We start from the raw sequence: 57,523 nt of genomic DNA on the forward strand, positions 1-57,523 counted from the left end.
GGTGCCCTTCAGCCGTAAGTAAAGGAGGAGGTGGCGGCCGAAGGCCGACGCCGGGGGACATGGAGGCTGAAGGGCACCGCCACCCGGCGCCGGGCGTCGCATCAGCGCCGCATGCGCAGCCACACCGTTTGCACGGCCAGTACCAGCGCGATCGCCACGGCCATCCACGCCGCCGTGTCCGAGCCTTCCAGCGACCAGCCCGACTGCCTGACGTACACCGCCACCAGGCCCCACACGGCCGCTGCCGCATAGCCCCAATTGCCACGCATTGCGTGGTTCAGGCCCAGCAACACCGCGGCGGCAAGCGCCAGCAGCACGGCGCTCCACGGCAGCATGTTGCCGGTGGGCAGCGTTTCCGTGGCCACGAAGGTCTGGGCCAGGTTGAGAAAGGCCGCCAGGGTCAGCCAGCCCGCATGCAGCGACAGCGCCAGCCATGACCAGAAGTGTCCGCGGCTGCGCGAGAGCACCAGCGCGCTCCAGGCCAGGCAGGCCAGCGCGCCGAAGATCACCGCCACGCACAGCCAGAACAGCTCCTGCGAGAACAGCGGCATCCAGATCATGGTCAGGAAAAACCCGGCCGCGGTGGCCGGTGCGATCCGTTCCAGCACGCGGTCCCGGCGTCTCGCGCCGGTCATCTGGCGTACGCCGTGCACGATATCCAGCAGGAAGATCACGCTCCAGATCGAGAACGCCCAGCCCGCCGCCACCAGCAGGGTGGGATAGCGGTCGGAGATGGTGCCCTGGTCGGGGCCAAACGCGCCGGTCTGGGAAATCCAGCCCACCACCGGAGTGGCAATGGCCAGCAGCAGGACGAGGATCCTCATGTGGTGTCATCCGTTCGGGAAAGCAGTGATCGTGACATCGGCCGCGCAGCCGCCAGGTGATGAACAGGGCTCAGCGCCACCAGCCCGCGGCCAGCGCAATCAGCGCCAGCAGCAGCGCCGCGATGTTGCCCGCATTGCGGGCGTGCCGATGCATCATCCGGGCCTCCTCAGACCATGTCGAAGCGTTCGCAGTAGAGGTTTTTTGCCGGCACGCCCATCTCCAGCAGCGCAGGCTCCAGCGCATCGGCCATGGGTTCCGGTCCGCACAGATAGCAGGGCAGGCACGACAGATCGGAAGGCAGCCAGCGCCGCAGCAGGGCTTCATCCACCTTGCCGGATTCGCCATCCCAATCATCGGGCGGTTCGTCCAGCACGTGCACCAGCGTCAGCGGCAGGTCGCGCTCCAGCTCGGCGAGTTCCTCGCGAAACAGGATGTTGTCGAAGTCCTTGCTGGCATGCACCAGCCACAGCGGCTCGCGCACGCCGCGGTCGTGGGCGGTGCGCAGCATCGCCATCACCGGGGTGATGCCGACGCCGCCGGTGATGAATACCGCCCCGCGCGGGCTCTGCCCGGGCTCCCAGATGAAGACCCCATAGGGGCCTTCCACCCACGCCGAACTGCCTGGTTCGACCTTGGCCACCGAGGCGGTGAAATCACCCAGCGCCTTGATGGTGAACTCCACCGCGCCGTCCTTTTCATCCACGCTGGAGACCATCGAGAAGGGGTGCTGTTGCAGCCGCCACGGGGACTCGCCCAGGGTCAGCCAGGCAAACTGCCCTGGCCGGAAAGGCATGCCGGCATGGCTATCGGGCAGCAGGCGCAGGGTGTAGCTGTCATCGCGCCCGCTGCCGACCTTTTCCACCCGCCACCGTCTGCGCTGTGCCCGCCACGGCCGCCGCAGCCGGGTCTCCGCCATCAGGGTCAGCGCCGCGCCGACGGCCATCACCAGCAGCACTTTCTTCCATAGTGGTCCGGTGTAGTGATCGACCATCAGCGCGTGGCCGAGGCCGGTCACCACGATCAAGAGTGCGAGGCCGCCGTGCAGCAGCCGCCAGTGTTCGTAGGCGAGGCGAAAGGTCAGTCGCCACAGTGACGAGGCCACCAGGGTCAGCGTGGCCAGCAGCACGAACCACAGCGCCAGCGCGCGCAGCAGGTCGTCGCGTGGATCCAGATAGGTCAGCAGCCGCGCATCGGCCAGGATCAGGGTCAGCGGATGGGCCAGCACCAGGGCAAGCCCGAACAGCCCGGTCTGGCGGTGGAACCGCAGCAGGTCGTCCTGGCCGAGGCCGCGCGCAAACCAGCGCTGGCGTCCCGAGGTCAGCGCCTGGGCCGACAGCACGCCCAGCCCCAGCAGGCCCAGCATCACCCCCGTTTCCAGCAGCTGGCCGCGCGTGTCAGGCAGCGGCCCCAGCAGCGCGATGGCCATCGGTACAAGCGCCAGCGCCATCCACGCCAGCATCCACAGCGAGAATCGCAGCCAACCCAGATTCATCGGGTCCCACCCGTGGCCGGGCCTGCCGGCGCATGCCCATGCCGTGCATTCCCGTGCTGTCGTCGCAGCCGCTCAAAGCCGTGCAGCAGCAGCCACAGCCCGCCGGCCAGATAAGGCAGGCAGCTGGGCACCCACATCAGCAATCCGGCCAGCTGCTGGTCGGCCAGCGGATCAAGCCCCAGCATCGGCGCGCGCAGGGCATAGGCCGGAAACAGAATGCGCGGGGCAAAGGTCAGCAGCGCGCCGGTGAAGCCCATCACCAGGGTCACCGTCAGCAGCGCAACCAGCCCCGCCGCCACCCCCGTGTCCGGCTCGCGGATGCGCTGCCACACCGCAATCCAGAACCACAGTCCTGCGGCCACGAATGCCAGATGCATGACCAGGTGCAGCAGCGGATCCGACAGCGCCACCGCGATCGCCGCCGGCATGTGCCACAGCACCATCACCCCGGCATGCGCCATGGTCGCCAGTCCCAGGCGCGCGGCCAGCCAGTGGTGCAGCGGCGCCGTCCAGCCGTGCAGCCGCCGCGACCATGTCGTGGGCAGCGCGTGGGCAATACCGGCCAGCGGGCGCCCAGCCAGCAACAGGGGAGGGGCCACCGCCAGCAGCAGCATGTGCTGGCCCATATGGGCCGCCAGCGACCACGCACCGAACGCATCCAGCGGCCACACCGTGGCCAGGAAGAATGTCATCGCCCCGGCCAGAAACGCCGTCACCTCCCAGCGCCCGATGCCCCGGCCGATTCCCGCCTGCCGCCACAGCTGCGCCACGCCAATCACGTACAGCACCAGCAGCACCGCCGGAGGTAGTAGAAGCGACGAAAACGTCCAAGCCTGGGCCAGGCCCGGCGGCGCATCGCCGGCAAAACACGCCAGCGCGGTCACCCGCGGCAGCGCCTGCGCTTCCGGCGCAAAGCCGGAGAACGCCAACATGCAGGCGAGGGTGGATGACACGCGCATGCCGCTGAAAGTAGAGCCTTGGATGCCAACGCCGCGTGCACACCCGCTTCGCCGTGCGTGCCATAAGGTCGCACCATGTACTTCTGGCTCAAGGTCCTGCACATCGCCGCCATGGCCGTCTGGTTCACGGGCCTGTTCTTCCTGCCGCGCCTGTTCGTCGCCCACCAGCGCGAAGAAATCGACGCCGACCGCGCCTACTTCAACCCAGCCGCCAATCTCCTGTTCTTCCGGCTCATGACTCCCGCCGCTCTCATCACCACGGTCCTGGGCATGATCCTGATGGCCTGGAATCCGGACGGCGCTTGGCTGGTGATGAAGCTCGCCGGGGTCACCATCGCCGTCCTCATGCACCTCTATCTGGGCGTGATCCTCTACCAGCTGGGCCAGGGCAAATCCCGCCACGGGCCCTGGTTCTACCGGACCCTTGGCTGGGTCCCTTTCGTCCTCATCCTCGCCATTGCCGGGCTCACCGGTGCGAAACCTGACACTGCTGGTGAACTGCCACCGCCGCCTGTCCGGGCTGGCCGGTAAGCCTTCGGGACCGCTGCTTCGATTGATATCGCTGTGACCTGAGGGGCCCCGCCGCGGCCGGCAGGCCTTTGCGCTCCATGTCCCCCGGCCTCCAAAAAGCCGGAGGCCTCCTCCTTTACTTACGCGCAAAGGCCTCCCGCCCGCGCCGGGGCTCGGCTCTGGGGCGCCGGCTCCGGCCGGGCGGGGGGCTTTTGTAGGAGCGCGCCATGCGCGCGAAGCCGCGTGACTTTTGCAATCGGGTGGACCTGTCGTTGGCGGTGATGGTCGGGATTCGAATACCTCGATCTGGCCGATATCTCTATCCGCGATCATCTTCACGCGGCTTCGCGCGCATGGCGCGCTCCTACATAAACAAGGCGCCAGGGAAATCGCATCACAAGGCAGCACCAGCCACCGACGCCCCTCCCTCCGCAAGCCGAGCCGTCGTGGCCGGGAGCCCTTTCGGCGAAATCAAGGAGGAGGCCTCCGGTTTTTTGGAGGCCGGGGGACATTCGACGAAAGGGCTCGCGGCCACGGCAGGCCCATCAGCCCCGGCGCCATCAATCGAACGCCCGAGCCCCAACCCAGCGGCCATCAGCCGCGCCCCAAATCGAACGCCTCGCTTCCAGGCGCCCCCGCGTTCACCGCAAACCAGACATCCCTCGCGTCGGCCACGTAGGGCCGACCTACGGCACCGCGTGCACCCCCTCAGGCGTTAGGCGGCGCATCCTCACCGGGATCCTCCTCAGCCTTCGTATGCCCATACACCCCAATCCCGTGCTGGAAACTCAGCGACCCACCCAGCCACCCCGCCACCATCACCACCCCCAACATCACCCCCCCCTGCAGCAACCCCCACGGCCACACCGCCGCCTCCGGATCCGGCCACCGCAACCACACCCCCAGCGCCGCCAGCGAGAGTGCCATTACCGCCACCAGGAAATGACTCCACGCCGACACATGCCGCCGCGCCACCCGCACCAGCAGCAGATCCAGCGTGCCCACGATTCCCGCCACCACGCCCAACCCCAGCCCTCCGATGTTCAACCACAGCCCCACCCGCGCCCAGAACGGATCCGTGAGCAACAGGTAAGCCAGGTCCGCCAGCGGCACGCAGGTCAGGAATGCAATCGGGAACGTCACCAGCATCGGGTGGATCGGGTGCTTGGCAATCGCCATCACGCTCTCCACCGCGGGCGCGCGATCCTCGGCCACCGGCTGCTTCAGATTTTTTTCGTCCATCGTCATCGCCTCATGCACACGGCGGCAGCAGCAGCACCGGCAGCGCCGTGAACAGCACCGCGATGAAGGAAATCACCGCCACCAGCGTGGTCAGCACCGCCATGAACCGCCGCCGCCGCCGCCGCGCCACCGTGGCCACCGGCCGGTCGCTGTCGCCCGCCGCCCGCACCTCGAACGCTGCCAACCGCTGACAGCGCCAGCCGCGCACGCCCATCCACACGATCGCCGCCCACGCCAGCAGCGTCGCCAGCAGCAGCCACCAGCTCACCATCTCCAAGCCCGCTACCCGATGCCGCTGCCAGTTCTCGCCGCACGCCAGGCCCTGCATGATGTAGACCGCAAGGAAGTGTGCCGCCCACAGCGCCAGCGGGGTCGCCATGCCGGTCAGGCGCCAGGGGCCGATCCGCTCCAGCATCAGATCATCCTCGGAAACAGGTGGATCACCGCCCAGGTCACCAGCCCCTGGGCCACGGTATAGCGCCACAGCGCCGCCGCTACCCGCGGCTCCAGCGGGCGCGCCGCATTGACGTAGCCGCAGCGGATCCGCGCGCCCACGAACACCGACACCAGCACTGCCACCGCCACGTGCACCAGATGAAAGCCCGCCAGCGTCCACACCACCGATGCGTAGGCGTGCACCTGCGGCGCGCCCACCGGACCGGTCAGTGCCAGCCAGTGCGCAGCGATGAATCCAATCCCCAGCACCGCCGAAGCCAGCCACGCCAGCATGCCCCTGCCTCCACCAGCGACATCATCACCGGCGCCACCGCCATCCTCCCGCGCCGAACCATCCCGACCCGCGCCCAGCGACCGCCACGCCCACTGTCCAGCCCCCACACAGCCGGCCAGCAGCGCAAGCGCCAGCAGCGGCATCCCCAGCCTGCCGATCCCGATGCCCGCAGGCGGCCACGCTTCGGTGCCCAGCCACAGGTAGAAATAGGCGAACACCAGCGAAGCAAACAGCGTCCCGTCGATCAGCAGCGATATCACCAGCGCCCACCAGCCCGGCGCGTTGCGGCACGCGTACTGCGTCGGCAGCACCAGCCCGGGCTCGGCTTCATGCCGAAGCGGCGCTTGGCGGTGTCCCGTCGTCCACGCCCAGATGCCAAACAGCGCCAGCAGCGGCAGCACCATCAGCGCCGCGCCCAGATACCACTTGGCGATAAAGCAGGCCAGCAACGCGGATAGCACCAGGGCCGACAGGATCGGCAGCCAGGTGGACGTCGATACCCGGATCACCTGCTCCGGCGCCGCGCTGAGGATCCCCGTCCCCAGCAGCTCGCGGCGGCCATCGCCGGGCTTGCCGAGCAGTCCGTCGGCGCGGTCCGTCGCCTCATCGGTTTCCGGCTTGTCCCACAGCGGATAGCGGCTATCCACCCGCGGCACCGAGGCGAAGTTGAACTGCGGCACCGGAAAGGGCACCGCCCACTCCAGCGTGCCCGCCTTCCACGGATTGCGTGCCGCCTTCCGGCCCGCGCGCAGGCTGATGTACACGTCGATCGCAATCGCCACCATGCCCACCGCCAGCACGAACGACGCCGCGGTGGAAAACAGGTTCAGCCACTGCACCTTCAGCTCTTCCGGATACGTGAACACCCGTCGCGGCATGCCCAGCAGCCCGGTGAGGTGCATCGGCAGGAAGGTCAGGTTGAAGCCGGCAAACACCATCCAGAAGCCGGTGCGCGACAGGCTTTCGGACGGCGTCCGCCCGCTCATCAGCGGCAGCCAGTAGTACAGCGCCGCGAACAGCGGAAACATCATTCCGCCGATCAATACGTAGTGCAGATGCGCGACCACGAAGTGGGTGTCATGCACCTGCCAGTCCAGCGGCACCATCGCCAGCATCACCCCGGTCAGCCCGCCGGGGATGAAGATGAAGAAGAACCCGAACAGGTACAGCATCGGTATCCGCAGCCAGGGCTTGCCGGACCACAGCGTGGCGATCCACGCGAACACCTGGATCCCCATCGGGATCGCCACCGCCATGCTCGCCGCGCTGAAGAACGCCAGCGCCAGCAGCGGGATCCCGACCGTGTACATGTGGTGCACCCACAGCCCGAAGCTCAGGAACCCCACCGACACGAACGCCAGCACGATCCAGGTGTAGCCCACGACCGGCCTGCGCGCGAAGGTGGAGATCACCATCGACACCATGCCCGCCGCCGGCAGGAAGATGATGTACACCTCCGGGTGGCCGAACAGCCAGAACAGGTGCTGCCACAGCAGCGGGTCGCCGCCGCGCGCCACCTCGAAGAAGGCGAAGTCGAACGCGCGCTGGATCTCCAGCAATATCGACGCCAGGATCAGCGGCGGGAACCCGAACGCGATCATGAACGCCGTCACCAGCATCGCCCAGGCGAACAGCGGCATCCGCCGCAGGTCCATGCCCGGCGCGCGGGTGATAAGGATCGCCACGATCAGCTCGATCGCCGCCAGCACCGCCGCGATCTCGGCGAACGTCACCCCGATCAGCCAGAAGTCCGCGCCCAGCCCGGGGGAATAGGTGCTGTCGCTCAGCGGCACGTACATGAACCAGCCGCCGTCCGGCGCCGCATCGAACAGGAAGCTCGAATACAGGAACAGCCCGCCGAACAGATAGCACCAGTAGCCGAACGCCGACAGCCGCGGGAACGGCAGGTCGCGCGAACCCAGCATCTTGGGCAGCAGGTACATCGCGAAGCCTTCCAGGATCGGCACCGCGAACAGGAACATCATCGTCGTGCCGTGCATGGTCACGAACTGGTTGAACCGCGCCGGGTCCAGCACCTGCACGTCGAACCACGACAGCTGCAGGCGGATGAACATGCCCAGCACCCCGCCCACCAGCAGGAAGGCGAAGCCGGTGATGATGAAGCGCAGCGCGATCGTGCTGTGGTTGACCGCCTTCAACTGGCCGGCAAAGCCCGGCTCATTGCCCCAGATCCTGTGCAGCTCTTCGAGCCGCGCGGCGTTCTCCAGCGGGTCGATCGGGGCGGGGGTGGGGCCGGGCGCGGGCGTGTCAGGCGTGGTGCTCATCGGCCGCTCCCCGCGGTGGTTTCGAGGGCCGCGCCTTCGGTGATTGCATTGGCGCGCAGCCAGTCAGCCCATCCGTCATCGTCCAGCACCTCAACGTCGAAATGCATCAGCGCGTGGGCCAGCCCGCAGAACTCGGCGCACTGGCCGCGGATCGGGGTGGCGCCACCGTCGTGGTCGGCGCGCAGGCGCAGATGGTTCACCCGGCCCGGGATTGCATCCATCTTCCCGCCCAGGCGCGGGATCCAGAAGCTGTGGATCACATCCGCGCTGGTCACCCGGAACTCCACCATCCGCCCCAGCGGTATGGCCAGCTCGTCATGGCTCATCGCAATCGCGTTGCCGTCGCCGTCCAGATAGCGGAACTCCCAGAACCACTGCCGCGCGGTCACTTCGATCACCGCCTCCGGCCGTTCCCCGATGCCGGTCAGGCGCGCGCTGTCCAGCGTGCCCCATACCAGCAGCGCGCCGAGTACCACCGTCGGCAACACCACGCCGCCGCCCACGATCAACCGCTGCGGTTTTGCCAGCGCCTGCGTATCGCGACCGCGGAACAGGGCGATCAGCACGAACGTCACCACCAGGATCCAGATCACCACCGCGCCGGTGAACATCACCCACCAGATGTCGGCGATTCCCTGCGCCGCAGGCCCGGCGGGGTCCAGGATCGAACGCGGCCCCGAGCACCCGGACAGCGCCACGACGGCCGCCACGGCAACAAGCGCGCGCGAGCTCAGGAATGTGCAGTGACGGGTCATCTCGGCAAACCCTATCCACCCGCCTGCCCACCGAATGTGAACAGTCCTTGTAGGAGCGCGCCATGCGCGCGAAGCCGCGTGACATTGATCCGCGCCGCGTGGCTCCGGACACCACGCCCTGTCCGACGCTCCGCCGCGAAGCATGATTCACGCGGCTTCGCGCGCATGGCGCGCTCCTACATGGGGTGGATGGGCCCGCGAATTAGGGCCGTACCGGCGGGCGCCATGCCAGAATGTCGGGCATGGATCAGACCACCCCCCACGCCTCGGGAAATCCCCCGGAAACACCCTCCCAGCCACGCTCGCGCCGGCTGCTCGTGCGCGACCGGCTGTCGGCCATCGTGTACGGCGCGTTGCTGGCGGTGATCATCGGCTGGGTGCTCTATATCGGCCGACCGGTGTTCGTACCGATGGTGTTCGGCGTCATCGTCGCCTACATCATCATCGGCCTCTCGCGCGGGCTGCGCCGCGTGCCGACCGTCGGCCGCTGGCTGCCGCCGTGGCTGTGCTACGTCGCCTCGATCGCCGCGATCCTCGGCACCATCACCGCCGGCGTGGTGCTGGTGATCAACAACATCGGCCGGGTGGTGCAGCTGGTGCCGCAGTACGAGCAGAAGCTGCTGCAGATGATCCAGAGCGGCGCCGAACTGCTGCGCATCGAAACCGCGCCCACCTGGCAGGCGTTGCGCGACCAGGTGCTGGAACAGATCAGCACCCAGGCCATCATCGGTTCCACCGTCGTGTCGGTGACCGCAATCGTCGCCACCCTGGTGGTGGTGCTGCTGTACGTCACCTTCCTGCTGGTGGAAAAGCGGGTGTTCCCGCAGAAACTGCAGAACCTGTCCAGCGATCCGAAGGACGTTTCGCGGATCAAGCAGGTGCTCGACAGCATCAGCACCCGGGTCGGGCAGTACCTGGCGCTCAAGACCCTGGTCAGCGTGGTTCTGGGCGTGATCAGCTGGGCGATCATGGCTTTTTTCGGGGTGGAATTCGCCGGCTTCTGGGCGGTGCTGATCACCGTGCTGAATTACGTGCCCTACATCGGCTCATTCCTGGGCGTGCTGTTCCCGGTGGCGTGGGCGATCGTGCAGTTCGGCGATATCGGCACCGTCATCACCCTGCTGATCCTGCTCTCCAGCGCGCAGTTCGTGATCGGCAACTTCCTCGACCCGTGGCTGCTCGGCAACTCGCTCAACCTCAGCCCCTTCGTGATCCTGGCCAGCCTCACCATCTGGGGCAGCCTGTGGGGCATCCCCGGCGCCTTCCTCGCCGTCCCCATCACCTCGGTGCTCGCGATCGTCCTGTCCGAATTCCGCGGCACCAGACCCATCGCCGTCCTCATGTCCCGCGGCGGCCACCTCCAAGGCCGCTGACCCCCCCGCGTCGGCCGCAACCCGCGACCCATGCACCCCCTGTAGGAGCGCCTCACAGGCGCGAAGCCGCGTGAATTGTGGTCTGCGGAAATCCGTCGGTCACGGCGCGGTGTCCGGGGGCACGCCGTATCGCCATAATTCACGCGGCTTCGCGCGCATGGCGCGCTCCTACAGCCGTAGCGGGCCGATACAGGGGGCGGGCGTACGTTGCCCACCCGACGCATCCGCCGATCACCCCGCACCCCGCACCCCACACCCCGGATCCCGCACCGCGCACCGCGCACCCCCCCTACCGCAGCCAGCCCCGTCGTGGCCGGGAGGCCTTTGCGCGTAAGTAAAGGAGGAGGCCTCCGGCTTTTTGGAGGCCGGGGGACATGAAGCGCAAAGGCCTCCCGGCCGCGACGGGGCCCCTCAGGTCACAGCGATATAACCCAGAGGAGAGAACCCCCCTTACCCAGCCGAATGCGACAAACACCGATTGAAGAACGACTCACTCAACCGATACCGGTGCAGCGCATCCTTCCCCCGCAGCCCGTGCTTCGCCCCCGGATACGTCATCAGCTCAAACGCAGTCCCCGCCTGCTGCAGCTGACTCATCAACTGGGTCGCATTCGAAAACAGCACGTTGTCATCCGCCATCCCGTGGATCAGCAGCAGACTGTCCGAGCGGATATTGTCCGCATGCGTAAACACGCTCGCCTCCCGATACCCCGCCGCGTTGTCCTGCGGCAGATGCATATAGCGCTCCGTGTAATGGGTGTCATAAATCGCCCAGTCCGCCACCGGCGCCCCGGAAATCCCGCACGCGTAATGCCCAGGCGCCTTGGCCAGCAACATCAGCGTCATGTAGCCGCCGTTCGACCAGCCGTGCACGCCGATCCGCGCCGGATCCACCCACGGCTGCTGGCGCAGCCACTCCACACCGTGCACCTGGTCTTGCACTTCCACCGTGCCCTGATTGCGGTACAGCGCACCCACGAACTCCGCGCCGCGACCCGGCGTGCCGCGGTTGTCGATCGAAAACACCACATAGCCGCGCTGGGCCAGGTACTGGTTGAACAGCGCGTCGCCGCGCGAGGCCCAGGCGTTGGTCACCGTGCGCCCGACCGGCCCGCCGTACACGTGCACCACCACCGGATACTTGCGCGAAGCGTCGAAGTCGGCCGGCTTGATCAGGCTGTAATGCAGCGTGCTGCGCCCGTCCGCCGCGGTCATGGTGTCGAACTCCACCGGCAGGTGGGCGTCGATAAAGGCCGCATATGGATGCTGCGGATCGGTCGGGTCGTTCTCCAGCAGCCGCGCGATCAGGCTGCCGTCGTTGCGGCGCAGATCAACCTGCGGCAGCGTGTCCACGCTCGACCAGCTGTCCACGTACACGCTGGCGTTGCGGGCGAAGCTGGCCGCATGCGTGCCCGGCTCCTGCGACAGGCGCACGATCTCGCCGCCGGCCAGCGGCACCGCGTTGATGTGCATCTCCAGCGGCGCGTCCGGATTACCGGCGAAGTAGGCCAGGCCGGCCGCTTCGTCCAGCGCCAGCAGCGAAGACACCGCCCACTCGCCCGAGGTCAGTGCCTGCAGGCCGCTGCCATCCTCTTCGGCCAGGTACAGGTGCTGGAATCCACTGCGCTCCGAGCTCCACAGAATGCGCCCGTCCTTGAGGAACCGCAGGCTGTCATGCAGCGGCACCCAGGTGTCGGCGGTCTCGGTGATCAGCGTGCGCTGCGCGCCGCTGGCCAGCGTCACCTCGATCAGTTCCAGCGTCTGCTGGTCGCGGCTCTGGCGCTGGAAGGTCAGGCGCGCGGCATCGCGCCAGTTCACCCGCGGCAGGTAGATGTCGGTCTCATCACCCAGGTCAATCCACTGCGGCTCGGCGCCCTGGCGCGGGGCGATCACGCCCAGCTGCACCAGCACGTTCGGATCGCCGGCAAACGGATAGCGCTGCTCGATCACCTCGGTGCGGTCGGCATACACCTCGTGGCGGCGGTGGATCGACACCGGCGACTCATCGATCCGCGCAAACGCGATCGCCGAATCATCGGGCGCCCACCAGTAGCCGGTGTGGCGGCCCATCTCTTCATCGGCCACGAACTCCGGCACGCCGTTGCCGATCACGTCCGAACCGTCATCGGTCAGCTGCGCTTCGCGCCCGTTGGCCAGGTCGATCACCCACAGGTTGCGCTCGCGGATGAAGCTGACGAACCCGCCCTTGGGCGACAGCTTCGGATCAGTGGCGAACCCGCCGCCGTCGGTCAGCTGGCGTACCGCCGCCGTGCCTTCGCCAGTCAGGTCGTACAGGTACAGCTCCCCGCCCAGCGGAAACAGCAGTCGCTGCGCATCCGGTGCCCACTGGTAATCCACGATCCCGCTCAGCCCGGCAATGCGCTGGCGCTCGCGGCGTGCCTTCTCCTCGTCGCTCAGCTCTTCCTCGCCCGGCAACACCACCGACGAATCCACCAGCATCCGGGTCTGGCCGCTGTCAATGTGGTACTCCCACAGGTCCAACCGGTTGCGATCGGAATCCCGCCCGCGCAGGAACGTCACCCGCGATCCGTCCGGCGCCACCTGCGGGCGCATCAATGTCGGACCGGCCAGCGGCGCATCGCCGGTGATCGCTTCCAGGGTCAGCCGGCTGTCTTCGGCCAGGGCAGGATTGGGCATGGTGGCGGTGGCAACCATCAGCGTGGCAGCGGCAAGCAGTTGGCGCATGGAATCCTCGGGCGTCGCGTTTTCATCGTGCCCGCAAGTCTACCCGCAGCCCCCGCGCCCACCCTCTGCGTCGACCGCGGCCCCCTCTGACCGCGACTCCCTCTGTAGGAGCGCGCCATGCGCGCGAAGCCGCGTGAATAGCGTTGTGGTCCGAATGGGTTGCGCACGGCATTTTTTGCGGAGCCGCGCGGGCGGTCTGGCGTGTCGGCGGTCCGGCGGGACAGCGCCTGTCAGGACACGCCGTAAACCCGTCCATGGGGGCTTGTCGGCGACGTCCATGTCGCCGACAGTCCTGACAGGCGTTGCCCCACCGGCCCCTCAGCGATGTGGCGATCTACCTGGAACAGAATTCACGCGGCTTCGCGCGCATGGCGCGCTCCTACAGGGGGCATGGCGCGGGGCACGAATCGTTGGGCGCGTCGTGTAGCCCAACGTTGCGAAATCAGCGTTTGCCGAACAGCTGCGCTTTCTGTTCTTCGGTCATCGGCTTGCCCAGATCCGGGTTCACCTGCTTCGCCAGCGCGTAGGCACGCTCGGTCGCGGGACGGGCGGCGATTGCTTCCTGCCAGCGGACCACGTTGGGGTAGGGCGCCATATCCATTGGAGCGCTGTCGTACACGTTGATCCACGGGTACGCGGCCATGTCGGCGATTGAATACTCTGCCCCGGCCAGGAACTCACGCCCCTCCAACCGCTTGTCCAGCACCTTCAGCAGCCGGTCCACCTCATTCGTGTAGCGCTCCATCGCGTAGCCGATCCGCTCCGGCGCATACACATGGAAGTGCCCGTACTGGCCGCTCATCGGCCCCAGTCCGGCCATCTGCCAGAACAGCCATTCCAGCGCCTGGATCCGCTCGCGCGCATCGTTCGGCAGGAACCTGCCGGTCTTCTCCGCCAGATACATCAGGATCGCACCGGACTCGAACACGCTCTGCGGCGCGTCGCCATCGGCCGGCTGGTGGTCGACGATCGCCGGCATCTTGTTGTTCGGCGAAATCTCGAGGAACTCCGGCTTGAACTGGTCGCCATTGCCGATGTTCACCGGCTTGACGCTGTATTCCAGCCCCGCCTCCTCCAGAAACAGCGTCACCTTGTGCCCGTTGGGCGTAGGCCAGTAATAGAAGTCGATCATCGTCGGCACTCCGAAAAATGGGGGGCCTCCGAGTCTAGTCGTAGGGGCGCGCCATGCGCGCGAAGCCGCGTGAAGATTGGCCCCGCGGTGGGGCGTCGGTCAGTGCGCTGAGTCCGACGCCACGTGGCAGCGCCGTAATTCACGCGGCTTCGCGCGCATGGCGCGCTCCTACAGAGGGCTGTCGCATCTGGCGCTCGCTCCGCCGGGGGGCTAGTCTGCAGAAGACCTTGAAAGGGGACCGTCTTGATGCCGCAGGCAGGCCTGGATTTTGGAAAGGCCCGGCGGCGCCGGGCCTGGACGGCGGGCTGCATGCTGTTCGCGGGCCTGCTGACCGCCGCCGCGCTGCTGGCCTGGGGTGATCTGGAAGTACGTCAGCGGGCGGGCCAACGCTACGTGCAGGCACTGGCCGACAGCCACGCGCGCGAGGTCGGCCACGAACTCACCGCGGTGGAAGGCGAATTCCGCGCGCTGGCCGACAGCCTCGAGGCCATCGGCGATACCTCTCCCGAAGCGGTTCCGCTGCTGCTGCGCGACAGCCTCGCCGGCATTGTCCGGCGCAACCCGGCCCTCGCCGGCCTGAGATTGGAATCCGGCGCGCCGGAATTCGTTTCCGTGGGCACCGCCATTCCTGCCGGCACCGCAGAGCCGCGTCGCCTGCACCTGGGCCAATCGGCCCCCGACGCGGACGAGACCTGGCGCCTGCCAGTTGCCCTGCAGATACCGGGACACGCGGATGGCAGCGCCCGGTGGCTGCGTGCCGAACTCGATGTGGACGTGTTCAGCAGCGTGCTGCGCGTGCACGAAGTCGGTCCCTCCGGCGTCGCCTCGGTCCTGGGCCATGACGGCACCCTGCTTGCGCGCTCGGACAGCGGCGTCCTCCACGCCGGCCTGCAGGCGGGGTACTCGCCGGCCATCGCCGCGCTGCGCCAGGTGCCGGGCGGCGTCGTGCGTTCGGAAAGCCGACTCGATGGCGTGGTCCGGGTGGTCGGCTTCCGCACGGTCAGGGACCGGCCGCTGGTCGCCACGGTCGGCATCCCGCCGGGAGTGCTGCATGCCGGCTGGTGGCCGTTCGTGTTCACGCTGGCGCTTGGCGTGGTGCTGTTGATGGCCGCGTGGGGCGCCGGGCTGCATTTCATGCGCCGGGCGTCCCTGCGCGAACATGGCCTGCGCGAACGCGTGCGCGATGCCGAAACGCAATACCGGTTCCTGTACGAACAGCACCCGCTGCCGGCCGTGGTCTACGACCGCGAAACCATGCGCGTGTTGGAAGTCAACGCCGCGGCCGAGTTGCAGTACGGCTACACGCACGAAGCGTTCCTCGCCCTGGGCTTGTCGCAGCTGCTGGCCGATGGCGCAACCGAGGACGATGTGCGCGACGAGGTCCGCAACTTTCCGCAGGCTTACGGACGCCGCATCTGGCCCCATCTGCGGGCCGACGGCATCCCCTTCAGCGGGCTGGTATTCGCTCAGGACATCGCCTCCTTCGACGGGCGCCCCGCGCGCCTGATGCTGGTCCTGGACGTGACCGAGCAGGTCCGCGCCGAAGCCGACCTGCGCCTGCTGCGGCGCGCGGTCGAATCGAGTCGGGAAGGGGTGTTCATCGTTGACGCCGCGCGCAGGCAACTGGTGTACGGCAATGAGGCGTTCATGCACCTGGGCGCGATCGGTCGCAGCAGCCGCGGACTGTCGGCCAGGCAGGTGGCAGTGGATACCATCGCCGACGATGAGGTGCGGACGATCCTGCGCGATGCACTCGATCGCGAACAGGCGGTGTCGGTGGAAGCCGCCGGCCCGGCGACGCTGGAAGGCGATCACTGGCGGGAAATCCGCCTGTCACCGGTGCACGACTCCGATGGCGCGGTCACCCATTTCGTCGGCCTCCTCACCGACATCACCGCCCGCCGCCTGGCCGCGCGCGAGGTCGCCTGGCGCGCCAGCCACGATGCGCTCACCGGCCTGGTCAACCGCGACGCGCTGATCAGCGCAATCGACGATGCCATCGCCGCCGCGACAGGGCAGGGCGACGGCGCAAGGGTGAGCGGGATTGCGCTGTGCGTGATCAACCTGGACGGCTTCAAGCTGATCAACGACAGCCTCGGCACCTCGGTGGGCGACGAGGTGCTGGTGATGCAGGCGCGCCGGCTGGAAGAGGCGGCCATTGACGGAGAAGTGGTGGCGCGTTTGGGCGGTGACGAGTTCGGCGTGCTGCTGAATGGCCCGGCCGGCGCGCAGGTGGCCGGGCGCGCCGGCATGCTGCGCACTGCGGTGTCGCGGCCGGTGCCGGTGCGCGGCATCGAGCTGCTGGTCACCGCCAGCCTCGGCTATGCGTGTTATCCCGGTGACGGCGACTCCGGCGCGGAGCTGCTGCGCGCCGCCAGCCGCGCCGTCTATGAGGCCAAGCGTGAAGGGCGCAATCGCAAGGTGGCCTACCACTCCGGGCTCGACCCGCGCGCCGCGGAGCGTCTGGTCCTGGTGCAGGAACTGCATCGCGCGCTGCAGGAAGAACAGTTCGAGCTGGAATTCCAGCTCAAGTTCGATGTCTGGAGCAAGCCGTCCGGCATGGAGGCGCTGGTGCGCTGGCGCCATCCCGAGCGCGGCCTGCTGGGGCCGGGCGCCTTCATGGATGCCTGCGAGGATTCCGGGCTGGTGGTGCAGCTGGGCAGCTGGGTGCTGGAACAGGCCGCGCGCTGCTGGCGCAGGCTTGAAGAACTTGGTCACGGCCACCTGCGCATGGCGGTCAACGTATCGGCGCTGCAGGTGCGCGAAGCGCTGGTGGATGAAGTGGCGGCGGTGATGGCACGGTACGCGCTGCCGCCGGGCGTGCTGGAGCTGGAGCTGACCGAAAGCGTGCTGCTGGTCAGCCCGGAAACGGCGGCCCGGATCATGCAGCCCCTGAGCGCGCTGGGCGCGTCGATCTCGATCGACGATTTCGGCACCGGCTACTCCAGCATGGCCTACCTGCAACACCTGCCGCTGCAGCGGCTCAAGCTCGACAAATCCTTTGTCCGCGACCTGGATTCGGGCACCGACGGCCAGGCCATCTGCTACGCCATCCTCGGCATGGCCCAGGCCCTGGGCCTGGGCGTGACCGCCGAAGGCGTGGAAACCCCCGCCCAACACGAATGGCTCCGCGCCCGCGGTTGCGACGAATTCCAGGGCTACCTGCTCGCCAAACCCATGCCTTTTGAGACTCTGGTAGCCCGCCTCTCGTAGGAGCGCGCCGCCGGCGGGCTTACAATGGCGCGATGGATGTTTCCCACCTGATTGACGGCCTCAACGCCGACCAGCGGCAGGCCGTGACCGCCGAGCCGGGCCACTACCTGGTGCTGGCCGGCGCCGGCTCCGGCAAGACCCGCGTGCTGACCCACCGCATCGCCTGGCTCAACGAGGTCCACGGCGTGCCCGCGCACGGCATCTTCGCGGTCACCTTCACCAACAAGGCCGCCGCCGAAATGCGCCAGCGCACCAGCGCCATGCTCGAGCGCACTGGCGCCGGCCCGGGCACGCGCGGCATGTGGATCGGCACCTTCCACGGCCTGGCCCACCGCCTGCTGCGCCTGCACTGGCAGGACGCCAAGCTGCCGGAAGGCTTCCAGATCCTCGATTCCGACGACCAGCAGCGCCTGGTCAAGCGCGTAGTGCAGCAGCTGGAGCTGGACGAGGCCCGCTTCCCGCCGCGCCAGATCGCCTGGTGGATCAACGCCCAGAAGGATGAAGGCCGCCGCCCGCAGCACATCCAGCCCGGCGATGACGAATGGGCCAACGCCATGCGTCGCAGCTACGCCCTCTACCAGGAGCGCTGCGACCGGGCCGGCCTGGTCGATTTCGCCGAGCTGCTGCTGCGCGCCCACGAGTTGCTGCGCGACAACCCGGCCATCCTCGCCCACTACCGGCAGCGCTTCGGCCAGATCCTGGTGGATGAATTCCAGGACACCAACGCCATCCAGTACGCCTTCATCCGCGTGCTGGCCGGCGCCAATGCCGATGGAAGCGGTGGCAAGGTGTTCGTGGTCGGCGACGATGACCAGGCCATCTATGGCTGGCGCGGCGCCAAAGTGGAGAACGTGCAGCAGTTCCTGAAGGATTTCGCCGGCGCGCAGACCATCCGCCTGGAGCAGAACTACCGCTCCACCGCCAACATCCTGGACGCCGCCAACGCGGTCATCGCCCACAACCCGGATCGGCTGGGCAAGCGCCTGTGGACCGACAGCGGGCAGGGCGAAACCGTTGACCTGTACGCCGCCTACAACGAAATCGATGAAGCCCGCTTCGTGGTAGAGCGCATCAACCAGTGGGTGCGCGATGGCGGCAGCTACGGTGACTGCGCCATCCTCTACCGCTCCAACGCGCAGTCGCGCGCGCTGGAAGAACAGCTGCTGGGCGAGGAAATCCCGTACCGGGTCTATGGCGGCGTGCGCTTCTTCGAGCGCGCCGAAATCAAGGACACCCTGGCCTATATGCGCCTGGTGGCCAACCGCGCCGACGACGCCGCCTTCGAGCGCGCGGTCAACACGCCCACCCGCGGCATTGGCGACCGCACCCTGGACGTGGTGCGCCAGACCGCCCGTGCCGCCAGCCTCTCGCTATGGGATGCCTCGCAGCGCTGCAGCCAGGATTCCAGCCTCGCCGCCCGCGCCCGGAATGCATTGGCCGGCTTCCACACCCTGATCGACGACCTCGCCAACGAAGTCGACACCCTGCCGCTGCCGGAAAAGTTCGACCACGTATTGGCCCGCTCCGGCCTGCGCGAGCACTGGGCGCGGGAAAGCCGCGGCGTACTGGATTCCGAATCACGCACCGACAACCTCAACGAACTCGTCTCCGTCGCCTCTCGCTTCGTGCGCCGCGACGATGAGGAATCCCAGGGCATGACCGAGCTCGTGGCCTTCCTCGCCTACGCCGCGCTTGAGGCCGGCGAAGGCCAGGCCCAAGCCGGCGAAGACGGCGTGCAGCTCATGACCCTGCACAGCGCCAAGGGCCTGGAATTCCCGCTGGTGTTCCTCGTGGGCATGGAAGAGGGCCTGTTCCCCAACCAGCGCTCCGTTGATGAAGTCGGTCGCCTGGAGGAAGAGCGTCGCCTGGCCTACGTCGGTATCACCCGCGCCCGCCAGAAACTGGTGCTGTGCTACGCCGAATCCCGGCGCCTGCACGGCCAGGACATGTTCGGCATGCCCTCGCGCTTCCTGCGCGAGATCCCCGCCGAACTGCTGCACGAAGTGCGCCCGCGCGCGAACGTCTCGCGCCCGGCCTTCCCGCAGCCCAGGCCCCGCAGCCGCGGCCACGCCGTGGTCGATGAAAATCCCGGCATCAGCATCGGCCAGTCAGTCAGCCACCCCAAGTTCGGCGGCGGCGTGGTCACCGACATAGAGGGCGCCGGCGCCCACGCCCGCGTGCAGGTGAATTTTGATGACGTCGGCAGCAAATGGCTGGTGCTCGCCTACGCCAACCTCCAGCCCGGCTGATCCCATCCGGCGTGGGCTAGGTCACGCTATTTCGCGCAAATGGCCCTCCCCGTAGGAGCGCGCCATGCGCGCGAAGCCGCGTGAATATGATCATTGCCACGAGGCGTCGGCCCCGGCGCACCGGCCGACGCCACACCGCACGCCAATCGTCACGCGGTTTCGCGCGCATGGCGCGCTCCTACCAGGACAGACAGCGGCGTGGGGCGGTCAATCCCGAAGCTTGAATCCGGGGTTTTCGTTGAGGCTGCCATCCGCCTCGATCACCACCCATTTCTCGCCGTTGCGGTCAAACGCCACCGGCACCGGGTCCATGAACATCGGCCGGCGCACGAACTTCAGCGTCCAGCCGAACTGCTCCAGCGTCTGCAGCGCCTTGGCCTGCGCTGCGGTCAGTCCCTCGCGCAGTGCGTGGGGGTCAAGGTCGCCGGACCGGCGGCGTTCACGTCCGTACATCAGGGCCCTTCCGTATTGCCGACCGCGATCCTATGCACCCGAACGTGATCACCACATGTAGGAGCGCGCCACGCGCGCGAAACCGCGTGACCCATGGCGGCCGGAATGGTATCGGCCACCGCGCCGGAACCGACGCCCCGCAGCGCAATCATATTCACGCGGCTTCGCGCGCCGCGTGCACCCCTACCCGTAGAATCCCGCCGATGATCGATCTCCACCACCACCTCCTGCCCGGCATCGACGACGGTGCCGTCGACCTGGCCATGTCGCTGGAAATGGCCCGCATGGCGGTGGCCGATGGCATCCATACCGTCGCCTGCACCCCGCACATTTACCCCGGCCTGTACGAAAACACCGGCGATGGCATCCGCACCGCCATCGCCGCGCTGCAGGTGGAGCTCGACGCCGCCGGCATCGCTCTCACCCTGGTCGAGGGCGCCGACGTGCACCTGGCGCCGGGTCTGATCCAGGGCATTGCCGATCGCAGCGTGCCCACCCTGGCCGGCTCGCGCTACCTGCTGCTGGAACCCCCGCACCACGTTGCACCGCCCAATTTCGGCCAGGCAGTCTTCAACTTCATGGCCGCCGGCTACGTGCCGGTCATCACCCACCCCGAGCGCCTGCACTGGGTGGAACAGCACTACGCCACCTTTGTTGAACTGTCCCGCCGCGGCGCCTGGATGCAGATCACCGCCGGCGCGCTCACCGGCCGTCACGGCCGCCGCGCCCAGCACTGGGGCGAGCGCTTCGTCGCCGAGGGCCACTGCATGATCCTGGCCACCGACGCCCACCACCCACGCCGCCGCCCGCCGCTGCTGGCGGAAGCCCGCGACTTCGCGGAAAAACTGGTCGGCGCCGAGGAAGCCAACCATATGGTGCGCACCCGCCCCCAGGGCGTCCTCGACAACCGCGCCCCCGGCGACCTTCCGCCGCCGCTGGCCGAAACCCGCCCGCCGCCGGTCCGCAAGCGCGGCCTGTTCCAACGCCTGTTTGGCTGACCCGTGTGAACGCGGTGCATTCGTCCCGCACAATCGACCGGGTACACTACGCGACGCCCAAACCTGCCCAGCGGCGATACGGATACCGGTACGCAGATTGCGGTCCCGCCACGTCGCCGACCTGACATCAAGTGAGTGTCCCGATGCGATCCTGGTTGATCCTTTTTTCCGCGCTGGTGCTTGCATTGGTGCTGTCCGCCTGCGGTAGTGCTCCGAAACGCGCCTACACCGGCGATCTGCCCGCGCCGGACACCACCACCGCCTCAGGCGCCTATGAAGGCGCCACCGATTACCGCGTCGGTGCCCAGGATCTGTTGCAAATCAGCGTCTTCGGCGTGCAGGAGCTGTCCCACCAGGCCCGGGTGAACTCCAACGGCATGATCAACGTGCCCCTGATCGGCAGCGTCATGGCCGGCGGCAAGACCGTGCCGGAGCTGGAGAAGGAGCTGGCCGAACAGTACGCCGACGGCTACCTGCAGAACCCCCAGGTCACCATCTTCATCGAGGAATACACCAGCCAGCGGGTCACCATGGAGGGCGCTTTCGAGAAGCCCGGCATTTACCCGCTCACCGGTCGGACCTCGCTGCTGCAGGCCGTCGCCATGGCCGGCGGCACCGACGAATTTGCCGACCTGGACGGCGTGCTGGTGTTCCGCACCATCGACGGCGAGCGCATGGCCGCAGCCTACGACCTCACCATGGTCCGCCGCGGCGAGCTCGCCGACCCGCAGATCTACGGCGACGACATCGTCGTGATCGAGCGCTCCGGCAGCAAGTCCGCCTTCCGCGAATTCCTGAGGTCCGTGCCCGCACTGGGTCTGTTCCTGGCTCTCTAACTCCTCGCCCTCTGATTCCCCGCTCCCAGGCCAAACACCCCACGCATGCAAGACGACAACCTGCCGGCAACCCCGGACGACGACAACAGGGACGACCGTCTCCCCGCCCGCGCCCAGCAGGGAAATCTGCCGGCCCGTGGCGGTTCGCAGGCCATCTCGCTCGACCTGTTCGAGGAAAAGCGCGGCGACGACGACGAAATCGACCTGCTCGCCTACTGGCGCATCCTGCTCAAGCGCCGCTGGCTGGTGCTGGGCGTGCTCGGCGGCGTGGTCGCGCTGTCGCTGCTGGCCACCCTGATGATGCCGCCGGTGTACCGCTCCACCGCCACCCTGCAGATCGATCGTGAGTCCGTGCAGGCCATGCAGGTGGAAGGTTTCAACAACGCCGAAGGCGCCGCGCCCGACTTCCTCACCACCCAGTACGAACTGCTCAAGAGCCGCGCGCTGGCCGAACGCGTGGCCAACGAGCTGCAGATCGACGCCAGCACCGCCGAGCGCCTGCGCTCCAACACCTGGTGGCAGCGCGCCACCGCCGCCCTGCGCGACGGTAACGATGACGACGCCAACGACGGTGATGGCACACAGGCCAGCGATGAACTCGCCACTCTGAACTCCGCCACCGGCATCGTCCGCAGCGGCCTGTCGGTGGAACCCGTGCGCAACTCGCGCCTGGTCCGCGTCCACTACGACAGCACCCTGCCGGCGTTCTCCGCGCGGGTGGTCAACGCCGTCGCCGATGGCTTCATCTCCTCGGCCATCGAGCGCAAGTTCGATGCCTCTTCCTACGCCACCCGCTACCTGGAAGAACAGCTCGCCCTGATGAAGGGTCGGCTGGAGGAATCCGAGCGCAGCCTGGTTGAATTCGCCACCCGCGAAAACATCGTCTCGTCCGGCGAGTCCGGCCAGAGCCTGGAAGGGCAGAACCTGAGCGCCCTCAACGCCTCCCTGGCCGCGGCCCAGAACGAGCGCATCCGCGCCCAGGCCGCCTGGAGCCAGGTCAGCGGCGGCGGCAGCCTGCCCGCCGGCGCCATTGCCAACTCCATCCTCAACACGCTCAGCCAGCAGCGCGCCCAGCTCAACGCCCAGTACCAGCAGCAGCTGCAGACCTACAAGCCCGAATACCCCGCCATGGTCGCGCTCAAGGGCCAGATCGACGAGGTCGAGCGCCAGATCGAACAGGAGCGCGGCTCCGTGCGCGCTTCCATCCGCGCCGAATACGATGCCGCCCAGTCGCGCGAGGACATGCTCATCGCCCAGCTGTCCAACCTGCGCACCAGCGCGCTGGACGTGGACACCCGTTCGATTGACTACAACATCCTGCGCCGCGAGGTGGACACCAACCGCCAGCTCTACGACGGCCTGCTGCAGCGCTACAAGGAAATCGGCGTCGCCGGCGGCGTCAGCAGCAACAACATCTCCATCGTTGATCGCGGCATGGTGCCCAGCGGCCGCTTCAAGCCGAATCTGCCGCTTAATCTCGCCATCGGCCTGATGCTCGGCCTCATGCTGGGCGTGCTGATCGCCTTCGTGCTGGAATTCCTCGACGACACCATCAAGTCGCCCGAAGACCTGGAACAGCACCTGCGCCTGCCCGTGCTCGGCGTCATCCCGCACCTGCGCAAGCAGAGCGTGGAAGATGCGCTTGCCGATCAGCGCTCGGCTTTTTCAGAAAGCTACCGCTCGGTACGCACCGCGCTGCAGTTCTCCACCGATGGCGGCGTGCCGCGCACCCTGCTGATCACCAGCGCCGGCCCGTCGGAAGGCAAGTCCACCACCGCCATCACCCTGGCCCGCAACTTCGCCCAGCTGGGCAAGCGCGTATTGCTGGTGGAAGCCGACCTCCGCAATCCCTCGCTGCATCGGGTACTGGGCATGCGCGCCGAAGCCGGGCTGTCCAGCCTGCTGGCCGGCGCCGCCAGCATCCAGAAGGTGGTCAACACCACCGACGACGAGCGCCTGGACGTGGTGCTGGCCGGCCCGCTGCCGCCCAACCCGGCCGAGCTGCTCTCCGGCAGCCGCATGCTGTCCATGCTCTCGGTGGCCGCGCAGAAGTACGACCAGGTGATCATCGACGGCCCGCCGGTATTGGGGATTGCAGACGCGCCGATCCTGTCCAATCTGGTGGGCGGCACGCTGATGGTCGTGCAGGCCGGCGACACCCGCATCAAGACCGCCCAGGCCGCCATCAAGCGCCTCGCCGCCGCCCGCGCGCGCATGCTCGGCGGCCTGCTGACCCATTACGACGCCAAGGTGGCTGGCTACGGCTACGACTACGACTCCTATTACGCCTACGGCACCACGCCGAAGCTGGAATCAAAATAAAAACGGCGGCACCGGCCGAAGCCCCGGTATCCGTAGGAGCGCGCCATGCGCGCGAAACCGCGTGACTCCTGGCCACGCGACGTGGCGTCGGCCATTACGTCGGAACCGACGCCCCGCGGCGCAACAATATTCACGCGGCTTCGCGCGCATGGCGCGCTCCTACAATGGGGGGGCGCTTTTTGGCCGGGACTACGTGATACCAACCAGGGAGAGGGGACATCATGGCGGGCGGTGAAGCACTTGATCTGGCCCTTGGCCTGCTGCGCGCGCCCTCGCGCCGTACGCAGCTGGCTGCCAGGCCACTGCCCACCGGCATGACCACCCTGCTGGAAGTCGCCGGCGGCTCCCACTCCGCTGCCAACGCAGCGGCACAGTCCACCGGCGCCACCCCGGCCGAACTGCTCGAAGCCTCCCGCTTCTTCGTCCAGCAGGTGCTGTTTACCGAAGGTGCCGACGCCTACCGCGTGCTCGGCGCCATGCCGGATGCCCCGCAAGCCACCCTGGTGACCCACCACCGCCTGCTGCAGCGCTGGCTGCACCCCGACCGCAGCAACGGCGAAGCCTGGGACAGCGCCTACAGCGCCCAGGTCAACGAAGCCTGGTCCCGGCTGCGCACCCCCCGCGTCCGCCAGGCCTACGACGACGCCCTCGTCGCCCTCGGCCTGACCGAGTCGGAATCCCCCACATCGCACCATTCGCCACCCGTAGGTCGGGGCTACGCCCCCGACCCGAGCGATCCCAACCCCAACCGTTTCCGCACCTTCTTCGGCCCCGCCGCAGTCGTCGCCGTTGGCGCAGTCTGCATCGGCCTGCTGTGGATGGTGCAGCAGCGCGACCAGCGCACCCAGGCCGAACTATCGGCCCCCGCGCCAGATGCCAGCGCGCAGGGCAGGGCAGCGGCAACCCAGTCGCCCAGTGCACAAGCCGTTCCCCCGGCGCAGCCGACTTTCAAAGCTCTGTCTGCAGTCGTTCTTCCAGCCGCTGACGCTTCCGATCCCGCACCCGCGCCTGCCGAACCGGTTGCCAGCGAACCGACTCCGGCCGAACAAGCCACCACCGAGCTCGTCACCGCGGAAACCGGTGTCACCATGGAGCGTGCAGACGGAGATCCTGTCGCGGCACTCCAGGCCGATCCGCTTCCCGGGCCTTCCCTGGCCCCAGTCGACATCATCCCGCTCTCCGGCCCAAGCCCCGCCGCAGTTCAACAGGCCGCCCCCGAGCAACCACCCGCCACCGCACACACATCCACCGCCCAACCCCCAACACCAACCCCCGACCCCCTGCAGCTCCTCCGCCAGGCGGAAGACACCGTCGCCCAGACCGCGCTCTATCTGGCCTCCGACGGCAGCCTCATTCCGCCCATCTGGAACGACTTCTCCACCGAGGCCGCCGCCGCCGAGGCCCGCGCCGACCTCGCCCTGCGCCTTGATGGCAACATGTCAGGCCGCATCAACCTGGACAGTCCGCAGTGGCGCATGGGTGACGAACACGCCGTACTCCAAGCCGGTTACCGCACCGGCGCCGCGCACGCGCCCGAACAGGGCGAGCTGCGGATCGAAATGACCCGCCGCGAGCAGCGCTGGCTGGTCACCCGCGTCCATTTGGAACCAGCCAGGTGACCCCAGCGCGCTGGTTGATGTGTGCGCTGCTGATCGCGGTCCTGGCCTGGGCGGGGTGGGGCATCGTGGATGCATATCGCCAGCCGGACCCGGATGCCCGCCTGGCGCAGGCCCGCCAGCTGCTACAGCAGGGCAACGAGGAAGAAGCCGTCGCTATCGCCCGCAGCGTGCTGGCCAATGATCCCAGCCACGGCCGCGCCTTCGCCGTCATCGCCGCGGCAGCCGGCGCCGATGAGTCACCCACCGACGCCAGTGCGCAGACCCTGGCCCTGTACGAAATCGCCGCCCGCCGCGCCCCGCGCGATATCCACGTGCGCGGCTGGCTGGGCGCCCACCACCTGCAGGCCGGCGACTTCAACACCGCCATGCCGCACCTGGACGCGCTGCTCACCGTCTCGGCGCAGAGTCGCGAACAGGCCCTGCCGCTCATCGCCCAGCTGGCCGCCGACCGCCGCTTTGCCGAAGTGCTGGCCGCCCACCTGGCCGAGCGTCCGCGCTGGCGCACCACCCTGCTGCGCGCCGCCACCCGGCTTGAAGACCCCACAGCCTCCGACCACCTGCACGCCACCCTGGTTGCCCAGGACGCACTGCCGCGCGCCGATGCCAGCCGCTGGCTGGATGCCATGCTGCGCGAAGGCCGCTGGGGTGCCGCCTACGCGCACTGGATCAGCGGCCTGCCGCAGCGTCCGGACAGCCTGCCGCTGCTTCATAACGGTGACTTCGCCCAGCCCATCAGCTCCTACGGCTTCGACTGGCGGCTGCGACGCACCAATGGCGTGGTGTCCGGCCGGGTGGACGCCCCCGGTGGCGGTCGCGCCCTGCGCCTGAGCTTCCTCGGCCGCAACGTCGGCCGCACCGGCCTGGAGCAGCCCCTGTTGCTCGCCCCCGGTCGCTACAGCCTGCAGCTGCGCGCCCGCACCAGCCAGTTGCGTTCACAGCGCGGGCTGGAATGGCAGCTCACCTGTTCCGACAACCGCACCCGCATCGCTGTCGGGGCCACCATCCGCAGCCAGACCCAGTGGACCCCGCTGCAGCTGGAGTTCGAAGTGCCTGCGGAAAACTGCGAAGGCCAGTGGCTGCGGCTGGTCAATCCCGCCCCGCGTGGTGCGGCCCAGGCACTGCGCGGCGAAGTGCAGCTGACCGACATGGCCATCACCCGGCTGCCCGAATAAACTCCCATCGGTCATGGCACGGAACGTGCTTTTACATTCCGTGACCCAGTGCCCATAATGCCGCCTCTCTTCACGCCCGCTTTACTTTTGGAAGGATCCAACATGCGCCAGCTTTTCACCGCCCTTGTTGTTGCCTGTGCTGCCGTTATCGGCGTCGCCGCGCCCACCGCATTTGCCCAGGAGACCCCTTCGGCCCCCGCGGCCGCCGTGGCCCCAGCCGAGCCGGTCGTGCTGCGGGTGGAGTCGGGCAGCGTCATGGTCAGCCAGCAGGGCGCGGAGTTTGTCACTGTTGAATCCGATGTCAGCCTGCAGCCGGAAGATCGCGTGCTGGTCACGGAAAATGCCGTTGCCACCCTTGATTACGGCCAGGGCTGCTCCGTTGGCCTGACCACCGGCACCGCCGTGGTCGCCGCTTCCTGCCCGGCTGCAGGCGTCAGCGCCGGTGCCGGCATGGCCGCCGCCAACACCAACACCGTATGGATCGTTGCCGGCGTGGCCGGTGTCGCCGCCGTGGCAGTGGCCGCCAGTGGCGGCAGCTCCGACGACACCCCACCGCCGGTCAGCCGCTGAACCGCTGATGTCCGGCCGCCCATACAGGTGGCCTGGGATTCACAAGACCGTCACATCATGTTGATTATTCAGGGAATCCGGGTGGATCAGCGATTGCATCGCGCCCCCGGTTCCCCTAGTCTGTGACCCAACGCACTCCGCCCGAATAGTGCGCCACCCCCCAAAGCTTCCAAGGAAGACATCATGATCCGGACCAGCCTGATCGCCGCTGCGCTATTCGCGTTTGCCGCCTCTGCGCCCGCCCACGCTGAAGACCCCGCGCCCACCCTGCAGGTGAACAGCGGCACCGTCATGACCAGCCAGGGTGGTGAATTCGCCACTGCCGCCAACGGCGCCAGCGTTGCCCCCGGCACCCGCATCATGCTGGCTGAAAACAGCAGCGCCACCGTGACCTATGCCAACGGCTGCAGCGCCGTCATCAGTGCCGCCGGCGTGCATGCCGTACCGGCCGTGTGCCAGGCAGGCAGCGGTCAGGCCGCTGTTGGCGCAACCGCAGCCACCGGCACCCAGTGGGCTTCCGCTGGCTGGCTGTTCCTCGGCACCGCGGTCGTCGCCGCAGGCCTGTCGGAAGTTGGTGGTGACGGTGATCCCGTGCCGCCGCCGCCGCCGGTCAGCCGCTGACCGTAGGTCGGGGCTACGCCCCCGACGCCCCGCGGCCCATGCATCCCTCGCGTCGGCCGCGTAGGGCAGCGTCGGCCGCGTAGGGCCGACCTACGAAAACGGGCCGTACGGCCCGTTTTTTTCGTGCCCACGCTGCAACCCGTGCCCCATACCGTCAATGCGTACGCCCCGCAGAGCCCCTGAGATCAACAGCCGCATCAACTTCGCGGCCGCAGCCGCGTTGCTGCTGATCGCGCTGTTCTCTGGCGGCAGTTCGCAGGAATCGGGCATTGGCGTCGTCGTGCTGCAGCTGGCGTCCCTCGCCGGTATCGCCTGGCTTGCCGCGCAGCACCTGCGGGGCCAGATCGCCCCATGGCCGTGGCCGTGGCCGTGGACCGCGTTGGCCGCAGCGCTGCTGGCCATCCCGCTGCTGCAGCTGATTCCGCTGCCGACGGCATTCGCCTCCATGGGCGAGGGCAGGGCACTGCTGCAGGCCGATCTCGCCGCCGCCGGGGCCGCTGGCGCCAGCCGGGCCAGCCTGGATCCCACCGCCACCCGCCTTGCCCTGCACGCCCTGCTGCCCGCACTCGCCGTGTTCGGTCTGGTGCTGGCGCTGCCCGCCCACATGCATCGCCGCCTGGCCTGGTGCATTGCCGGCCTGGCCATGGCCAGCCTGCTGCTCGGCATCCTGCAGCTCGGCTCCCCGCAGGAGAGCCCGCTCAACCCGTACCCGCAGTGGCGTCCGGCGATGAACGGCTTCTTCGCCAACCCCAATCACCAGGCCACCCTGCTGGTGGTCGCCGCGGTGCTGGCCGCAGGCTGGCTGTTTCACCGGTCGCCGTCCGCGCAACAAGCCACTCCAAGTGGCGGGCGAGGCGTCGTAGGCATGGTCGCCGCGGCCGCAGTGGTGATGCTGGCCATCGGCGCGCTGCCGCTCACCGGCTCGCGTGCGGGCGTAATCATTTTCATCCTGGCCCTGGCAGCCGTGGTGGCCAGCCAGGGCTGGCGCCTGCGCGGCAGGCGCCCACGGCAGCTGCTGGTGGCCGGCAGCGCCGCCGTTGCGGGCCTGGGCGTGCTGGCCGCCATGCGCTGGATGCGGGTGGATGCCGCACAGGAGCTGCGCCAGCCCCTGCGCCAGGCCACGCTGGAGATCGCCGGTGCGCATGCGCCGCTCGGCAGCGGTGCCGGCACCTTCGTGCCCGTCTTCGAGCAGGCCACCTCTGGGGAGCTGCTCATGGCCAACTACGTCAACCACGCCCACAACGAGTACGCGCAGTGGCTGCTTGAAGCCGGCGTGCTGGCCCTGCCGGCCATGGCGCTGGCGGCCGTTGCGCTGCTCCTGGCCGCCCGGGCCCTGTTGCGCCTGCCGCCTCCGGCACGCATGCCGGGCCTGTGCGCACTGATGGCCCTGCTGGCCATCGCCGCACACTCGGTAGTGGATTACCCGCTGCGCACGCCCGCCTTACTCGCCATTGCCGCCGCGCTGGCAGGCTTGCTGGCGGCCACGGCCCGCCAATCCGGTGCCGCCACCGGCAACGCGACGCCCGTCACACAAATTCGCCATAATTCACGGTCAACTGCTGCCGCGGCCTCCGCCGCGCCAGCGGCGCAAAAGGGATTCAATTGAACATGGAAACCAAGCCCTCCCCGGGCACCACACGCATTGCAGTCGTGGGCCTCGGCTACGTCGGCCTGCCCCTGGCCGTCGAATTCGGCAAGCAATACGACACCGTCGGCTTCGACATCAACGCCGCGCGCATCAACGAGCTGCGCCAGGGCCGCGACGGCACCCTGGAAGTGGAGCCCGAACTGCTGGCCGAAGCCACGCGCCTCACCTACGCCAGCGACGCCGACGGCATTGCCGACTGCAACGTCTACATCGTCACCGTGCCCACCCCGATCGACAGCGCCCGCCGCCCGGACCTCACACCCCTGCGCAAGGCCAGCGAAACCCTGGGCAAGGTCCTCAAGGCCGGCGACACCGTGATCTACGAAAGCACCGTCTACCCCGGCTGCACCGAGGAAGTGTGCGTGCCGATCCTGGAGCAGACCTCGGGCCTGCGCTTCAACGCTTCCCCTGTAGGAGCGGGCCATGCCCGCGAAGCCGACACATTTTCCGTAGGCTACTCCCCAGAACGCATCAACCCAGGCGACAAATCCCACCGCCTTACCAACATCCTCAAGGTCACCTCCGGCTCCACCCCGGAGACCGCCGACTTCGTGGATGCGCTGTACGCCAGCATCATCACCGCCGGCACCCACAAAGCCAGCAGCATCAAGGTGGCCGAGGCCGCCAAGGTGATCGAGAACACCCAGCGCGACCTCAACATCGCCCTGGTCAACGACCTGGCCATGCTGTTCAACAAGCTGGGCATCGACACCCTGGAAGTGCTGGAAGCCGCTGGCACCAAGTGGAACTTCCTGCCGTTCCGCCCCGGCCTGGTGGGCGGGCACTGCATCAGCGTGGATCCCTACTACCTCACCCACAAGGCGCAGGAAGTGGGCCACCACCCCGACGTGATCCTGGCCGGCCGCCGCACCAACGACGGCATGGGCGAATACGTGGCCAACCAGGTGATCCGGCTGATGGTGCGCAACGGCATCAACCCCGTGCGCGCGCGGGTGCTGGTGCTGGGCTTGGCGTTCAAGGAGAACTGCCCGGACCTGCGCAACACGCGGGTGGTGGACATCATTGATGCGCTGAAGGGCTACAACGCGCGGGTGGATGTGTGCGACCCGTGGGTGGATGCCGATGAAGCCAAGCACGAGTACGGCCTGAACCTGACCACGCCCGGCCAGGGCGAGTACGACGCCGTGGTGGTGGCGGTGGGGCATGAGGAATTCAAGAAGCTGGGCGCGGCGGGGATTCGTGCGCATGGGAAGCCGGGGGCGGTGCTTTATGACGTGAAGTATGTGCTGCCGCGCGAATCGGTGGATGGAAGGCTCTGAGATCAATGCGCGCTCTTGTTACCGGCGATGCCGGGTGCCTCGGTTCCAAAGGGGTCCTACTCCTGCTTGAGCGCGGGAACCAAGTGATTGCCATCGACAAGATGCCCCATTATTGCGATGTAATCATCCAGCGGACGCACGTAGCCGGCTTCGCAGAAGGTCCGCTCGGCACCTGCGTGTACTCCGTGGCGTGATCTCGCAATTGCGCTCTTATTTAAGCGGAAAAGGGCTAGGCCCAACGCTGATCAAGGCCGTCACCGGTAGTGCGGGGTTACGTATCGCCGGTATGGGCTTCGGCTTTCTGGTGGGCGTGCAGTTGGCACGGGGGCTGGGAGCAGAAGGTTATGGGATCTACGGCATCGCGATGTCCATCCTCGCTCTACTCACGGTGCCCACCGAATTTGGCCTGCCCATGCTGTTGACGCGTGAGGTTGCAGCTGCCCAAGTCAAGCAGGACTGGGCACGGATGAAGGGGATTCTGCATTGGTCGTCGCGGATGTCCTTCATGATTTCGATCATCATCGGGGCTGGGGTGATTGCTTGGTTGTGCTTCTCCGGGCAGGGGCTGTCGACGGCTCTCGGACTGACCTTGCTCGCCGGAATGCTTATGGTGCCCGTGGTTGCGCAGCTTTCACTGCGCTCTGCGGCCCTCCGGGGTCTTCAGCAGATCGTCCGGGGGCAGATACCGGTGGTGCTGATGCGACCGATGTTCCATTCGCTATTGCTGTTTTTGACAGGCCTGTGGCTTGTACCGATGTCGCCTGCGATGGCGATGTTGCTCGGTGTCGGCGCTGCCGGCGCCGCGCTTCTCATCGCCGTCTACATGCTTCGGCGCAGGCTTCCCCAAGAGTCGGTCTGCGCGGCGCCGGTTGTGGACGCCAGTCGCTGGCTGGTAGATGCGTTGCCCATGGCTCTGACGGAAGGTATGCGGTTGTTGCAGGCCCACCTGCTGATCCTGCTGTTGGGCGTTACGGTGCTTATGACTGAGGTTGGCATCTATCGAGTCGCCAGTTCTCTCGTGCTTTTGATCGCCATGCCGATCAGTCTTTTCAATATCGTCAGCATGCCTGTGATTGCTCGCTTGCATGCAGCGGGAGAAACGCGTCGTTTGAAACGGATGCTTGGGTTTGTCTCAGGCGGCATGACTGCAGGGGTGATAATGCTATCCCTGCCATTCGCAGTCGCCGGCGAAGATATCATTTCTCTGCTCTTTGGGCATGAGTATGAAAGTGCGAATAGCGTGTTGTTGGTGCTGTGCGGTGGGATGTTAGTTAATGCTTTGCTAGGCGCTGCTGCACCTGTCCTCAACATGACAGGACATCAGTCACGAGTAACTCGTGCCTCCTTGTTTGCGCTCGTGCTAATGGCCATTTGCGCAGTGCCCCTCATCCATGTCTTTGGCATCTTGGGCGCTGCCTTCTCCCATCTTGTCTCATTTGCTTTGTGGCATCTGTTGATGTGGCGGGACTGCATCGCTCGTCTGTCCTACAACACCAGCATCTTTGCGCTGCAGCGTGATGGGGGCCAATCGGCATGAGCGTCGCAAATGTTAGCTGGGTAGCAGTGCTATTGCCTGATCTGCGGCCTGGAGGGGCAGAGGGGATGCGCGTGAAGATGGCCTACGAGTGGATCGCACGAGGTTGCGATGTTGAGTTTGTTCTGCGACAGGCCAGTGGAGAGCTGTTTCATCAGCTTCCAGATCGCGTCAGTGTGGTGGACTTTGGGGCCAGTCGCGTGAGGCGATCTTTTGGCCCTTTATTGCGCTACCTGCGCGACGCGCGTCCGGACGTCCTGCTTGTTGCCATGTGGCCGCTGACCGCAATCGCCCCGCTGGCGGCGAAACTGGCGGGGTTTCGTGGTCGAGTTGTCGTCAGCGAACACTCCGCGCAATCGCTTGCCTATCGCCACAAGGGGCGGGTTCATTCGTCGGCTCTTCGTGTCAGCACGTGGCTTGGGTATCGGCTCGCAGATGTCCGCATTGGCGTGTCGTCAGGCGTGGCGGACGACATGGCCAGTCTGTCCCGCATGTCCAGGGAGGCGATAACGGTTCAGTACAACCCGGCAGCGCGGGGGCTGGCGCATCCCGGAGTGTCAGTGCTGCCACCCGAACTGGAGGGTGTATCGAGCCCACGGATACTGGCTGTGGGCACCCTCAAGGCAGTCAAGCGGTTCGACGTCGCGATCGAGGCCTTTGCGCGCCTGCCTGCTTCATTGGGTGCAACGCTGTGCATCGTCGGCGAAGGGCAGGAGCGCCAAGCGTTGCAAGCGAAGATCGACGCGTTTGGGGTGAATGGTCGCGTTCTGCTGCTCGGGTACAGGGCAGACACGGCGCCTTGGTACGCGAACGCGGATCTGTTCGTGCTTTCGTCCGACTACGAAGGCTTTGGGAACGTGATCGTCGAAGCGCTGGAACACGGCGTGCCGGTAGTCAGCACCGACTGCCCCTCCGGCCCCCGCGAAATCCTCGAAGACGGCAAGTACGGACGGCTGGTGCTGGTGGGTGATGCGGACGCATTGGCCAGCGCGATGCTGGAGTCGCTGCAGTCGCAGCACGACCATGCCGCGCTGAAGGCGCGCGCACAGGATTTCGCCGTGGACAAGGTGGCAGACCAGTACCTGGATCTGCTGCTGCCCGGCTGGCGCGAGGCAAGCAGCAAAGCATGAAGTCGGCCGCACTCTACATCTCGTACACCGGCATGTTGGAGCCCCTGGGGCAGTCGCAGGTACTGGCTTATCAGGAGCGTTTGGCGACGGATCGCACCATCCATCTCATCAGCTTCGAGCGCAAGGAGGACTGGGCGGACTCCGCTGAGCGGGAGGCCATCGCGGGGCGCATGCGCCGTGCAGGCATCCGCTGGCATCCCCTGCGCTACCACAAGCGGCCTTCGGCGATCGCCACCCTGTGGGATATTCTGTGCGGGGGCGTGCTGGCGACCTGGCTGGGGGTGCGTCACCGCATCGGCATCGTGCATGCGCGCAGCTACGTGGCCTCGGTGATGGCGTTGCCCGTGAAGCGGTTCGCCGGGGCCACGTTCGTGTTCGACATGCGCGGGTTCTGGGCCGACGAGCGGGTCGACGGGGGGCTGTGGCCCCGCGGTGGCCGGATGTATCGCGTGGCCAAATGGTTCGAGCGCAGCTTCCTGCTCAATGCGGACCATGTTGTCTCGCTGACCCATGCCGGGGTTCGGGAAATGAAGGCTTTCAGCTATCTGCAGGGGCGGGTGCCACCGATGACCGTGATCCCCACCTGCGCCGATCTTGAGCGCTTCCGGCCCTTGCCCCGGCCGGGTGGCGGAGATGCGCCGTTCACACTGGGCTATGTGGGTTCGGCGGGTACCTGGTACCTGTTTGATGAGGTCGTAGCCTGCTTCTCCGAGCTGCGCCGGATTCGCCCAGATGCGCGTTTGCTTGTAATCAACCGGAACGAGCACGCTTACATCCGTGAGCGTCTTGACGCTGGTGGCGTAAGTCTTGATCAAGTAGAGATCAGGGCTGCGGATCATTCCGAAGTTCCTGAATGCATTGTCCGAATGGATGCCGGGATATTCTTCATCAAGCCCGTTTTTTCAAAGCAGGCCTCGGCCCCGACAAAGCTGGGTGAGTTCCTTGGTTGCGGCGTTCCCTGTCTTTCCAACCGGGGGGTGGGTGACATGGCCCAGGTTTTGGAGGGCGATGAGGTGGGGGTGGCACTGGCGGACTTCGATCCAGCTTCGCTGCAGGAGGGTATTGCCCGTTTGCTGGTCCTGACAGAGCAGCCGGACATCGTCGAGCGCTGTAATCGTTCAGCCGTAAGACATTTCTCCCTGAATGAAGGCGTTGCCCGATACGGGCGCGTCTATCGGTCACTGGAAGAAGCAGGGTGATGCGGCTGTTGATGCTCCCCCGCTACGACGCTCTTGGCGCCAGCAGCCGGCTGAGGACGCTGCAGTACGTGCCGTTGCTGCAGGCGCAGGGCGTAGCCATTACCGTGACCCCCCTGCTCGGCGATGGCTACGTGTCTGATCTGTATTCGGGGAAGGTGGCGGCCACGAAAGTGGCTCGTTCCTACCTGCGGCGTTTCGGTAGGCTGGTTTCCGCACGGGGCTTCGACGCGATCTGGGTCGAGAAGGAATTCTGGCCCTGGCTGCCCGGGTGGTTAGAGCATATTCCGGTACCAAGACAGCCGGCCCTGATCGCGGATTATGATGACGCCGTGTTTCATCGCTACGACAACCATCGTTCTTCACTGGTGCGGAGCTTGCTGGGCAGCAAGATCGATACGGTCATGCGCCGGGCTGATTTGGTGACGGCAGGCAATGACTATCTCGCCGAACGTGCGCGATCATCGGGGGGCAAGCGTGTGGCATGGCTGCCCACCGTCGTGGACCTGGATCGCTATGTCATGAAGCCAACGGCACGGGATCCGGGTACGGTCACGATCGGCTGGATTGGCTCTCCCTCCACGGCCGAGTACCTGTTGCCGCTGGCGCCCGTCATGGAGACTTTGGCCCGGCGACATCGCATCCGGTGCGTGGCGATCGGTGCGCGTCCTGACCAGGTGCAAGGGACGCCTTTCGAGGCTTGGGAGTGGCGTGAGGATACGGAGGCGGCGTTGCTGCGCGAGCTGGATATCGGCGTGATGCCACTTCCGGACGCGCCATGGGAGCGCGGGAAGTGTGGTTACAAGTTGATCCAGTACATGGCCTGCGGCCTTCCGGTTGTGGCCTCTCCCGTGGGTGTCAACACGACTATCGTGCAGCCCGGTCTCAATGGGGCGCTAGCGGTTTCCACCGACGAATGGGTGGAAGCGCTTGAACGTATGGTTGAGGAACCGAGGCTTCGCGATGAGCTGGGCAAAGCGGGGCGTAGACAGGTCGAACAGGTTTATTCGTTACAGGCACAGGCACCCCGCTTATTGGGCATGCTGCGCGAAACCGTAGCCGGGAAGCGTCCCTGATGTTCGGCTATTGGTTCATGTTCATGCTAGTGGCGTGGGCCGTGGTGGTGCCGCGGAGGCTTCTTGAGCGGGACCGACTAATTGCGTGGTCTGCGGTAGGAGTCCTGTTCACTCTGATGATTGGGCTGAGGCATGAGGTAGGCGGCGATTGGAGTTCCTACCTTCGTCATTTCGAGATCGCCTCGAATATGCATCTCATGGAGGCCATGGGGCGAAGCGATCCCGGTCATTACGTCGTCAACTGGGTTGTCGCCAGGTTGGGGGGGAACATTTACTGGGTCAATCTCCTCTACGGCGCGGTGATGATGTGGGGCGCGGTGGTCTTTTGTCGGCGCCAGCCGTGGCCCTGGTTGGCATTGCTGGTGGCGGTTCCGTACATGCTCGTTGTGGTGGGCATGGGCTACAGCCGGCAGGCAGTGGCACTGGGCTTCGCGCTGCTGGGCCTGGTGGCGTTAAGCGAGCACCGCACGCGGATGTTCGTGGTCATGATCGTACTGGGAGCGCTGTTCCATAAATCTGCGGTGCTGTTGCTGCCGATCGCTGCATTGGCAAGCAGCCGAAATCGCTTGCTCACCGCGGGTTTGGTGGGTGCCACCTTTCTGGTGATGTTTTACTTGCTGGTATCCGAAGACGCGGACCATCTGTGGACTCATTATGTGGAGTACCAGCGACACTCCGAAGGCGCGAAAATCCGTGTGCTGATGAATGCGATCCCCGCCGGGTTGTTGTTGCTGCGCAACAAGCAATTGGCCCCGGATCCGCAGGAACGCAAACTGTGGACCTGGATCGCGTTGTTCGCCTTGCTCTGTCTTCTAATGGTGTCCTTCGCTACCACCGCAGTGGATCGGGTGGCTCTGTACTTAATCCCCATCCAACTATTCGTGTTCTCGCGTGTCCCCAAACTCGCCGGCAGCGACGTTCGCCTGCGCACCTTGTTGGTGCTGGGCGTGATTGCTTACTACGCAGCGGTGCTGTTCGTCTGGCTCAATTTCGCCAGTCACTCAGACACCTGGTTGCCGTATCAGTTTGTGCCTTTTGTTTGAGACCGCGGGTGTGCCAATGCATCTGCGGAAGCATTGCATGCCTGCGGAACGCGGATCGACTTCACGCTGGCAGCCATCAGTTTTGGAAGGAGTGTGTAATTTCATGAAGAAGACTTGGCTTGTTACCGGTGGAGCTGGTTTCATCGGTGCCAACTTCGTGCTCGAGGCCGTCGCTGCGGGCGTGCGCGTCATCAACCTCGACGCGCTCACCTACGCCGGCAATCTCGACACCCTGTCGTCGCTGGCTGGCAATCCGGACCATGTGTTCGTCCACGGTGACATCGGCGATCGTGCGCTCGTCGGGCGTCTGCTGGCCGAGTACCGACCCGACGCGGTAGTCAACTTCGCCGCCGAAAGCCATGTGGACCGTTCGATCGACGGCCCGGCTGCCTTCGTACAGACGAACGTCGTCGGCCAGCTGGCATTGCTAGAGGCGGTGCGTGACTACTGGAGGGCGCTGGAAGGCGAGGCGAAGGAAGCTTTCCGTTTCCTGCATGTGTCTACCGACGAGGTCTACGGCACCTTGGGCGATAGCGGCCTGTTCACCGAGACCACTCCGTATGCGCCAAACTCGCCGTATTCGGCTTCGAAAGCTGCCTCCGACCACCTGGTGCGAGCCTTCCACCACACCTACGGGCTGCCGGTGCTGACCACCAACTGCAGCAACAACTACGGGCCCTACCACTTCCCCGAGAAGCTGATTCCGCTGGTGATCGCCAAGGCGCTGGCCGGCGAGCCGCTGCCGATCTACGGCGATGGCAAGCAAGTGCGCGACTGGCTGTTCGTGACCGACCACTGCGAGGCGATTCGCACCGTGCTGGCAAAGGGCCGCGTCGGCGAAACCTACAACATCGGCGGCAACGCGGAAAAGCAGAACATTGAAGTGGTCAAGGCGATCTGCGCGCTGCTCGACGAACGCCGCCCGCGCGAGGACGGCAAGCCGCGCGAATCGCAGATTGAATTTGTGGCCGACCGCCCTGGTCATGACCGTCGCTATGCAATCGATGCCTCCAAGCTGCGCAATGAGCTGGGCTGGACGCCTGCGTACACCTTCGAGCGCGGTCTTGCCGAAACGGTGGATTGGTACCTCGACAACCAGCCATGGGTGCAGCGCGTGCTTGATGGCAGCTATCGGCTGGAACGGATCGGGGTGCAGGCATGACCGCACGGCGCGGGATCATCCTGGCGGGCGGCTCCGGTACCCGCTTGTATCCGATCACCCAGGCGATCAGCAAGCAGCTGCTGCCGGTGTACGACAAGCCGATGATCTATTACCCGCTGAGCGCGCTGATGCTTGCCGGGATCCGCGAGGTGCTGATCATCAACACGCCGCACGAGCAGGCGCTGTTCCAGCGGCTGCTCGGCGACGGCTCGCAGTGGGGCATGGATATTCGCTACGCGGTGCAGCCCAGTCCGGACGGCTTGGCGCAGGCGTACCTGATCGGTCGCGAGTTTGTGGACGGCAAGCCGAGTTGCCTGGTGCTTGGGGACAACATCTTCCACGGGCATGGCTTCACCGAGCTTCTCAAGCGCGCAGATGCGCGCGATCACGGCGCGACGGTATTTGGCTACTGGGTGCGTGACCCGGGGCGCTACGGCGTGGCCGAGTTCGATGCCACTGGTCGGGTGGTCGGACTTGAAGAGAAGCCGGCCAAGCCGAGGTCCAACTACGCGGTGACCGGCCTGTACTTCTATGACGGCCGGGCAAGTGAGTTCGCTGCCTCGCTCAAGCCCTCGGCGCGCGGCGAGCTTGAGATCACGGATCTCAATCGCTGCTATCTGGAAGAGGGCAGTCTGCATCTGGAGCAGCTGGGTCGCGGCTACGCGTGGCTCGATACCGGAACCCACGAGTCGCTGATGGAGGCATCGAGCTTCATCGAGACTGTGGAGGCGCGCCAGGGGCTGCGGGTGTGCTGTCCGGAGGAGATCGCCTGGAGCAACGGCTGGATCAGCTCCGAGGATCTTGAGCGCCTGGCCGAGCCACTTTCGAAGAACGGCTACGGGCAGTACCTGCTGTCCTTGGCAGGGCGCGGGGTTGTGCGATGAAGATCGTTGACACCGACCTGCCGGGTTGCTTTGTGATTGAGCCGCAGGTGTTTGGTGATGATCGCGGCTTCTTCTTCGAGTCGTTCAACGTTGAGAAGCTGGCGCTGCATGGGTTGGTGCCCCATTTCGTGCAGGGCAACGTGTCTTCGTCCTCGCGCGGCGTGCTGCGAGGGCTGCACTACCAGTGGCCAAACCCGCAGGGCAAGTACGTATCGGTGGTGGAAGGCGAGGTGTGGGACGTGGCGGTGGATATCCGCCGCGGTTCGCCAACCTTGGGTCGCTGGACCGCAGCGGTGTTGAGCGCGGAGAACAAGCGGCACTTCTGGATACCTGAAGGGTTCGCGCATGGCTTTGTAACGTTAAGTGAGCGCGCGGTGTTTACCTATCTCTGCACCGCTACCTACGACCCCAAGGCTGACGCGGCGATTGCCTGGAACGACCCGGGCCTGGCGATTGACTGGCCGGTTGGGGAGCCGACGCTGTCGACCAAGGACGCGGCCGCGCCATTGCTGGCCAACATTCCGGAGGAGCGCTTGCCGCTCTACGTTCCGTGAGGCTGCTGCTGCTCGGTGCGAATGGCCAGGTCGGTCATGCCCTCCGGCCCGAGCTGGCCGGACTGGGCAAGGTGGTATGCGCGACGCGAAGCGGCACGCTCCCGGACGGCTCGCACTGCGAGGTGGTCGATTTCGATCAGCTTGATACGCTGCATGGACTGGTCGAGCGCTGTGCCCCCGACGTTGTCGTTAACGCTGCCGCCTATACCGCAGTCGACCGTGCCGAGCAGGAGCCGGACATCGCATTCCGGGTCAATGCGGAGGCTCCGGGCGTCCTGGCCGAAGCGTGTGCCCGCCGGGGCGCGCTCCTGGTGCATTACTCGACGGACTACGTTTTTGATGGCAGTGGCACGCGACCGCGGCGCGAGGACGATGTCACCGGACCGCTGGGCGTGTACGGGGCCAGCAAGCTTGCCGGGGAAGATGCGATCCAGGGCGCCGGACCCCGCCATATCATTTTCCGCACGGCGTGGGTCTACGGCCCCCACGGCCACAACTTCCTTCGCACGATGCTGCGCCTGGGCGCTGAGCGTGATGAGCTCCGTGTCGTTTCCGACCAGATCGGCGCGCCAACACCTGCATCATTGATTGCGCATGTGACGGCGCAGGCACTGCGTGGTCCGCTTGATATGACGGGGGTCAGGCATCTGACCACCACCGGGCAGACCAGCTGGCATGGCTTCGCCACCGCGATCTTCGAAGGCGCGCTGGCGCGCGGATTGATCCCCAGCTTGCCGCGGGTAATTGCGGTTCCAACCAGCGAGTACCCGACTGCCGCAAAGCGTCCGGGTTACTCGGCCCTCGATGCGACTAGGATTCAGGCGGAACTAGGGATCACGCTGCCGACGTGGGAGGTGGCTCTTGCGGAGACGTTGGATCGGATGGTTGAGGCAGCTTAGCTGGTCGATAGCAATATTCGATGCCCCTCGTGGGAGCGCGCCATGCGCGCGAAGCCGCGTGAATCGCCCAGGGATTCCCGGGACGGTTCATTTCGGGTCCAATAAGGTAACCGGATGTTCTGGGGGCGGCAGGTTGAGAGTGTCGCGAATCCGTTGTTTGCCGGAAGCGGATTCCTCGTCGTTGTCCTGCGCTGGGGCGTCAAGAAACTCCAGGACCTCCTTGATTCGGGAATTATTGGTGGCAAGCGCAGTTTTGAATATTTCTTTGTGCGCGTCGATAAAATTCATGGCCGCGCCGCTGCCGCTTCGGATCGCAGGCATCAAGATCTTGCGAATGGTGGTATCCGGTCGCTGCGCAGATGGCAACTTGTCGAGCAGCCCAGGGTAGCTTTGAAGCACGGTATCAAAACCGGTTGGCGTCACGCTCGTTCTCTCAAGGCGCTCGAGCAGGTCCTCTGTCAAGCCGTCCCTATTGTTCGGCGGCAGCGCGTTGACGATGTCGTCCAGATCGGCTGGTGCAGAAACAATTCCTGAGATAGCTTCTAGGAAATGCTCTGTGATCGGATCGCGGAGTGATTCCGGGTTCAGAGTGATACCGGCGTCGCGAACGCGCTGACGCAGCAATTGAACCAAGGGACCATCGTCGCCAAGGGCTTTCCGCCAGGCCGATGCATCCTGGGCCGCAAGCTGGTTGTCGAGATCGGATAGAAAGCTTTGCCAGCCAGGCTCCGTGCGCCGGGAGGCTGCGATCACAAGGCCCAAGGGCAAGGAAGCAAGGTCGGCGATCACGAAATCCTTCGGCTTCCGTTTGTTGCCAACCTCGGCCAGAAATGCATCAACATCTTCCGACAGAAACTCGGTAATGAAATCGTAGTGTGCGATGACCGTTTTCGGCGGCGGTGCGGGATAGTTACCGCTCGCGACTGTCGCGGCGATGATTCGACGGAGCAATCCACTGTGACTTGATCCAGCAGCAGCACTAATCCAATGCGCGAGATGGCCGTAGTCCGTCGTGAGATCGACGAGAGCATTGAGCGTTCCGGCGTCGACCTCTCCGCTTTCGAATAGCTCAATTGCGTATGTTTGCGCCGTGGTGAGATTGCCGAAAGTATGACGTTGGAGGTTGGCTCGTGTGATCGGCTTCGCCCGGAAATGGTCAAGAATCATCCACAAGACCCCAGACCTCGCCTGAATAGCATCCTCGTCCATGGAGTCCCGGAGCTGGTAGAGGTCGTGGTACAGCGCGCCGTTGTTCACGAGCGCGCTGCGCGCCTTGAGCGATGAATCCTTCTTGTCACTATCCTCGTAGAACATGTTTAGGGTCTGGATATATGAGGACAGCTTGTTAGGTTCGCTGGAATATTGGCGGGATGTGAGATGTGATGCCAGTTTCAAGATGTACTTCTGAACTGCGTCATCGTCGACGAGGTGGCAGATTTCTGGCCAAGCATGGAGGAATCTATCGGGAGAATCGAGCAAAGCATCGTCGATGAAGGTCTGCAACGAGCCTTCGCCGCGTCCGGCACGCTTCAGTCTCGAAATACGCAGCTCCGTCGCGTCTTCGCCGCATGCCACGCCGACCAGGAACTGGAACCCCGTCGGGAACACAATGTCCTCGATACTGCGTATGGCTTCGCCCGGGCCGTGTAGCTTTTCAACAGCCGCATACATGCACGAAACGAAGCCACGCCAATGAAATCCGTGCTCGAACGTCCTCTCGCTTTCCTTATCCGGCAAGGATTTGGCGAGCCATCTTGCGAGTTCCAATGTGACTTTGGCGGCTTCCAATTTGTTGCACAATTGGTGCAGCGCCAGCAAATCGTGTGCTTTCTTCCACTCGTTGAACGGAGTGGGTCGCAGTTCTCTCAATGCATCGAGCAACTGGATTTTGCACTCTTGCGTGCTGGTCGCGTCCTTGTCCAGGCTCGCGAGGCGGCGTACCGCCTGTTTGAACTGGGTCAGGGAACTTCCCGCCCAACTCTGTGAAAAGTCCCGAAACACCTCGGGGAGCACGAGCGCAAACCCTGACGAGGATCTGACCTCTTCGAAGGCGTCGTCTTCGTCGGCAGTGAACGCCTGCTCGATTCTGTCGTGAAGGAGCACCTGCAAGGCGTGGTCCGGAACGATGTTGAATGTCAATGCAGCGAGGTTCTGGATCAGGTGCGGATCGTCTGCAAGCTCGCGGTAGCGGATCTCGATGCCGTCTTCCTGCCGCAGTATCGCCGGATCTATATCAATGTCGTCCTTCTTTGCCACGTACACTGCGATCGTAGGTAGATTGATCTGCGGGGTCCATTGCTCCCAGAGTGCCGCGATCGCATTGATGTAGGCAATGACCTGCCTGGGAGTAGCAATGCCGGAGTTATTCGAAAGGTCGAAAATTTTGTAGATCCGGTAAGAGAGGTTGCTGCTGAACTCCGTGTAGAAGGCCTCGGACAGTCTGGCGCTGAAGAAATCAGCGGCGTCGGACAATACTGGAGGGGCTACGAAGAAGATCGCGTCAAACGATTTTCGGAAAACATCCTCATGGCGGAGCGCAGGATTGGTGTCGTCGGATTTCATGGCGCGCAGAACATGCTGACGATCATAAGGGACGATAGCTGTCAACTTCTCTTTTGCGCCGCTATTTTTGTGACTTGCGCTGATGACTGCGCGGATATCTGACCAAGCCTCGACGATCTTGTCAGCCTGGAGCCGATCGATGTTGTCGAAAACGATGATTATTCTGCGGTCTTCCGTTTGGAACGACGATAGTATTTTATTTAGTGTCCGCTCAAACTCGTTTTGCGTCGGATCAACCTCGCGGATACTTTGCTTGATATCAACGATTTGGGAATCTTTTGAGAACACAGAAATAGTCTGTGAGAGCGCTTTGGTCAGAGTCAGTGGCTGGACACCGGGAGTGTCTTTTGAGTCTTTGTAAGTTTTAAACGCTAGGCGCACTGTTATCAACAACATGGCTGCCACGGCAATCATGGCGACGTATGAGATAACAGGAGCTCCCGCTGTATTATTCAGAGCAACCGGACTGAGCCATGCGTACAAAAGGGGCAGCGAGAGAAGGAACACCAGAGCCAATAGTCCGAAGGCACTGAACACCTTGGTATTCTCGGTCCGCGTTTCAACAGTTCGGTCGCGGATTCGGTTGCGCATCCTTTCAACGAAGTCGTGATCCGCGCCGTCGCTACCCTCGAGCCAGGTCAGAAAGCTTTCGAGGAACGCTCTGCGGAATGGCGTGTTCTGGTTGGTCCAGAGGTCGAAAGTGAATACGTGGTATCTGCGGCCATTGTCGACGTCGTCGAGGAATTTATTGGCGATTCCGAGTATGGTCGATTTGCCGGAGCCCCACCTGCCTTCGAGGCCGATGGATCGCACCTGATCACCGAACTTGAGAATGGTCGAAGCCAAGGATTCCGCAGTTCTGCGGTGACCGCCGCCGGAGAACTTGTCGTCTGTCGATGGATGGTCAAAGAGCAGCGTCCGCTGCATGGGATCTTGGGCTCTGTCGCGATTCTTGTCGTTCACCGAATACCTCCCCGTATTCTGTTGTTCCGACGTTCTGGGTTCCCGCCTTCATGGGCCAGCGCTCAGCCTCCAATCTTCTGCAGCCGAGCCCGGCTTGTCATTACGTGTCAGAGGTTCGCGGTTCGTCCGCGCCGCAGTTTCAGGACGATGCTTCATCGAAAAAGTGATCTTTAGCCATCTGTTTCTCTCACGCTGGCATGGGCTGGTCGGTTCGACGCCAACCTCATCATCGGCACCGTCAGCTTCGGAGCGTTCATCCGCTGGCTTTGGCTTGCCACGTATTCCCTGAAATAGGGCCACACATGGAAGCTCGCGTTATGAAGGGCGAACTCGGTCAATGCATCGGGTTCGATCTCTTCGTGGATCTCGTACTCCGAAACGTACGTTGCTGAAATTTCCGAGTAAACGTCGTCGCTTTCATCTTCATCAGCGAAACGCCAGCGCACGCCGAGGTCAATGTAGACGCGAAAAAGGTCCGGCGCATCGCTGTCGTTGTCCGGCTCCAGCACGACGCTTTCCCGTACCTGGTGCTTGAACTGGATGACGGGCTGCGGCTCCCCTGAATCCTGGGTCGGATCGTACCCCTCGGCCAGCTTGGCGTGCGATGCGATTTGGTAGACATCCCGGATCCGGAGCCGTTGCTGCGCCTGCTTGAGCAGTTCTTTGTCCATGAAGGGGCTGCCTGATTACACTTCCACTGCCGACGGGTGCGTTGACAGGTCCCGGCTTTCTGAAATTCGAAGTCGGCGTGTCCAGGTGGTACGGCGAGAGCGCGAATAGGCTCCGACGTTCTGTTCATTCCAGCCAAGCCCGAGGGTTTGCTGCGCGGCTACGCCATGGCCGATACCGCATACGTACGTCAGGATGCCGACAAGGTGCTGGTTCAGGCTCACGCGCTCGCTATCGGCGGCCTCTGCCAAGGCCCGGTGGAGGCTGCGAGGCAGGCGGAGGGTGACCCGCCCGCTGTAATCATCGGCGGGCACGTAGGGGACAGGCATTGCCTGGCCGCGCTCAGCCAGGATCGTCGCGGTGGTCTCGATGGTGTCGATCGCCAGGGCATGGGCTTCCTCGGCCGTGTCGGCGTACTCGGTGACATCGGGCAGCTCGCGGATTCGGGCTTCGTAGATATCTTCTCCTTCGATGACGGCCTTCCTGATGGTGATGTTGTAGGCGTGTGCGTCAGTCATGGTCGGTCCCCAGGATTCTTTCCAGTTCGTCTTTGTGTCGTTTCAGGTTGCGGATTGCCTTGGCAACGTATGCGGGTTTGACTTGCGGGTTCTTGCCGTGGTCGCAGTTGATGCCGTCGCTTGTGAAGTCTTTGAGATGCGGATGCGTGTAAACCTTGTGTCCGCCGCGTGAGCCGTCCCGGACTTCAAAGCCGAGTCCAGCGAGGACGGAGACAAGTTCGCTGCAGCGCGTGCTCCGCTTGCGCTGTTCCAGTTCTGCTATCGCGTCGTCAACTGGGCTGCTTGGCATGTGACACCATATGTGGTGTCATCAGTGTACAGCGTGAGGATGGCTGTGCAAGTGCGCAGCCTGTCGGAGCGCGCCACGATGCTTTAACCCGTGCCGGCAGCCCGCACACCCGCATATAGGGTCAAGGTGAGGTAGTGACGCCCATATATTGTGCTTCCCGGCGCAGGCGCATTGGCCGGCTGCGGGGCGGTTTTAGCCCACGGCAGTCTATTAAAATATCTGCGTTATAATTTTAACTCCGCTCTTCTGGCTAAAGCCTGTTTCACTCCATGGACACAAAGCGCTTTACGGACAACAAATTGGGAAGGCTGTTCGCGATCACATCGCCGCGCCCAGACGTAGCCTTTGTCCCCGATCCCCTGCTGACGGACTGGACCATGCCGCCGGCGATGTGGCCGCTGCTGATGGAGGCGCGCGAGGGCTTGGCACGGCTGGATGGCGTTGGCCGCCACCTGGTGAACCCGCAGCTGCTGCTGGCGCCACTGCAGCAGCGCGAAGCTTTGCGTTCATCGAGCATGGAAGGCACCTACGCCACGCCGGAGGAGCTGCTGCTGTACCAGATGGATCCGCGCGAGCCGACCTCCCGGGAGGACCGGGTCAACGCTTGGCGGGAGGTATCCAACTACGGCCGTGCCCTGCAGCAGGGCATGGACCTGATGGCTGGGGGGCTGCCGCTGTCGCTGCGGCTGATCCGGGAAATGCATCAGACCTTGCTGGGCGGGGTGCGTGGCCATGATCGCCGGCCGGGTGTATTCCGCGACTGCCAGGTGCATGTAGGCGTTGGTGGCCGGTTTATCCCCCCGCCCCCGGGTGAGGTGCCCGCTTGCCTGGACGCATTCGAGAAGTACCAACACGCGGAATCCACGGTGGACCCGCTGCTGCGCGCGTTCATGGCGCACTACCAGTTCGAGGCCATCCACCCGTTTCGCGACGGCAATGGACGCATTGGCCGCCTGCTGCTGTCGTTGACGATCTGCCAATGGTTGGGCCTGGGCAGCCCGTGGCTGTACATGAGCGCGTTCTTCGAGCGCCACAAGGATGAGTACATTGACCGGTTGTTTATGATCAGCGCAGATGGCCAATGGGAGGCTTGGTTGATGTTTTGCCTGCAGGGCGTCGTTGAGCAGGCGCGCGACACCGTGCGGCGCATCGACCAGCTTGTCGCGCTGCGCGCTGACTTCCTTGCCCGCGCCCGCTCCAGCGGCGGTAGTGCACGGCTGACGGGCATCGTCGAGCGTCTGTTCAGTGCCCCGATGCTGACGATCCCGCAATTGGCGTCCGTCACCGAGGTGACCTATCCCACCGCCAAGACCGATGTGACGCGGCTTGTGGACCTCGGCATCCTGGCCGGGGGCGATCCTTCGGTGACGCCCAGGTACTTTTTTTCACGCCCAATCTTCGACATCGCGTATGGAGACGCCTGATCCATGGGTGCCGCACCGATGAAGCTGATCCTGTTCGCCAACACCGACTGGTATCTCTACAACTTCCGCCGTTCGCTGGCGCTGGCGTTGCGTGATGCTGGCTACGAGCCGCTGCTGATCTCGCCCCCCGGCCCGTACGGCGACAGGCTGCGCGCGCTCGGCCTGCGCTGGGAGCCGGTGCCGATGGATCGCCGCAGCCTCAACCCGCTGCGCGAGGCGAAACTGCTGGCGTGGCTGGTCTCGCTGTTCCGCAGGGAGCGCCCGGCGCTGGTGCACGGTTTCACCATCAAGTGCGCCGTGTACGGATCGCTGGCGGCGCGCGTGGCCGGGGTGCCGGCGCGGGTCAACGCGGTGGCCGGCATGGGGTACGTGTTCACCAGTAACGACACCAAAGCCCACGTGCTGCGCCCGCTGGTGCGTGCGCTGCTGCGCGCGGCCCTGGATGGCGGCAATGCGCGGCTGGTGCTGCAGAACCCCGACGACGTGGCGCTGTTTGAGGCTGCCAAGCTGGTGGAGCGCGAGCATGTGCGCCTGATCCCGGGATCAGGCGTGGATTGCTCGCGCTTCCTCGCACGGGAGCCGAATGTGGCGAAAGATCGTCCGCTGCGCGTGGTGCTGGCCGCGCGCCTGCTCTGGGACAAGGGTGTCGCTGAGTACATCGCTGCCGCACGGCAGCTGCTTGGAGAAGGCAGGCCGCTGCAGTTCCTGCTTGCCGGTGATCCCGACCCGGGTAACCCCGCGGCTGTTCCGGAAGAAGCTGTGCGCGAATGGGTGGCCGAAGGCATCGTCGAGTGGCTTGGCCATGTGGACGACATGCCCGCGTTGTTCGGTTCGGTCGACATGGTGGTGTTGCCCAGCTACCGCGAGGGCCTGCCGAAGGGGCTGATTGAAGCGGGCGCTTGTGCACTGCCTCTGGTCACCACCGATGTACCCGGGTGTCGGGAAGTGGTGACCGACGGAATCGACGGTCTGCTGGTGCCGGTGCGCGATGCGGAGGCGCTGGCAGGAGCGATTGCCAGGCTTCAGGATGATCCGGAACTTGCCGCCCGCCTGGGCCAGGCCGCCCGCGCGAAGGCGCTGGCCGAATTTGACGAGAAGATCGTGATCGAGCGGACGATGGCCGTGTATCGCGAACTCCAGGCCCAACCATGACCGGCTCAGATGTGCTGCTGGCGGTGTTGGCTATCGGTGTGGCGGCCCTGCTCGCTCGTGGCAGTCATCCGTTGGTCGCAATTCTTCTGGTGGCATCGGCGCTCGCGGTTTCGGCGCTCCTGTTTCTGCCGACAGAGATGCTTGGAAACCTGGTGGGCACGGATCGTGTACATCGCTTCTATCGCCTGACTCGCGCCACCCCGTTCAATCCGCCGGAGTGGGTCCACATCATCGTCTTTGCCTGGCTGGGCCTGCTGATCTGGTTGGGGCAGGCAAGGATGCGCGGCTGGACGGGCTTGGTGCTGATCGCGGCGCTTGGCGTGGCCGCGGAGTTGGCTCAGTGGCTGACGGATGGTCGGGAGCCGAGCCTGGCAGATGCGGCGTTGAATGTTGCCGGTGGTGTGCTTGGCGTCCTGTTGGCCATCCTCATCCGCAAACTGGCCAAGCGTTTGTAGGAGCGCGCCACGCGCGCGAAGCCGCGTGAATTCTGTCGTTGCTGCGGGGCTTCGGCCTCGGCGCGGTGGCCGAGGCCACCCGGCATGGCCAAACGTCACGCGGCTTCGCGCGCATGGCGCGCTCCTACAGCACCAGCTGCTGTCCGTGCCCATCCGGAATAGCCGTCTATCTCCGTAGGCTCCGATGGCAGCATTCGCCAGGGAGGGAGCCGGGAGGGGGCGGTGAAATTCAACGAGTTCCGGTATCTGATCCTGTCGGACCTGTACCGGATTGCCGGGACGGATTCGCCACGGGCGTTTCTGAAACACTTCTTCTTCGGCGAGGCGTTCACCTACAACGTCTGGCTCAGGGCGGCGCGCTATGTGAGGGGCTGGGGCAGGCCGGGGTTTCCGCTGTATGCGCTGGTGTGGCTGCTGCTGCGCAGGGCGAAGTTCCGCTATGGGATTTCCATCAGCGAGCACACGCGGATCGGACCCGGGTTCTATATCGGCCACTTCGGCGGGATCATCGTCCACCCGGATGCGGTGATCGGCAGGAACTGCAATATTTCCCAGGGCGTGACGATCGGGCAGTCAAACCGCGGCGCGCGCGTGGGCGTGCCGGTTATTGGCGACAACGTCTACATTGCTCCGGGCGCGAAGATCGTCGGCGGCGTGCGGATCGGCAACAACGTGGCCATCGGCGCGAATGCGGTTGTGATTGCGGATGTGCCGGACAACTCCGTGGCGGTCGGAGTGCCGGCCAAGGTCCATGCAGGCGGCTCGCAGGGGTATGTGAACCGGACTGACTACGACGCGACCAACTGACCCGCCCTCTGTAGGAGCGCGCCATGCGCGCGAAGCCGCGTGACCATTGGCCACGCAGCGAGGCGTCGGCTCGGTTACCAGATCAAATCGTCAGGCACTTCAAACTTGGCGTAATAAGCGGCGTCTTCATCGCTGAGGGCGCCGTCGGCGCCTTCGGCCTGGCCATGGTCGAGGACCACCAGGGCAGGATCACGTTCGCGCACCTTGTCGCCGGCCACGCGCGGGAGCAGTTCGTAGCGGTCGTCGAGGCGGGCGATGACCAGGGCGCCGGCGGCGAGTTTTTTGCGCTGGTCGTCGTCGATCAGCAGGGTGCGGATGGCGCCGTCGGCGGTGAAGCGGTATTCGCTTTCGCCGCTGCGCGGAACCTTGCGGTCCTGGATGATCTGCCGGGCCTGGGCGCGCATTTCGGCCTGACGGGCCTTGGCCTTGCGCTCGGCTTCGATGGCGCGGTCGCGTTCCGCCTTCTCGGCGCGGGCGCGCTCGGCCTCGCGCTGGATGTCAGCGTCCGTGGGCGGGGCCTTGCCGTGGCGGGCCTTGACCTGCTGGCGGGCGATCTCGGCCACTTTGGATTTCTTGACCAGTCCGGCCTTGAGCAGCTGTTGCTGCAGCGGGTTGCCCTTTGCCATGTCCGGTGCCTTGCTGGAACGGATGCCCATGATACCGGCGACGCGTGCGGTTCGCGGGGCGCCGGGGGCGTAGCCCCGACCTACGGGACGCATGGATTCCGTAAATGCGGATAATGTGCGCACTGTTGCAGGGACCCGCCGATGACCGCTTTTGATTCCGTTTGCACGACGCTGCTTGAGCAGCCGCGCACCTGGCTGGTGACCGGCTGTGCCGGCTTCATCGGTTCCAACCTGCTGGAGGCGCTGCTGCGCCTGGACCAGCGGGTGGTGGGGCTGGACAACTTCAGCACCGGCTTCCAGCACAACCTGGACGAGGTGCAGGGGCTGGTGACGGCCGGGCAGTGGGACAGGTTCCGCTTTTTCCAGGGTGATATCACCGATCTGGCCACCTGCCATGAGGTCTGCGCAGGCGTGGACCACGTGCTGCACCAGGCGGCGCTGGGCTCGGTACCGCGCTCGATCGCCGATCCCATCGCCACCAACCGGGCCAATATCGACGGCATGCTCAACATGCTGGTGGCGGCGCGCGACGCGAAGGTGGGCAGCTTCACCTATGCGGCCAGCAGCTCCACCTACGGCGATCATCCAGCGCTGCCCAAGGTGGAGGAGAACATCGGCAAGCCGCTCTCGCCGTACGCGGTGACCAAGTACGTGAACGAGCTGTACGCGGATGTGTTTGCGAAGACCTACGGCTTCCAGAGCATCGGGCTGCGCTACTTCAACGTATTTGGCCGGCGCCAGAACCCGGAAGGCGCGTATGCGGCGGTGATCCCCAAGTGGACGGCCTCGATGATCCGCGGGGAAGAGGTGTTTATCAACGGAGATGGCGAGACCAGCCGCGATTTCACCTATGTGGACAACGCCATCCAGGCCAGCCTGCTGGCGGCGCTGGCACCCGATACCGCCCGCACGCGGGTGTACAACATGGCGGTGGGTGACCGGAACACACTGAAGGGATTGTTTGCGGCGATTCGCTCGACCCTGGCGGCCAATGGCGTGGAATACACGCGTGACCCGGTGCACCGGGAGTTCCGGCCGGGCGATGTGCGCCACTCACTGGCCGATGTCGGCGCCGCCCGCGAATTGCTGGGCTATGCGCCCACCCACGACCTGGCCGCGGGCTTGGCGCAAGCCATGCCTTGGTACGTGCGGCACCTTGGCTGAGGCAGCTTCCGCTGGCTAAAACGTGCCGCGCGTCACATAGTTGTCCCTTGTGATGGATGGGATGGTCACGGGGTCGAAATACCTGTTGTGATATCGATGGCTTACGTTTCGGGCGCATCAGTTGGCCCGTTTTTGCTCGCCTGATTGGCGCGAATTTGGACTGGTGGCAAGTGATGGATTGGTCGGTTGATACAGGGATGTTGGCGGCATTGGGAGCAGCGGCCATTACCTGGATAGTCCTGAAGCTGCTGCATCCGCTGGCGCCCCGGTTGAATCTGCTGGATCACCCCAAGGGGCGAAAGGATCATGCGCATCCGACGCCGATTACCGGCGGGCTGGCGATGGCGGCCGCGTTAGTGGCGGTTGGTCTGGTGACGAGGGGCAGCTTCGCCACGGATACGCTGGTGTCGTTTCTGGTGGCGGCGGTGCTTTTGACCGGCGTGGGCCTGGCCGATGACCGCTACGATCTGCGCTGGTATTGGCGGATCGTGGCCCAGGTGCTGGCCGCGCTGATCATGGTGTACGGGGCCGGGGTGCGGGTGGAGCAGATCGGACCCGTGTTCGGGCTGGATAACCTGGCGCTGGGCTGGCTGTCGGTGCCGTTCACCGTGTTCGCGACGATTGGCATCATCAATGCGGTCAACATGATCGACGGCGCCGATGGGCTGGCCGGGCTGCTGGTGGCGGTGGCGCTGGTGATGCTGGCGGCCGCTGCGGTGTACGCGGGCAACATGGGGCTGAGCCGGCATTCGCTGGTGGTGGCCGGGGCGGTGGGTGCGTTTCTGCTCTACAACATGCGTTTCCCGTGGCAGGCGCGGGCCAAGGTGTTCATGGGCAATGCGGGCAGCGCGTTCCTGGGGCTGGTGGTGGCGTGGGTGGTGTTCCGCCTGACCCAAAACCCCGGCCATCCGGTGAGCCCGGTACTGGCGCTGTGGTTGATCCCGATTCCGATCATGGACTGCCTGGTGCTGACGGTGCGCCGCACCCGCCAGGGTCGCTCGCCGTTCTCGGCCGGGCGCGATCATATCCATCACTTCATGCAGGACGCGGGCTTCGGTCCCACCCAGGCGGCGGTGGCGCTGGCGGGTTTCAGCCTGGGGTGCGGACTGCTGGCGGGCCAGGCGATGCGCTTTGACGTGCCGCATCCGGTGATCCTGGTGGCCTTCCTGGTGCTGTGCGTGTTCTGGTATTGGCTGAGCGCCCGTCGTGCGCGGGTGCTGGCGTTTTTCCGCGTGCTGCGCCGGCTGCCGGTGTTCGGTGCCGTGCGCTCCGGGACTGACGGCGACGCATCGAACGTGCCGCACAGCGGCTGACCCTGCCGGGGGGGTGTCGCTGGGGTCGGCGCGATGTGCGGCCTGTGTAGGAGCGCGCCATGCGCGCGAAGCCGCGTGACGCGTCGATCGTTTCGAACTGTCGGGCGGGTCGGTGCTTCGGATCCGATGTGGATGCCGAAGCCGCGCCGCGGGGATTGAATTCACGCGGCTTCGCGCGCGTGGCGCGCTCCTACATTGGGGTCTGGCAGGCGCGTTGCAGGTCTTCGTCTCCGGTGGCGTTGCAGCGCAGGGCGTATTCGCTGGCGCGGTCGCGTTCGCCAGCGCGCTGGTACAGACGCACGGAGTGGGGCAGCAGCAGGTTGCTGTCGCCCAGGCTCTGGCGGCTGATCTCCAGTGCCTGCACCGCGCGCTGGTTGCCCGCCTCGCCAAGCTCGTCGAGCACCATGAAGTGGGCCTGGTAGAGGGAGTCGGGCTGCTGCAGCTCCTGCAGTGCGTCCTCTTCCCAGTTGCGCAACGGACCGTTGAGCTGCAGGCGCAGCAGGCTCATGCGTGCGAAGGGAATGGCGGCGGCGGGGCCGCGGCGGATCTGATCGGCCAGCGGCACGGCCGCGCCGGACCCTTCCTGCTCAATGACGCGGTTGAGCTGGTGCACTTGTGACACCTCCGCGAGCAATCCCTGGACGCGGCTGTCGCCAGCCCAGGGGAGCGGGCGCAGCTCCGGCCGGTCGTGGTCGGGGTGGGCGCGGTCCAGGTGATCGAGCACCTTGTCCAGGCGCGCGGCCGGGGTGTCGTGCTGGCGCCGCAGGCGCTGCATGCCTTGTCCGACGCCCGCGAACGCGCCGCTGATGGCGGCGCCCAATATCCGCTTGCCGCTGCTCTGGGCTTCCATCCCGATGCGGGTGCCGGTGGCGTGGGCGGTAACCACGGTCTCCAAGGTGGTCTGGCGGTGTTCGTGTTCCTGGCGCTGGGCCTGCAGCTGGGCTTCCCAGGACTCCATGCGCCCGAGCACGTCGGCCATGCCGACCGGGCTGTAGCCGGCGGCGACCAGCAGGTCGATGGCCAGGGCGTCGGCGCTGTTCTCGTCGCGGCGGCTGCGCGCGGGTGCCATCGCGGTCTGCATGCTCTCGGCCACCACGTGCCGGGCCATGAGGTCGCGCACCAGCCGGGTGCTGGGATCGCCCTGCGGCATGCCATGGCGCTGGCTGAGGTAGACCTCCGCCGCGCCGCTGAACCGGCGGGCCAGGCTCTCGAGTACGGTGGGTGCGTTGTGGTTGAGCAGCAGGTGGGCGTATTCGTGGGCCAGCAGGGCGGCGACTTCGTCTTCCGACTCCATGCTGGCGAGCATCCCCGCGGCCACGATGATGCCGCCATCCACGGTGGCAAAGGCGCGGAAAGCGGGATCAGGCGAGACGTACACGCGCGCAGGAACCGGCGCCTCGTGCCAGCTGGACTGCAGGCGGGAAAGTACCTGGTTGAGATGGCCATCGAGGCGCTCGTCGCCCATCACGCCGTAGGACTGGCGCAGGGCGTCGAAGGTGTCGGGCACCTGGTCCGGGTTCAGCACTTCGCTCCCGACGATCCACAGCTGGCGGGCGGTGTCGAAGTCGTTGCGGGTGATGGTGCGGTCGCCGATCTTCCACTGCCCCTGGACTGTGGGTGGCACCAGCAGGCAGGCGGCTGCGGCGAGTGCGAGGACGGAGCGGCGCATGTCAGCAGCCCTCGCCGACACCTGAGGTGCCGGCGATCATGCGGTCGCCGACGCTGGACAGCCCGGGCGGGCAGTCGGCCTTGACCTGTTTCGCCTGATCCAGCACCAGTTGCATGCGTTCAAGCCAGATGGGGCCGTCGGCGGTCCCGATCTGCACGTAGGTGCCGCGGGCTTCGCATACAACCTGGGCGGGCAGCTGCAGGCTGGAGGCATCGACGCGGTCGCTGCGGCGGAAGCTGTCGCCTTCGGCTACGAAGCGGTATGCGTGGTCACGTCGCAGGTCCATGACCTGGAGGGGTTGGCTAGGTGCAGTGCAGCCCTCGACGGTCGGGGTTGCGGGCGTGCCGGTGGAAATCGCCTGGCCGGTTGCCATGGCCAGCGCGAGGGCGGCAAGCGCTGGGAAGATCCTGTTGTTCCGGTGGCTGGTCATGGCTGAACTCCTCGTTGGGACGGGGTGGGTGCGCGCATCCTGGCGGTGACGCGCCAGGCGGTGTAGGCGAAGAGGAGGGCTGCGACCACCCAGTTGGGGGCCGGCAGGCTGAGGGCGGTGAGCGACCACCAGGTGGCAAGGCCCACGGTGAATCCGGCAAGGCTGAGCAGAGCCCAGCGCACGATGGGCAGGCCGCGGCGGTGGCCGCGCAGGATGAGGGCCAGTGCCAGGCACAGGCTGAGGCCGGCGAGGCTGCTCACCACCCGGCTCATACCTTCATCGCGGTAGCGGTAATCGCCGCCGCGGTCCATCAGGTTGTCCAGCGCCATGGCATGCAGGTAGCCGCCCGGAACGCGCCGGTGCACCGGGGTGAGCACGCTGTCCTCCACGCCGGGCAGATCGACGGCGAGGATGACGATGCGGTCCTTGAGAAACCCCTCAGGCAGGTCTTCGACCTGGTGTTCGGCGACGGTGAGGGTGTAGGGGCAGCGCTCGCGGCTGGTTTCGATGGCTGCGGGATTCAGGCCGGAAAACAGGCCGGATACCAGGGCGCCGCCGGTGCGTGCCCAGCGCCAGGCACGGCCGGGATCGGGCGCTTCGGCAAAACAGGCGTTGGTGGGAGCGAGGGCCTGGAGGTCTTCCGTGCGGCCAGGCTGATCGCGCCATGGCCAGGGACGCTGCTGGCCCCACTGCACCACCATCGGGGCAGGGTTTGCGGGCAGCGTCCACGGATTCCTCGACGGGTTGCAGCCCGGCAGCCTGTCCAGCTTGGGGTCCACTGCGACGCCATCATCAAGCATGCCCGGGCAGGCGAAACGATAGAGCCTGAGGGCCACTGATTCGCGCTGGCTGTCGGTCAGCGTCTCCGGTGCGTCCGCGTGCGACCACGGCACAATGTTGGCGTCAGTCAGCCGCAGCGGGTAGTCGCTGCCCGCGCCCATCCAGGCAATCGGCGCCACATCGACCCCGTGCGCCTCGGAAAACAGCGAGGGCGCGCCGGGCCGCTCGGTGCCGAGCAGCACCGGGATGCGGGTCTCGCGGGTGAGCACGTCCAGTTCCCCGCGGGCGTACTCGAGCGTGTTGTCTTCCTGCCGCTCGCGGCGCACCAGCACATCGACAAACACGGCGCGCGGAGAATCGTAGAGGATCCGCCGCACCGCATCGGCGTAGTACTCGTAGCGCGGCGGCCAGCCGTAGCCGCGATCCTTCAGCGTCTCCGGCGTGATCAGCACCATGACGATGTCGCCCTGGGCGCGCGAGTCGTAGAACGGCGCTTCCAGGCGCGCGTTGAGGTGCTCGGAGTACTGGCCGGTGTTGCGGTTGAGGCCGAAGGGATCGAGCCAGGCCAGCAGCCCGGCCCAGGCGAACATGACCGCCGCCGCGCCGAGGGCGACCGACAGCGTGCGGCGGGTCCAGAGCCAAGGACAGCGGGTGGCCGGTGTTGGCGCGGCGTCTTCCGGGGCGGATTCCAGCGGACGTTCGGCTGTACCGGAGGCGGCGACTGCGGGTCTGAACCAGCCGGGGACTTCCTGCAACTTCAGCCTGAGCCCGTAGCCCATGCCGTGGAAGATTTCCGGCAGACCGCGCAGCCCATCGGGGGCGCGAACAGGTGGTTCACTGGGCAGCAGCCGGATGATCGCTCGCAACAGCTTGCCCAGCGCTGCGCGCGCCTGCCCCAGCTGCGAGGCAAAGAATCGGTCCCTGTGATCCCTTGGTTCCATCGGCCCCTGTTCCGATGTCAGCCGAGTCGGCGTCGACCAATCCTACCCCGGGAAATGGGCGTGCATCACATTTGTAAACTGAATGCGCTCACACTTCGCGCCAATGCAATTGTGCCCGGGACCGCCCCCACAAACCGATCGTCACGCGGCTTCGCGCGCATGGCGCGCTCCTACAGGGGTGGATCAGGCCGTTCGGGCGCGTGGCGGGTAGCTACAGTTCGGCCAGCCAGTCGCGGGGCTTGAGGTAGTCGGCCAGGCGGGCTTCGTCGCTGCCGGGTTCCGGGGTGAAGCCGTACTCCCAGCGCACCAGCGGGGGCAGGCTCATCAGGATCGATTCCGTGCGTCCGCCCGACTGCAGGCCGAAATGCGTGCCGCGGTCGAACACCAGGTTGAACTCCACGTAGCGACCCCGACGGTAGAGCTGGAACTGGCGCTCGCGCTCGCCGTACGGAGTGTCCTTGCGGCGCGCGATGATGGGCAGGTAGGCATCGAGGAAGCCGTCGCCGACGGCCTGCATGTAGCCGAATTCGTTGTCGAAATCCCCGCTCATGTCGTCGAAGAACAAGCCGCCCACGCCGCGGGTTTCATCGCGGTGCTTGAGGAAGAAATAGTCGTCGCACCACTTCTTGTGCGCGTCGTAGCGCGCCTGGCCGCCGTAGGGCTCGCACAGGTCGCGGGCCACGCGGTGCCAGTGCAGCACGTCTTCGTCGAAAGGGTAGAAAGGGGTGAGATCGAAGCCGCCGCCGAGCCACCAGGCCACGGTTTCGCCATCGCGCTCGGCGCGGAAGTGGCGCACGTTGGCGTGGGTGGTGGGCAGGTACGGGTTGTGCGGGTGGAAAACCAGCGAAACGCCCATGGCGCGCCACGCGGTGCCGGCCAGCTCAGGGCGGGCGGCGGTGGCTGAGGGCGGCAGCTGGGTGCCGGACACATCGGAAAACCCGATGCCGGCCTGCTCGAACACCCCGCCATCGCGCAGGATGCGGGTGCGCCCGCCGCCGCCCAGCAGGGGGCCGTTGCCGGGCTCGCGGGTCCAGGCGTCTTCAATGAATCGGGCCTTGCCGTCGGCCGCTTCGATGGCGGCGCAGATCCGGTCCTGCAGGCCGGTGAGGTAGTCGCGTACGTGGGAAAGATCGTTCATCCACGCATTGTAGGCGGCCCGCGCCGGGGTCGCTTGGCGGTGTAGCGCAGCGGTCACGGATGTTTACGAAGAGTTGAACATTGCCCGGCTATGGTGGCCGCCCCTTGATGCAGAAGAACGACATGAGTTTGATGAAAATCACCCCTCCGCCAGCG

At 65.8% G+C, this 57,523-nt stretch carries 48 protein-coding genes (1 of these 48 cut by a window edge); 29 read left to right on the top strand and 19 right to left on the bottom strand.

Annotated features, from left to right (window positions below; genetic code table 11):
• Positions 1–101 precede the first annotated feature (101 nt).
• From WCE59_RS05315 to WCE59_RS05325, 3 genes are all read right to left on the bottom strand, one after another.
• Positions 102–824 carry a hypothetical protein gene (locus WCE59_RS05315; RefSeq protein ID WP_343257691.1) on the bottom strand — a complete coding sequence of 241 codons (723 nt, stop codon included), beginning with the start codon at positions 822–824 and terminating at the stop codon, positions 102–104.
• A gap of 167 nt (positions 825–991) precedes the next feature.
• Positions 992–2,317 carry a ferredoxin reductase family protein gene (locus tag WCE59_RS05320; protein WP_343257692.1) on the bottom strand — a complete coding sequence of 442 codons (1,326 nt, stop codon included), beginning with the start codon at positions 2,315–2,317 and terminating at the stop codon, positions 992–994.
• The gene (locus tag WCE59_RS05325) at positions 2,314–3,276 is read right to left on the bottom strand and encodes a cytochrome c oxidase assembly protein (RefSeq protein ID WP_343257694.1); all 963 of its coding nucleotides are present in this window, start codon (positions 3,274–3,276) and stop codon (positions 2,314–2,316) included. The genes WCE59_RS05320 and WCE59_RS05325 overlap by 4 nt, the downstream gene beginning before the upstream one ends.
• A 75-nt stretch (positions 3,277–3,351) precedes the next feature.
• On the opposite strand from WCE59_RS05325, the gene WCE59_RS05330 reads away from it, so the two are divergent.
• A complete protein-coding gene (locus WCE59_RS05330; RefSeq protein ID WP_343257695.1) occupies positions 3,352–3,807 on the top strand; it encodes a CopD family protein in 456 nt (151 codons plus the stop codon).
• Positions 3,808–4,494: 687 nt separating this feature from the next.
• Here the strand turns inward: WCE59_RS05330 and WCE59_RS05335 are convergent.
• From WCE59_RS05335 to coxB, 4 genes are read right to left on the bottom strand one after another with little or no spacing between them, the layout of a single operon-like run.
• Positions 4,495–5,028: a DUF2231 domain-containing protein gene (locus tag WCE59_RS05335; RefSeq protein ID WP_343257696.1), complete on the bottom strand. Its 534-nt coding sequence runs from the start codon at positions 5,026–5,028 to the stop codon at positions 4,495–4,497.
• 10 nt (positions 5,029–5,038) lie between these two features.
• The gene (locus tag WCE59_RS05340) at positions 5,039–5,443 is read right to left on the bottom strand and encodes a hypothetical protein (RefSeq protein WP_343257697.1); all 405 of its coding nucleotides are present in this window, start codon (positions 5,441–5,443) and stop codon (positions 5,039–5,041) included.
• Positions 5,443–8,043, bottom strand: a complete 2,601-nt coding sequence (ctaD, locus tag WCE59_RS05345) for a cytochrome c oxidase subunit I (protein WP_343257698.1) — start codon at positions 8,041–8,043, stop codon at positions 5,443–5,445. The genes WCE59_RS05340 and ctaD overlap by 1 nt, the downstream gene beginning before the upstream one ends.
• Positions 8,040–8,798, bottom strand: coding sequence for a cytochrome c oxidase subunit II (gene coxB / locus WCE59_RS05350; protein WP_343257699.1), 759 nt, complete (start codon positions 8,796–8,798; stop codon positions 8,040–8,042). Before coxB ends, ctaD begins: the two co-directional genes overlap by 4 nt.
• 242 nt (positions 8,799–9,040) lie before the next feature.
• On the opposite strand from coxB, the gene WCE59_RS05355 reads away from it, so the two are divergent.
• Positions 9,041–10,171: an AI-2E family transporter gene (locus WCE59_RS05355; protein WP_343257700.1), complete on the top strand. Its 1,131-nt coding sequence runs from the start codon at positions 9,041–9,043 to the stop codon at positions 10,169–10,171.
• A gap of 450 nt (positions 10,172–10,621) precedes the next feature.
• On the opposite strand, the gene WCE59_RS05360 is transcribed toward WCE59_RS05355, so the two are convergent.
• Together WCE59_RS05360 and WCE59_RS05365 are read right to left on the bottom strand one after the other, a co-directional pair.
• Entirely contained in the window at positions 10,622–12,877 is a 2,256-nt protein-coding gene (locus WCE59_RS05360; protein WP_343257702.1) for a S9 family peptidase, read from the bottom strand.
• 442 nt (positions 12,878–13,319) lie between these two features.
• Positions 13,320–14,009 (bottom strand): glutathione binding-like protein, encoded by a 690-nt coding sequence (locus WCE59_RS05365; protein WP_343257703.1) that lies wholly within the window; start codon positions 14,007–14,009, stop codon positions 13,320–13,322.
• A 246-nt stretch (positions 14,010–14,255) separates the two neighbouring features.
• Here WCE59_RS05365 and WCE59_RS05370 point away from each other — a divergent pair, with 246 nt between their 5' ends.
• Both WCE59_RS05370 and uvrD read left to right on the top strand, forming a co-directional pair.
• Positions 14,256–17,222: a bifunctional diguanylate cyclase/phosphodiesterase gene (locus tag WCE59_RS05370; RefSeq protein ID WP_343257704.1), complete on the top strand. Its 2,967-nt coding sequence runs from the start codon at positions 14,256–14,258 to the stop codon at positions 17,220–17,222.
• Between the two features lie 32 nt (positions 17,223–17,254).
• Positions 17,255–19,471: a DNA helicase II gene (uvrD, locus tag WCE59_RS05375; RefSeq protein ID WP_343257705.1), complete on the top strand. Its 2,217-nt coding sequence runs from the start codon at positions 17,255–17,257 to the stop codon at positions 19,469–19,471.
• 207 nt (positions 19,472–19,678) lie between these two features.
• Here uvrD and WCE59_RS05380 read toward each other — a convergent pair whose 3' ends face one another.
• A complete protein-coding gene (locus WCE59_RS05380) occupies positions 19,679–19,924 on the bottom strand; it encodes a hypothetical protein (RefSeq protein WP_343257706.1) in 246 nt (81 codons plus the stop codon).
• 203 nt (positions 19,925–20,127) lie between these two features.
• Between WCE59_RS05380 and WCE59_RS05385 the strand changes: the two genes are divergently transcribed.
• The 18 genes from WCE59_RS05385 (at position 20,128) to rfbD (ending at position 40,468) form a co-directional block, all read left to right on the top strand.
• Entirely contained in the window at positions 20,128–20,922 is a 795-nt protein-coding gene (locus WCE59_RS05385; protein WP_343257707.1) for a tyrosine-protein phosphatase, read from the top strand.
• 143 nt (positions 20,923–21,065) lie between these two features.
• Positions 21,066–21,758 carry a polysaccharide biosynthesis/export family protein gene (locus WCE59_RS05390; RefSeq protein WP_343257708.1) on the top strand — a complete coding sequence of 231 codons (693 nt, stop codon included), beginning with the start codon at positions 21,066–21,068 and terminating at the stop codon, positions 21,756–21,758.
• Positions 21,759–21,803: 45 nt separating this feature from the next.
• Positions 21,804–24,080, top strand: coding sequence for a GumC family protein (locus WCE59_RS05395; RefSeq protein ID WP_343257709.1), 2,277 nt, complete (start codon positions 21,804–21,806; stop codon positions 24,078–24,080).
• Positions 24,081–24,301: 221 nt separating this feature from the next.
• Complete coding sequence (locus tag WCE59_RS05400; RefSeq protein ID WP_343257710.1) at positions 24,302–25,699, top strand: DnaJ domain-containing protein; 1,398 nt, start codon at positions 24,302–24,304, stop codon at positions 25,697–25,699.
• Positions 25,696–26,871 carry a tetratricopeptide repeat protein gene (locus WCE59_RS05405; RefSeq protein ID WP_343257711.1) on the top strand — a complete coding sequence of 392 codons (1,176 nt, stop codon included), beginning with the start codon at positions 25,696–25,698 and terminating at the stop codon, positions 26,869–26,871. Before WCE59_RS05400 ends, WCE59_RS05405 begins: the two co-directional genes overlap by 4 nt.
• Before the next feature lie 102 nt (positions 26,872–26,973).
• Positions 26,974–27,441, top strand: a complete 468-nt coding sequence (locus tag WCE59_RS05410; protein ID WP_343257712.1) for a hypothetical protein — start codon at positions 26,974–26,976, stop codon at positions 27,439–27,441.
• 183 nt (positions 27,442–27,624) lie between these two features.
• Positions 27,625–28,062 (top strand): hypothetical protein, encoded by a 438-nt coding sequence (locus WCE59_RS05415; RefSeq protein WP_343257713.1) that lies wholly within the window; start codon positions 27,625–27,627, stop codon positions 28,060–28,062.
• Between the two features lie 157 nt (positions 28,063–28,219).
• Complete coding sequence (locus tag WCE59_RS05420) at positions 28,220–29,668, top strand: O-antigen ligase family protein (protein ID WP_343257714.1); 1,449 nt, start codon at positions 28,220–28,222, stop codon at positions 29,666–29,668.
• Positions 29,669–29,670: 2 nt separating this feature from the next.
• Positions 29,671–30,990 carry a Vi polysaccharide biosynthesis UDP-N-acetylglucosamine C-6 dehydrogenase TviB gene (tviB, locus tag WCE59_RS05425; RefSeq protein ID WP_343257715.1) on the top strand — a complete coding sequence of 440 codons (1,320 nt, stop codon included), beginning with the start codon at positions 29,671–29,673 and terminating at the stop codon, positions 30,988–30,990.
• A 190-nt stretch (positions 30,991–31,180) separates the two neighbouring features.
• Positions 31,181–32,527: an oligosaccharide flippase family protein gene (locus WCE59_RS05430; RefSeq protein ID WP_343257716.1), complete on the top strand. Its 1,347-nt coding sequence runs from the start codon at positions 31,181–31,183 to the stop codon at positions 32,525–32,527.
• Complete coding sequence (locus WCE59_RS05435; RefSeq protein WP_343257717.1) at positions 32,524–33,654, top strand: glycosyltransferase; 1,131 nt, start codon at positions 32,524–32,526, stop codon at positions 33,652–33,654. Before WCE59_RS05430 ends, WCE59_RS05435 begins: the two co-directional genes overlap by 4 nt.
• Entirely contained in the window at positions 33,651–34,853 is a 1,203-nt protein-coding gene (locus WCE59_RS05440; protein ID WP_343257718.1) for a glycosyltransferase, read from the top strand. Before WCE59_RS05435 ends, WCE59_RS05440 begins: the two co-directional genes overlap by 4 nt.
• Positions 34,853–35,926, top strand: a complete 1,074-nt coding sequence (locus WCE59_RS05445; RefSeq protein WP_343257719.1) for a glycosyltransferase family 4 protein — start codon at positions 34,853–34,855, stop codon at positions 35,924–35,926. Before WCE59_RS05440 ends, WCE59_RS05445 begins: the two co-directional genes overlap by 1 nt.
• Positions 35,926–36,969 (top strand): EpsG family protein, encoded by a 1,044-nt coding sequence (locus WCE59_RS05450; protein WP_343257720.1) that lies wholly within the window; start codon positions 35,926–35,928, stop codon positions 36,967–36,969. Before WCE59_RS05445 ends, WCE59_RS05450 begins: the two co-directional genes overlap by 1 nt.
• 103 nt (positions 36,970–37,072) lie before the next feature.
• Positions 37,073–38,131, top strand: a complete 1,059-nt coding sequence (gene rfbB / locus WCE59_RS05455; RefSeq protein WP_343257721.1) for a dTDP-glucose 4,6-dehydratase — start codon at positions 37,073–37,075, stop codon at positions 38,129–38,131.
• Entirely contained in the window at positions 38,128–39,015 is an 888-nt protein-coding gene (gene rfbA / locus WCE59_RS05460) for a glucose-1-phosphate thymidylyltransferase RfbA (protein WP_343257722.1), read from the top strand. Before rfbB ends, rfbA begins: the two co-directional genes overlap by 4 nt.
• On the top strand, positions 39,012–39,569 hold the full coding sequence (gene rfbC / locus WCE59_RS05465) for a dTDP-4-dehydrorhamnose 3,5-epimerase (RefSeq protein WP_343257723.1): 558 nt from the start codon (positions 39,012–39,014) through the stop codon (positions 39,567–39,569). The genes rfbA and rfbC overlap by 4 nt, the downstream gene beginning before the upstream one ends.
• Positions 39,566–40,468 (top strand): dTDP-4-dehydrorhamnose reductase, encoded by a 903-nt coding sequence (rfbD, locus tag WCE59_RS05470; RefSeq protein ID WP_343257724.1) that lies wholly within the window; start codon positions 39,566–39,568, stop codon positions 40,466–40,468. The genes rfbC and rfbD overlap by 4 nt, the downstream gene beginning before the upstream one ends.
• 87 nt (positions 40,469–40,555) lie before the next feature.
• Here rfbD and WCE59_RS05475 read toward each other — a convergent pair whose 3' ends face one another.
• The 4 genes from WCE59_RS05475 to WCE59_RS05490 form a co-directional block, all read right to left on the bottom strand.
• On the bottom strand, positions 40,556–43,993 hold the full coding sequence (locus WCE59_RS05475) for a P-loop NTPase fold protein (RefSeq protein WP_343257725.1): 3,438 nt from the start codon (positions 43,991–43,993) through the stop codon (positions 40,556–40,558).
• Between the two features lie 170 nt (positions 43,994–44,163).
• On the bottom strand, positions 44,164–44,664 hold the full coding sequence (locus WCE59_RS05480; protein ID WP_343257726.1) for a hypothetical protein: 501 nt from the start codon (positions 44,662–44,664) through the stop codon (positions 44,164–44,166).
• A 15-nt stretch (positions 44,665–44,679) separates the two neighbouring features.
• Complete coding sequence (locus tag WCE59_RS05485) at positions 44,680–45,180, bottom strand: toxin-antitoxin system HicB family antitoxin (protein ID WP_343257727.1); 501 nt, start codon at positions 45,178–45,180, stop codon at positions 44,680–44,682.
• Entirely contained in the window at positions 45,173–45,469 is a 297-nt protein-coding gene (locus tag WCE59_RS05490) for a hypothetical protein (protein WP_343257728.1), read from the bottom strand. Before WCE59_RS05490 ends, WCE59_RS05485 begins: the two co-directional genes overlap by 8 nt.
• A gap of 377 nt (positions 45,470–45,846) precedes the next feature.
• On the opposite strand from WCE59_RS05490, the gene WCE59_RS05495 reads away from it, so the two are divergent.
• From WCE59_RS05495 to WCE59_RS05510, 4 genes are all read left to right on the top strand, one after another.
• Positions 45,847–46,893 (top strand): Fic family protein, encoded by a 1,047-nt coding sequence (locus WCE59_RS05495; protein WP_343257729.1) that lies wholly within the window; start codon positions 45,847–45,849, stop codon positions 46,891–46,893.
• Positions 46,894–46,896: 3 nt separating this feature from the next.
• A complete protein-coding gene (locus WCE59_RS05500) occupies positions 46,897–48,045 on the top strand; it encodes a glycosyltransferase family 4 protein (protein ID WP_343257730.1) in 1,149 nt (382 codons plus the stop codon).
• Positions 48,042–48,500: a VanZ family protein gene (locus WCE59_RS05505; RefSeq protein WP_343257731.1), complete on the top strand. Its 459-nt coding sequence runs from the start codon at positions 48,042–48,044 to the stop codon at positions 48,498–48,500. The genes WCE59_RS05500 and WCE59_RS05505 overlap by 4 nt, the downstream gene beginning before the upstream one ends.
• A 222-nt stretch (positions 48,501–48,722) precedes the next feature.
• Entirely contained in the window at positions 48,723–49,307 is a 585-nt protein-coding gene (locus WCE59_RS05510; protein ID WP_343257732.1) for a serine O-acetyltransferase, read from the top strand.
• A 74-nt stretch (positions 49,308–49,381) separates the two neighbouring features.
• On the opposite strand, the gene WCE59_RS05515 is transcribed toward WCE59_RS05510, so the two are convergent.
• Entirely contained in the window at positions 49,382–49,933 is a 552-nt protein-coding gene (locus tag WCE59_RS05515; protein ID WP_343257910.1) for a DUF2058 domain-containing protein, read from the bottom strand.
• 141 nt (positions 49,934–50,074) lie between these two features.
• Between WCE59_RS05515 and WCE59_RS05520 the strand changes: the two genes are divergently transcribed.
• Both WCE59_RS05520 and WCE59_RS05525 read left to right on the top strand, forming a co-directional pair.
• Positions 50,075–51,097 (top strand): NAD-dependent epimerase/dehydratase family protein, encoded by a 1,023-nt coding sequence (locus WCE59_RS05520; RefSeq protein ID WP_343257733.1) that lies wholly within the window; start codon positions 50,075–50,077, stop codon positions 51,095–51,097.
• 197 nt (positions 51,098–51,294) lie between these two features.
• Positions 51,295–52,410 (top strand): MraY family glycosyltransferase, encoded by a 1,116-nt coding sequence (locus WCE59_RS05525; RefSeq protein ID WP_343257734.1) that lies wholly within the window; start codon positions 51,295–51,297, stop codon positions 52,408–52,410.
• Positions 52,411–52,600: 190 nt separating this feature from the next.
• Here the strand turns inward: WCE59_RS05525 and WCE59_RS05530 are convergent, their stop codons facing one another.
• The 4 genes from WCE59_RS05530 to hemF all read right to left on the bottom strand — a co-directional run bounded on the left by WCE59_RS05530 (position 52,601) and on the right by hemF (position 57,368).
• Complete coding sequence (locus WCE59_RS05530; RefSeq protein WP_343257735.1) at positions 52,601–54,079, bottom strand: M48 family metallopeptidase; 1,479 nt, start codon at positions 54,077–54,079, stop codon at positions 52,601–52,603.
• Between the two features lies 1 nt (position 54,080).
• Complete coding sequence (locus tag WCE59_RS05535; protein WP_343257736.1) at positions 54,081–54,509, bottom strand: hypothetical protein; 429 nt, start codon at positions 54,507–54,509, stop codon at positions 54,081–54,083.
• Positions 54,506–56,230, bottom strand: a complete 1,725-nt coding sequence (locus tag WCE59_RS05540; protein WP_343257737.1) for a CHASE2 domain-containing protein — start codon at positions 56,228–56,230, stop codon at positions 54,506–54,508. Before WCE59_RS05540 ends, WCE59_RS05535 begins: the two co-directional genes overlap by 4 nt.
• 211 nt (positions 56,231–56,441) lie before the next feature.
• Positions 56,442–57,368, bottom strand: coding sequence for an oxygen-dependent coproporphyrinogen oxidase (gene hemF, locus WCE59_RS05545; protein ID WP_343257738.1), 927 nt, complete (start codon positions 57,366–57,368; stop codon positions 56,442–56,444).
• A 131-nt stretch (positions 57,369–57,499) separates the two neighbouring features.
• On the opposite strand from hemF, the gene WCE59_RS05550 reads away from it, so the two are divergent.
• Positions 57,500–57,523, top strand: the beginning of a protein-coding gene (locus WCE59_RS05550) for a cysteine dioxygenase family protein (RefSeq protein WP_343257739.1). 555 nt of this gene lie beyond the right edge of the window; the window shows 24 of its 579 coding nt (coding positions 1–24); its start codon is at positions 57,500–57,502; the stop codon falls past the right edge of the window.

Source organism: Luteimonas qiangzhengi (assembly GCF_039548515.1).
Classification (GTDB): Bacteria; Pseudomonadota; Gammaproteobacteria; order Xanthomonadales; family Xanthomonadaceae; genus Luteimonas.

Excerpts from the sequence above, each read along its gene's own strand:
- WCE59_RS05315 (WP_343257691.1), bottom strand. The coding sequence starts at position 824 with ATGAGGATCCTCGTCCTGCTGCTGGCCATTGCCACTCCGGTGGTGGGC.
- WCE59_RS05320 (WP_343257692.1), bottom strand. The coding sequence starts at position 2,317 with ATGAATCTGGGTTGGCTGCGATTCTCGCTGTGGATGCTGGCGTGGATG.
- WCE59_RS05325 (WP_343257694.1), bottom strand. The coding sequence starts at position 3,276 with ATGCGCGTGTCATCCACCCTCGCCTGCATGTTGGCGTTCTCCGGCTTT.
- WCE59_RS05330 (WP_343257695.1), top strand. The coding sequence starts at position 3,352 with ATGTACTTCTGGCTCAAGGTCCTGCACATCGCCGCCATGGCCGTCTGG.
- WCE59_RS05335 (WP_343257696.1), bottom strand. The coding sequence starts at position 5,028 with ATGGACGAAAAAAATCTGAAGCAGCCGGTGGCCGAGGATCGCGCGCCC.
- WCE59_RS05340 (WP_343257697.1), bottom strand. The coding sequence starts at position 5,443 with ATGCTGGAGCGGATCGGCCCCTGGCGCCTGACCGGCATGGCGACCCCG.
- ctaD (WP_343257698.1), bottom strand. The coding sequence starts at position 8,043 with ATGAGCACCACGCCTGACACGCCCGCGCCCGGCCCCACCCCCGCCCCG.
- coxB (WP_343257699.1), bottom strand. The coding sequence starts at position 8,798 with ATGACCCGTCACTGCACATTCCTGAGCTCGCGCGCGCTTGTTGCCGTG.
- WCE59_RS05355 (WP_343257700.1), top strand. The coding sequence starts at position 9,041 with ATGGATCAGACCACCCCCCACGCCTCGGGAAATCCCCCGGAAACACCC.
- WCE59_RS05360 (WP_343257702.1), bottom strand. The coding sequence starts at position 12,877 with ATGCGCCAACTGCTTGCCGCTGCCACGCTGATGGTTGCCACCGCCACC.
- WCE59_RS05365 (WP_343257703.1), bottom strand. The coding sequence starts at position 14,009 with ATGATCGACTTCTATTACTGGCCTACGCCCAACGGGCACAAGGTGACG.
- WCE59_RS05370 (WP_343257704.1), top strand. The coding sequence starts at position 14,256 with ATGCCGCAGGCAGGCCTGGATTTTGGAAAGGCCCGGCGGCGCCGGGCC.
- uvrD (WP_343257705.1), top strand. The coding sequence starts at position 17,255 with ATGGATGTTTCCCACCTGATTGACGGCCTCAACGCCGACCAGCGGCAG.
- WCE59_RS05380 (WP_343257706.1), bottom strand. The coding sequence starts at position 19,924 with ATGTACGGACGTGAACGCCGCCGGTCCGGCGACCTTGACCCCCACGCA.
- WCE59_RS05385 (WP_343257707.1), top strand. The coding sequence starts at position 20,128 with ATGATCGATCTCCACCACCACCTCCTGCCCGGCATCGACGACGGTGCC.
- WCE59_RS05390 (WP_343257708.1), top strand. The coding sequence starts at position 21,066 with ATGCGATCCTGGTTGATCCTTTTTTCCGCGCTGGTGCTTGCATTGGTG.
- WCE59_RS05395 (WP_343257709.1), top strand. The coding sequence starts at position 21,804 with ATGCAAGACGACAACCTGCCGGCAACCCCGGACGACGACAACAGGGAC.
- WCE59_RS05400 (WP_343257710.1), top strand. The coding sequence starts at position 24,302 with ATGGCGGGCGGTGAAGCACTTGATCTGGCCCTTGGCCTGCTGCGCGCG.
- WCE59_RS05410 (WP_343257712.1), top strand. The coding sequence starts at position 26,974 with ATGCGCCAGCTTTTCACCGCCCTTGTTGTTGCCTGTGCTGCCGTTATC.
- WCE59_RS05415 (WP_343257713.1), top strand. The coding sequence starts at position 27,625 with ATGATCCGGACCAGCCTGATCGCCGCTGCGCTATTCGCGTTTGCCGCC.
- WCE59_RS05420 (WP_343257714.1), top strand. The coding sequence starts at position 28,220 with ATGCGTACGCCCCGCAGAGCCCCTGAGATCAACAGCCGCATCAACTTC.
- tviB (WP_343257715.1), top strand. The coding sequence starts at position 29,671 with ATGGAAACCAAGCCCTCCCCGGGCACCACACGCATTGCAGTCGTGGGC.
- WCE59_RS05435 (WP_343257717.1), top strand. The coding sequence starts at position 32,524 with ATGAGCGTCGCAAATGTTAGCTGGGTAGCAGTGCTATTGCCTGATCTG.
- WCE59_RS05440 (WP_343257718.1), top strand. The coding sequence starts at position 33,651 with ATGAAGTCGGCCGCACTCTACATCTCGTACACCGGCATGTTGGAGCCC.
- WCE59_RS05445 (WP_343257719.1), top strand. The coding sequence starts at position 34,853 with ATGCGGCTGTTGATGCTCCCCCGCTACGACGCTCTTGGCGCCAGCAGC.
- WCE59_RS05450 (WP_343257720.1), top strand. The coding sequence starts at position 35,926 with ATGTTCGGCTATTGGTTCATGTTCATGCTAGTGGCGTGGGCCGTGGTG.
- rfbB (WP_343257721.1), top strand. The coding sequence starts at position 37,073 with ATGAAGAAGACTTGGCTTGTTACCGGTGGAGCTGGTTTCATCGGTGCC.
- rfbA (WP_343257722.1), top strand. The coding sequence starts at position 38,128 with ATGACCGCACGGCGCGGGATCATCCTGGCGGGCGGCTCCGGTACCCGC.
- rfbC (WP_343257723.1), top strand. The coding sequence starts at position 39,012 with ATGAAGATCGTTGACACCGACCTGCCGGGTTGCTTTGTGATTGAGCCG.
- WCE59_RS05480 (WP_343257726.1), bottom strand. The coding sequence starts at position 44,664 with ATGGACAAAGAACTGCTCAAGCAGGCGCAGCAACGGCTCCGGATCCGG.
- WCE59_RS05485 (WP_343257727.1), bottom strand. The coding sequence starts at position 45,180 with ATGACTGACGCACACGCCTACAACATCACCATCAGGAAGGCCGTCATC.
- WCE59_RS05490 (WP_343257728.1), bottom strand. The coding sequence starts at position 45,469 with ATGCCAAGCAGCCCAGTTGACGACGCGATAGCAGAACTGGAACAGCGC.
- WCE59_RS05495 (WP_343257729.1), top strand. The coding sequence starts at position 45,847 with ATGCCGCCGGCGATGTGGCCGCTGCTGATGGAGGCGCGCGAGGGCTTG.
- WCE59_RS05500 (WP_343257730.1), top strand. The coding sequence starts at position 46,897 with ATGGGTGCCGCACCGATGAAGCTGATCCTGTTCGCCAACACCGACTGG.
- WCE59_RS05505 (WP_343257731.1), top strand. The coding sequence starts at position 48,042 with ATGACCGGCTCAGATGTGCTGCTGGCGGTGTTGGCTATCGGTGTGGCG.
- WCE59_RS05515 (WP_343257910.1), bottom strand. The coding sequence starts at position 49,933 with ATGGCAAAGGGCAACCCGCTGCAGCAACAGCTGCTCAAGGCCGGACTG.
- WCE59_RS05520 (WP_343257733.1), top strand. The coding sequence starts at position 50,075 with ATGACCGCTTTTGATTCCGTTTGCACGACGCTGCTTGAGCAGCCGCGC.
- WCE59_RS05525 (WP_343257734.1), top strand. The coding sequence starts at position 51,295 with ATGTTGGCGGCATTGGGAGCAGCGGCCATTACCTGGATAGTCCTGAAG.
- WCE59_RS05530 (WP_343257735.1), bottom strand. The coding sequence starts at position 54,079 with ATGCGCCGCTCCGTCCTCGCACTCGCCGCAGCCGCCTGCCTGCTGGTG.
- WCE59_RS05535 (WP_343257736.1), bottom strand. The coding sequence starts at position 54,509 with ATGACCAGCCACCGGAACAACAGGATCTTCCCAGCGCTTGCCGCCCTC.
- WCE59_RS05540 (WP_343257737.1), bottom strand. The coding sequence starts at position 56,230 with ATGGAACCAAGGGATCACAGGGACCGATTCTTTGCCTCGCAGCTGGGG.
- hemF (WP_343257738.1), bottom strand. The coding sequence starts at position 57,368 with ATGAACGATCTTTCCCACGTACGCGACTACCTCACCGGCCTGCAGGAC.